The organism is Streptomyces sp. NPDC014861, assembly GCF_043081625.1.
GTDB lineage: Bacteria > Actinomycetota > Actinomycetes > Streptomycetales > Streptomycetaceae > Streptomyces.
On sequence record NZ_JBIBWV010000024.1, the window covers coordinates 1 to 57,671 of the forward strand.

Here is a 57,671-nt window from a genome sequence, read left to right on the forward strand (position 1 = left end):
CCTGTTTCCAGGCCCTCCGGGCGCTTCCTGCGCTTTCTTCGTTTCCGACTCTATCAGATCTTTCCGATCCGATTTCCTCGGTGCTTTCCGGTCCCTTTTGCTTTCGCTCCGGGCCCTTCCGGCGTTTCCGACTCTATCAGATCCTTTCGGCGTCTGATTCCCGGTCAGCGGGAGTTGTCTTTCCGGCTGTTGGGCCGTTCCGACGTCTCAAACTCTAGCGGATTCCCTCGGCGACTCATAATCGAGTCGTTCGAATTGAATTTCGGCATGCCGAAATTCATCCCGTGCGGGAGATCGTGCTGGATTGAGTGCCGCTATCGCGGCGGGATGGCTGTCGCAGAACCGTTCCGGCTCCGTGACAACTCGGAGAACACTACGCGTCCCCCAGGGGGGTGTCAACCCCCCTCCGGTGACGTCCGAGAGTGCGTTCAGTCGAGGTCCGTGAGCCTGCCGCCGGCGTCCGGCTGGGTCAGCTCCACCCGACGCAGGAGGCGGATCAGAGCGTCCCCCAAGGCCACGCGCTCCTCGGCCCCGAGGTCCTGGAGGAGCTTCTCCTCGAAGTCCGTGGCCATGCGCATCGCCTCCAGCCACTTCGACCGGCCCTCGTCGGTGAGCTCGACGATCACGCGGACGCGGTTGTTCTCGTCGCGGTCCCGGGTGACCAGCCCCTCGCCGGCCATGCGGTCGATGCGGTGCGTCATGGCGGCCGGGGTGAGGCCGAGGCGCTTGGCCAGCTCTCCCGGACCCAGGCGGTAGGGGGCGCCGGAGAGCACGAGCGTCTTGAGGACCTCCCACTCCGCGTTGCTGATGCCGAGGTCGGCGAGCTGGCGACCGTACGCCACGTTCATCCGGCGGTTCAGCCTGCCGAGGGCGGAGACCACCTTCTCCACCTGGGGGTCCAGGTCGCGGTACTCGCGCTGATAGGCGGCGATCTGCTCGTCGAGCGTCGGCTCCTGCGGCTCTTGCGAGGCGGGGCGCTCGGGGGTGTCGGACATGAGGACGAGTATTCCATGGACCTCGTTGGCGTTGAAGTCCTTCTATGTGTAGTGTTAAGGATCGAACTTTAGGATTGAAGTCTTGAGGGTTCAGGCGTACACGACTGAACCCGCGACCGAAGTGGGTGAGTGTGACCAAGGCGAGGGGCGCCGCGATGCGCCGGATTCAGGCAGGCAGCGCGCTGAGCGCGTTCGGGCTCGGCTTCACCGTCCCGTACCTCTATGTGTACGTGGCGCAGGTGCGGGGCCTGGGGGCGACGACCGCGGGTGTGGTGCTGGCCGTCTTCGCCATGGCCGCGCTCGTGGTGCTGCCGTTCAGCGGGCGGGCGATCGACCGGCGCGGGCCCGTGCCGGTGCTGCTCGTCGCCTCCGGCCTGGCCGCGGTCGGTGCCGTGGCAATGGGCCTCGCATCGAGCGTCCCGGCGGCGGTGGGTGCCGCCGCGCTGCTCGGTGCGGGCACCGCGGTGCTCCAGCCGGCGCTCGCCACGATGATCGTGTGGTGCTCGGAGCCCGTCGGCCGCACGCGTGCCTTCGCGCTCCAGTTCTTCCTGCAGAACCTGGGTCTGGGTCTCGGCGGTCTGATCGGCGGCCTGCTCGTCGACGTGAGCCGCCCCGACAGCTTCCTGCTGCTGTTCTCGATCGAGGCCGTGATGTTCCTGGTGCTGGCCGCGGTGGTCGGCACCGTGCGGATGGCCGGCTCTCCGGCGCTCCAGGGCGCGCGGCCCGCCGGGGGCGGCAAGGGCGGCGGGGTCCGGGCGCTGCTCGGCCACAAGGCGATGGTGCAGCTGTGCGTCCTCGGCTTCGTCCTCTTCTTCGCCTGCTACGGACAGTTCGAGTCGGGTCTGGCCGCGTACGGCACCGAGGCCGCCGGTATCGCTCCCTCGACGCTCGGCATCGCGCTGGCCGCCAACACGGCGGTGATCGTGCTGGCGCAGTTCCTGGTGCTGAGGTTCGTGGAGCGCCGCAGGCGCACCCGGGTGATCGCGGCCGTGGGCCTGATCTGGGCGGTGGCGTGGATCATCGCCGGGTACGCGGGGCTCGGGCACGGCAGCCAGGCGATGGCGACGGCCGCGTTCGTCTCCACGTACGCGCTCTTCGGCCTGGGCGAGGCGATGCTGTCGCCGACCGTGGCCCCGCTGGTGGCCGACCTGGCGCCGGAGTCGATGGTGGGCTCGTACAACTCCGCCTTCGCCCTGGTGAAGCAGTTGGCGCTGGCGGTCGGGCCCGCGGTGGGCGGTCCGATGGGCGCGTCGCTGCACGGTCCCTACATCGTGACCTTCGTGCTGTTCTCGCTCCTCGTCACGGTGCTCGCGATCCGGCTGGGCAAGCAGCTCACGCCGGTGCAGAACCAGCCGTCGCTCGCCCTGCGGGCCTCGCGTGTGGTGGCCCGGCACCGGCCCGAGAAGGAGACCGCCGCCGCTGCCTAGTCGGGCAGGGCGAACTCGCACCACACCGCTTTGCCGCCGCCCGGAGTGCGGCGGCTCCCCCAGGACGAGGCGATCGTCGCGATGATGGAGATCCCGCGACCCGCCTCGTCCTCCGTTTCCGCCCTGCGGCGGCGCGGCAGGTGGTCGTCCCCGTCGGTGACCTCGATGATCAGGCGGCGGTCGGTGCGGCGCAGCCGCAGGCGCATGGGCGGGGTGCCGTGCTGGAGGCTGTTGGCGACGAGCTCGCTGGTGGCGAGGACGCCGAGGTCGCGGAGCTCGACGGGGAAGCGCCAGGAGGAGAGGACCCCGGAGGCGAAGGCACGCGCGCGCGGGGCGGCCTCGACGCCGCCGAGGAGTTCGAGGGCGGCGTTGTGGAACAGCTCGGCGTCGGCGCCGTCCCGGGCGGGGTGCTGGACGACGAGGACGGCGACGTCGTCGTCGTGCTCCGCGGTGACGCCGAGGGCCCGGAGCAGCCGGTCGCAGACCACCTGGGGGGTGCCGCCGGCGCCGGCGAGCGCGCGGGCGAGGGCGTCGACGCCCTCGTCGATGTCCTCGCGGCGGCGCTCGACGAGTCCGTCGGTGTAGAGGACGGCGGTGGAGCCCGGGGGCAGGGCGATGGAGCCGGAGGCGTGCAGCCAGCCGCCGGTGCCGAGCGGGGGTCCGGTGGGGTCGCCGGCCTTGCGGACGGTGCCGTCCTCGTCGCGGACGAGGATCGGGAGGTGGCCGGCGGAGGCGTAGACGAGCTTGCCCTCGTTGGGGTCGTGGACGGCGTAGACGCACGTGGCGATCTGGCTGGCGTCGATCTCGGCGGCGAGGCCGTCGAGGAGCTGGAGGACCTCGTGCGGGGGCAGGTCGAGGCGGGCGTAGGCCCGGACGGCGGTGCGGAGCTGGCCCATGACGGCGGCGGCGCGGACGCCGCGGCCCATGACGTCGCCGATGACGAGGGCGGTGCGGCCCGCGCCGAGGGTGATGACGTCGTACCAGTCGCCGCCGACGGCGGCGTCGGCGACGCCGGGCTGGTAGGTGGCGGCGATCCGCAGGTCGTCGGGCTGCTCCAGCTCCTGCGGGAGGAGGGAGCGCTGGAGGGTGACAGCGGTCTCGCGCTGGCGGCGCTCGCTGGCGCGGAGCCGCTCGGCGGCCTCGGCGTGGTCGGTGACGTCGGCGGCGTGGACGAGGACGCCGGCGCCGTCGAGGTGCGGGCTGTCGACGGGCAGGCAGGTGACCGTGTACGAGCCGCCTTCGGCGGTGCGGCGGGACTTCACGGTGCGGGGCTTGCCGCTGCGCAGGACCTGGTCGAGGAGGGGGAGCAGGCCGAGCTCCTCGGCCTCGGGGCAGGTGGCGGCGACGGTGGCGCCCGGGGTGCGGGGGCCGAAGGCGGAGGCGTACGCGTCGTTGACGTAGGCGATGCGGTGCTCGGGGCCGTACACGAGGGCGACGAGGCCGGGGAGGCGGCCGAGGAGGTCCCGTACCGAGAAGTCCTCGAGGGCGGGGGCCCCGGTGTCCACGTCCGGGGTCTTCCCGGCCTCTTCGGGGCCCTGTGCGTCCGCGGTGGGGTGCTCCGGCCGCGGACCGTACTCACCGCGGGCGGCGGGCACGGAGCCTTCGTTCCCCCGCGCCGCGCGGCGCTGCGTGCCGGGGAGCCGGGCGCTCCAACGGGTGAAGTTCACGGATCTGTATGCCTCGTGGTGTCGGTGCCGTGCGGAGTCACGCTGTGCAGGTGTGAGCCCACCTATGGTCACACGTCCAGTGTGGACGAGTGCACTGACAGTGATGTCAGGAGGACGCCTCGCCGTTCCCGTCGGGGCCGGGGTCGGTGGGCGGGGGCGGGGGTGGTGCGGCCGCGAGTTCGAATTCGGCCCGGGGGTGCTCCAGTGAGCCGAGGGAGACGATCTCCCGTTTGAAGAGGCCGGAGAGGGTCCATTCGGCGAGGACCCGGGCCTTTCGGTTGGCGGTCGGCATCCGGCTGAGGTGGTAGGCGCGGTGCATCAGCCAGGCCGGGTAGCCCTTGAGCTTGCGTCCGTACACGTGGGCGACGCCCTTGTGGAGGCCGAGGGAGGCGACGGAGCCGGCGTACGCGTGCGCGTACTCCTTGAGGGGGCGGCCGTGGAGGGAGGCGGCGAGGTTCTCGGCGAGGACCTTGGCCTGGCGGACGGCGTGCTGGGCGTTGGGGGCGCAGGGGGTGCCGGGTGCCTCGGCGGTGACGTCGGGGACGGTGGCGGCATCACCGGCGGCCCACGCGTGGGCGGCGCCGTCCACGGCGAGGTGGGCGGTGCAGCGGATCCGGCCGCGCTCGTCGAGGGGGAGGTCGGTGGCGGCGAGGACGGGGGCCGGCCTGACGCCCGCGGTCCACACGACGGTGCGGGTGGGCAGGCGGGTGCCGTCGCTGAGCACGGCGACCCGGTCCTCGCAGCTGTCGAGGCGGGTGTCCAGGCGGACGTCGATGTTGCGGCCGCGGAGCTCCCGGATCGCGTACCGGCCCATCTCGTCGCCGACCTCGGGGAGGATCCGTCCCGCGGCCTCGACGAGGATCCATCTCAGGTCCTCGGGCTTGACGTTGTGGTAGTAGCGGGTGGCGTACCGGGCCATGTCCTCCAGTTCGGCGAGCGCCTCCACGCCCGCGTACCCGCCGCCGACGAAGACGAAGGTGAGGGCGGCGTCGCGGAGGGCGGGGTCGCGGGTGGAGGAGGCGATGTCGAGCTGCTCCAGGACGTGGTTGCGCAGGCCGATGGCTTCCTCGACGGTCTTGAAGCCGATGCCGTGCTCGGCGAGCCCGGGGACCGGGAGGGTGCGGGAGACCGAGCCGGGGGCGAGGACCAGTTCGTCGTAGGTGAGGGCGACCGGGCCCGCGCCCTCCTCGTCGGTGGCGAGGGTGGTGAGGATCGCGGTGCGCTTGGCGTGGTCGATGGACTCGACCTCGCCGATGAGGAGGCGGCAGCGGTCCAGGACGCGGCGGAGCGGGACGACGACGTGGCGCGGGGAGAGCGAGCCGGCGGCGGCCTCGGGCAGGAACGGCTGGTAGGTCATGTACGGGTCGGGGGTGACCACCACGATCTCGACGGCGCCGCCGCCGAGCTCCGTCCTGAGCTGCCGCTGGAGGCGCAGCGCGGTGTACATGCCGACGTATCCGCCGCCGACCACGAGAATGCGCGCAGGTTCGGTCACCGTCCCATGAGGCATCGCCGTCCGGTGTTTGTCCACAGGCCCGGCGAATTGTGTGACCGGAGTGGTGTGGAGGCGCGGGGTGGCGCGCGAGGGGTGTGTGGGCGCAACGGCGCAGGTCACGGCGGGCGGAGGCGGCGGGTCGCGGGGTGGGAAACCGGTGGCTTCGGTGCCTTGCTCCGATCGGGGGGCGCACCGTACGGAACTCCCCCTTCTGAATTGACCCGGACTCAACTATGTTCGTAGTTCGTCGGGGTGTCGGTTCCGGCGTGCGCGCGGACCGATAGCGCACACCGGCCGGGAGCCCCGTATCAGGGCGGGGAGTCTCCGGGGGGAGACATCATGAGCGGGGGAACGCTTATGCAGATTCAGGATTCTCGTTGGCAGTCCGTCATCGGGACGGCGCAGGACGACCGGGGTGCGGGGGCCGTGGCCGCCGTGCCGTCGGCCGGGAGCGTGCTCTCCGGTGGCACCGTCGCGGGCACCGGCACCGTCGTGGGCGGTCCGATGGCGGGCGGGCGTTCGGCGCCGCTGCGGGTGGACGCGCAGCGCAATCTGGAGCACGTGCTGCGTGCCGCGCGCGAGGTCTTCGGCGAACTCGGCTACGGGGCGCCGATGGAGGACGTGGCCCGGCGCGCGCGCGTGGGTGTGGGCACGGTCTACCGGCGCTTCCCCAGCAAGGACGTGCTGGTGCGGCGGATAGCCGAGGAGGAGACCGCGCGGCTGACCGAGCAGGCGCGGGCCGCGCTCGGGCAGGAGGAGGAGCCGTGGTCGGCGCTCTCCCGGTTCCTGCGCACCTCGGTCGCCTCGGGTGCCGGGCGGCTGCTGCCGCCGCAGGTGCTGCGCGTCGGCGTGGACGAGTCGCCGGTGGACGGGAGCGGCGAGGGTACGGCCCGGGTGCCGTACCAGCGGGGTCTCGGCGAGCAGCCGGACGCGCGCGTGGTGGCGCCCCGGCCGGTGCCGGCGGACGAGCGGGACGACGCCGGAGCGGCGGAACTCCTGGAGGTCGTCGGCCGGCTGGTCGACCGGGCCCGGGAGGCGGGCGAGCTGCGGACGGACGTGACCGTGGCGGACGTCCTGCTGGTCATCGCCACCTCGGCGCCGGCGCTGCCGGACGCGGCCCAGCAGGCGGCGGCCTCGGCCCGGCTCCTCGACATCCTGCTGGAGGGTCTGCGCTCGCGGTAGTGCCTTCGGACTCCTTCCGGCCCGCCCGGTCATTGGGCCGGGCGGACCAAGGAGCACGACACGAACGTGCGAGCGGTTACGCCGGGGTACGGGAAGTCGCCCCGGACGAGTGGTAAGTGGACGCGGCACTTCGGCGTGCCCGCGCCGTGTGGCAGGCTGAGCCGGTGTTCGGGTCTGCGCATGCGTACGGGGGCTTCCGCGATGAGCGGTGACGGTCGGGACGATCCGCTGGGCGGTGGCGGTGCCACGGAGGCCGAGGGCCCGCCCGCCCGTCAGGTCCCGCACCAGGGCAGCCCCTCGGGCGCCGCCGGCACACCGCACGGCTCCGGCGAACCGAGCGTGCCCCAGCAGCGCGAGGCCAAGTCGGCCGGAAGCCCGTGGCCCCCGGCCGCGCCGCCCGCGTCCGTCCCGGCCCCCGACACCGGCGGCGTACCCGCGCGAGAGGCGGCCGACGGTGGCGAGGGAGTGCTGCCGCCGCCGCGCGAGCTGCCCGCCTCCGACGCCGACCTGATCGCCCGCATGCGGGACGGCGACGACTCCGCGTACGAGGAGCTCTTCCGCCGCCACTCCGAGGCCGTCCGCCGCTACGCCCGCACCTGCTGCCGGGACGCGCACACCGCCGACGACCTCACCGCCGAGGTCTTCGCCCGCACCCTCCAGGCCGTCCGCGGCGGCGCCGGACCCGAACACGCCGTCCGCGCCTACCTCATGACCACCGTGCGGCGGGTCGGGGCCGGCTGGGCCAGGACCCAGAAGCGCGAACACCTCGTCGAGGACTTCGCGGTCTTCGCCGCCGACGCCGCCCGCTCCTCCGAGGTCTCCGACCAGGACACCCTGGACCTCGGCGCCGAGGTCAGGGCCATGCAGGAGGCCGAACAGTCGCTGGCCATGCAGGCCTTCCGCTCGCTGCCCGAGCGCTGGCAGGCCGTCCTCTGGCACACCACCGTCGAGGAGGAGTCGCCCAGCGAGGTCGCCCCCCTCTTCGGCCTGACCGCCAACGCCACGGCCGTCCTCGCCAGCCGCGCGCGCGAAGGGCTCAAGCAGGCCTACCTCCAGGCGCACGTCAGCCAGGCGCTCACGGCGGGCGGCGACTGCGCCCGGTACGCCGACCGGCTCGGCGCCTACGCGCGCGGCGGGCTGCGGATGCGGGCCGAGCGCGGCCTGCGCAAGCACCTGGACGAGTGCGCCAAGTGCCGGGTCGCCGCCGGCGAACTCGCGCACGTCAACGCCGGGATCCCGGCGCTGCTCCCGATCGCCGTCATCGGCTGGTTCGCCGCCGGCTACTCCCTCAAGGCCGCGGGCATCGTCGCGGGCGGCGCGGTGGGCGCGGCCGGCGCGGGTGCCGCCGCGGCCGCCACCGGCGGGGGGACGACGTCCGGCACCGCCGCGGGCGGAGCCGCCGCCGAAGGGCTCGGCGCACCCGTGAAGGCCGGCATCGCCGCCGCCGTGGCCGTCGCCGCGGCGGCCGGGCTCGTGTGGGCGATGGCCGGTGACCCGCAGCCCGTCGCCTCGCCCCAGCCGGCGCCGACCACCGCCGCCCCCGTCGCGCCGCCCGAACCCGCACCGCCCGTGAAGCCCTCGCCGAAGCCCGAGCCGACCACTCCACCGCCTCCCCCGGCGCCCGCGCCGGAGCCCACCACCCCGCCGCCACCGGCGAAGCCCGAGCCGAAGCCGACACCCGCGCCGACGTCCGAGCCCGCCCCGAAGCCGACACCCCCGCCCGCGGCGAAGCCCTCGCCCCGGCCGAAGCCGACACCCACGCCGAGGCCGACCACTCCGCCGCCGAGCCCCGCGCCCACCCCGAGCCCCACCCCTCCTCCGACGACACCTCCCCCGCCGCCCGCCCCCGTCGTCTACCCGGTCGACCAGTTGGACTACTCCGCCTTCGGCGACGGCACCGAGCCCGAGGTCGTCCTGGAGGACGGCACCTGGATGTGGCCGCGCCAGGGGATGACGATCAGCGATTCCACGTACGCGTACGGCGTCAGCGTGCACGCCCCGTCCTCGCTGCTCATCAGGCTCAACCGGCAGTGCACCGCCTACGACGCGGTCGTCGGCGTCGACGACCTGAGCGCCCCGCTCGGCCCCGGCGGGGTGCGCTTCTCCGTCTACGGGGACGGGGAGCGGCTGTGGCGCTCGCCCGTGGTCCGGCCGGGCGACCCGGCGATCCCGGTGCATGTGGACCTCGGAGGCCGGTCCACGGTGCGGCTGGTGGTGGAGGAGCACACGCCGTTCGGCCGGGCCGCCGTCGCCGACTGGGCGGAGTCCCGGATCAGCTGCTCCTGACGGGGTCGCCGCCGGCACCCCGCCGGGCGGTGTACGGCTCCACCAGGGCCAGCACCTCTTCCGGTCCGAGGCCGGCGCCGGCGGCCCGGGCCTCGGCGAGGCCGTCCTCCCCGAGGACGGCCAGACAGGCGGCGGTCAGTGTCTCGGCCTCGCGCCGTTCCGGTACGGAGCGGGGGATGTCCTGCCGCCAGGTCCCGACGGCGGCCGCCACGCGCGCGCAGCGGGCGGCGTCGCCGGTCCGGTGCAGGGCGTAGGCGAGCCCTTCGGCGAGGCTGATGACGATGATGTCGGCGCAGTGGCCGCCGAGCGCGGTCCGCAGCACGTTCGCGGCGGCGGCGACGGCCGCGGGTCCGGCGCCCTCGTGGGCCTCGATCCGGGCCACGAACCCGTCCAGGGCGATGGCGAAGTGCGGCGGCGGGGTGCCGACGTGCGCATGGGCGCCGGCCGAGGCGATCCAGGCGCGCGCGCCCGCGGGGTCGTCGCGGTCGAGGGCGAGGACGGCCCGCATGACGTCCACGAAGGCGTGGGAGTCCCGGAGGCGGAGCCGCTCGGACTCCCGCGAGGCCTCGTCGAGACCGCGCTCGGCGCCGTCCGTGTCGCCGTCCCGGTAGGTCAGTTCGGCGAGCCGGGCGAGGAGGAACGGGGCCTCGGTGTGGGCGCCGACCTCCCGCGCGAGCCTCAGGGCCTCCTCGTACGCCTCTCTGGCCTCGGCGCGGCGGCCCCGCATCATGTTGGCCTCGGCGGCGGCCGAGGCCACCTGGGCGCCCATCCAGCGGTCCCCGACCCGGCGGACGAGGACGCGGAGTTCGGCCAGGTCCTCGTCGACGCCGCGCATGCCGTCGGGCATGTCCACGATCATGTGGGTCCGGAACATCAGGCTCACGCCGGTCTCCCAGTCGCCGCCGTACCGGCGGCAGGTCTCGACACCGGCGTCGAGGAGGGCGCGGACCGTCGACGGTTCCTCGGTGAGGTAGGCGGTGAACGGCCACAGCAGGCCGGGGAAGCGGGCGGCCTCGGGGCCGGGGTCCCGGCCGAAGGCGTCGCACACCCTGCGGACCAGCGCGAGCGCCTCGGGGTCCTCGCGGATGTTGCCCGTGTACATGGTCTCGTCCTCCAGCGCGAGGAAGAACGAGAGCATCCGCAGCCGCATGCGCGGCCAGTACCGGGGGTCGGCCGGGTCGTCCGGGTCCTCCCCGAGGACGAGGGCGCGCCGGGTCCAGGCGAGGCCCTCCGAGCGGTAGTTGCGCAGCCACCAGAACCAGCCCATGGCGAAGACCAGCCGGAGTCCGGCCGACTCGTCCGGGGCCGTGACGAGGGTGCGGTGGAAGGCGGCCCGGATGTTGTCGAGGTCCCGTTCGAGCCGGTCGATCCAGGGCAGCTGCTCGCCGGAGCGGAGCTTGGGCTCGGCCTCCTCGGCGAGGGCCGTGTAGTACGCGGTGTGGGCGGCGCTCGCGGCGGCCAGCAGCTCCGGCGTCTCAGCGGCGCGCTCGGCGGCGTACTCGTGGATGGTCTCCAGGAGGCGGTAGCGCATCGCGCCGTCGTCGGCGGGGGTGGCGATGACGAGCGACTTGTCGACGAGGGCGCCGAGGGTGCTGAGGGTGGTGACGGTGGTGAGGGCGGACCGGGTCGGCTCGGTCTCCGTGCCGTGGGGGGCGGGGGCGGAGATGGGGGCGTCGACGGCCTCCGCGGCCGGGAGGTCCCAGCCTCCGGTGAAGACGGAGACCCTGCGGAGCAGGGACCGTTCGGCCGGGTCGAGGAGGTCCCAGGACCAGTCGACGACCGCGCGGAGGGTCTGCTGGCGGGGCAGCAGGGTGCGGGCCCCGGAGGTGAGGAGCCGGAAGCGGTCGTCGAGCCGGTCGGCGATCTGGCGCGGGGTGAGCAGGCGCAGCCGGGCGGCGGCCAGTTCGATCGCGAGGGGCAGTCCGTCGAGCCGGCGGCAGATCTCGGCAACGGCGTGGGCGGTGCCGGCGTGGGCGGTGCGCGCGGGGGCGGGGTACGCGGGGGCGGGGTACGCGTCGGCGGGGTACGCGTCGCGCGCGTGGTTCCCGGCGGGGTCGGGATCGGCATCGAAGGGGAGGTCGGGGGGGAGGTCGAAGTCGGGCAGGACGGCTCGGGCCCGCTCGGTGAAGAGGCGGTGCGCGGGGGCGGGCGGTAGCGGTTCGACGGGGCGGACGGTCTCGCCGGGGACGTTGAGGGGTTCGCGGCTGGTGGCGAGGATCCGGAGGCCCGGGCAGTGCGCGAGCAGCGTCTCGGCGAGGGCCGCGGCGGCGTCGACGACGTGCTCGCAGTTGTCGAGGACGAGGAGCAGGCCGGGATGGCGGGCGAGGTGTTCGACGAGGTGGGCGGTCGGGTCGTCCTGGAGGGCGACGCCGTCGCGGGTGATCAGGTTCATCTCGCGCAGGCGGAGCGCGGAGAGGACGGCGCCGGGGAGCGCGCCAGGGTCGTCCAGGGGCGCCAGTTCCGCGATCCACGCGTGGGGCCCGGCGACCTGCCGGGCGGCCTCCTCCGCGAGCCGCGTCTTCCCCGACCCGCCGGGACCGGTGAGCGTGACGAGCCGGGACCGGCCGAGATCGGCCCGGAGCGCGGCGAGTTCGGGCTCCCGGCCGACGAAGGAGGTGAGGCGGGGGCGGATGTTGCCGACGCCCGTGCCCGGGTCCGGGGCGGTGCCCGAGCCCGAGGCCGGGCTGGTGCCCGAGGCCGAGCCGGTGCCCGAGCCGGGACCCGCGCCCACGCCCGCTCCGGTGCCGGTGCGGGTGCCGGTGCCGGTGCGGCTCTCGGGGGTGGGGGCGGGAGCGGCGGGCTCGGGGGTGAGGAGGTCGCGGTGGAGGGCGGTCAGTTCGGGGCCCGGGTCGGCGCCGAGGGCGTCCGCGAGGGTGCGGCGGGCCGTCTCGTACGCGGCGAGCGCGTCCGCGTGCCGGCCCTCGGCGCGCAGGGCGCGGATGAGCTGGGCGTGGAAGCCCTCGTCGTACGGGTACGTGGCGGTCAGCCCGGTCAGCTCCGGGACGAGTCCGTCGAGGGCGCCGCGCCGCAGGTCTGCCTCGACGCGCCGACGCAGGGCGGCCAGGCGCTGCGCCTCGGGGCGGACGCCCGCGGGTCCGGGCAGGTCGGCGAGGGCGGGGCCGCGGAAGAGCGCCAGGGCGTCCCGCAGCAGGGCGGCGGCCTTCTCGGGATCTCCGGCGTCGAGGAGGTCTCCGGCCTCGGCGACACGGCACTCGAACACGTACAGGTCGATGTCCTCCGGTCCGGCGGCGAGCCGGTAGCCGGGTCCCGGCACGGCCTCGACGGCCTCCCGGCCGAGGACCCGGCGCAGGCGGGAGACGAGGGCCTGGACGGCGGCGGGCGCGTCGAGCGGCGGCTCGTCCTCGTCCCCGTACACGTCGTCGACCAGTTCCCGGACGGGGACGGCCCGTCCGCCGCGCAGCGCGAGCGCGGCGAGCAGCGCGCGCAGCCGCGCGCCGCCGAGGGGCAGGGGGGTGCCGTCGGGGCCGAGGGCCTCGGTGGTGCCGAGGAGGAGATACCGCACCGGCCCATTCTTCCCCTCGGGCGGGAGAGACACCTCGGGGTTTCCCCGGGCGGTTCCCGGAGACCGGACGGTTCCCGGAGACCGGACGGGGGTCAGAGACCCGACAGATCCCGGAGACCGGACGGGAACGCGTTCACTCGAACCGGCGTGCTGTGGCGTTTCGCCGCCTCGCGGACGCTCACCGCGCCGGCAGCGACCTCGACGCCGGGATCAGCGGCCCCTGGACGGCGCGGGGGGCGCGGGGTGTGGCCGTGTCGGTCCAGCAGGAGCCGCGGCGGGCGAGGAGGCGGCGGAGCCAGAGCTCGGTGGAGACGAGGTCGGCGAGGCCGTCGAGGGGGAGGCGGGCGCCGTCCGCCGCCGCGCGCAGGGCCTCGCGGACGCTGCCGGCGTCGATGAGGCCCGCGTCGGCGAGGAGGGGGGCGTCGAAGAGGGCCAGGAGGTTCGGGAGGGCGGCGCGCACGCCCGCGCGTGCCGTGCCGGCGGGGACGGCCGGATAGGGCGCGCCCCAGCCGGCCGGCAGGTCGCGGATGCCGGTGTCGGCGAGGACCGTGCGCAGCACGCCGGCCCGCGCGTCGGGCTGGACGCGGAGGGATTCGGGGAGGGCGCGGCAGGCGCGGACGACCTGGTTGTCGAGGAAGGGGGCGTGCAGCCGCTGGCCGCGGATCTCGGCGGCCTGTTCCAGGACGCGGTGGTCGGCGGCCGCGCGGGCGAGGGCCGCACGCGCGCGTGCCTCCCCCGGGCGCTGGACCGCCGGCGGCAGGGTGGCCGCGCGGTTCAGCCGGGCCGCCACCTCGGCCAGCGCCTCGCCGGTCAGCCAGCGGGCGGCGGGTCCGGGCCGGGACCAGGCGAGGGCGGAGAGCGAGGCCGCCAGCGGGCCGTGGGCGTCGGCGGGGTCCCGGTTGGCGTCGAGGACGTGCTGGGCGGCGGTCTCCAGGCCCGCCCGGTAGGGGGTACGGGCGAGCCTGCGCGCCGCCCGGTAGACGGTGACCGGCACCAGGAAGGAGCCCGCCGACGGACCGGTCGCCTTGGCGAGGGCGGTCACCGGGCGGACCAGGGAGCGGCGCCTGCGGTCCATCAGCAGGTCGGCGAGGCGGGCCGGGTGGGCGTCCAGGACCTGTCTGGCGCCGAGGCCGGTGAAGTGGTCGGCGCTGCCGCCCGCGAGGCGCCTGCGGTGCCGCTCGGCGGTGACCAGGGCGGGCCCGGGCTCGTCGGTGAGCGGCCCGTCGAGGGCGGCGTACGGCAGGGCTTCCTCGCCCGCGGTGACGACCACGTGGCGCAGCCGGGGGTCGGCGGCCAGTTCCCTGGCCCGTTCGAGTTCGGCGGTGCGGCCGGGTCCGGGCTTGGCCGCCAGGTCGGTGAAGGTGACGGCGAGGAGCCGCTCCCCCGCGCCCGCGTGCCCGAGGACGGTGCCGGGCACGCCGGGCAGTCCCGCGGCGAGGAGGGCGAGGGTGGCGGAGGCGCTGCCGCCGGACAGGTCGGCGCCGATGCCGGGCGCGGGTCCGGAGCCGCGGGCCGCCCGCCGGTCGGCGGGCCCCATGCCGGGGACCGGTCCCGGGTCGGGCAGCGGGGCCTCGGGGGCGTGCCGGGGGGCGGTGAGCCGGGCCCGTACGGACTCCACGAGCGCGTCCCTGACCGCTTCGACGGCCTGTCGGGGGTCGGCCTCCGGGGCGGCGACGGCGAGCGAGGCCACCGTCTCGTACCCGGCGATCTCGCGGGAGCCCTCCCGCAGGATCAGGGCGTGGCCGGGCGGGACCCGCCGGACGCCCTCGTACGGGGTGGAGTCGCGCAGCGCCTCGGGGGACTCGGGGCAGGCGAGCAGGGCGGCGAGGTGGCCGATGTCGAGCTGGGCCTCGACGAGGTCGGCGAGCGGGAGGGCGGCGGTGGCGTAGGCGGTGCCGCCCTCCCAGGGGGTGTGGAAGACGGGGCGGGCGCCGGCGAGGTCGCCGGTGACGGTGATCCGGCGGCCGGCCTTCACGACGGCGGTGTAGCTGCCGGGCCAGGCGGTGAGGTGGCGCAGGGCGCCGCCGCGGGCGGTGACGAGGCCGCGGCGGAGTTCGTCGTCGCCGGCGGCGCAGCAGCCGAGGACGGCGAGCCGGGTGCCGTCGTCGAGGGCGACCACCCGGACCTCGTCGGGGCGCCAGTCGCCGACCGCCCACAGGGGGTCGGGGTCGCCCCACAGGAGCTGTGCGCCCACCGGCTGCACCGTGCGCCCCCCGACGTGCCCGCCGCTCTCGGCGAAGGGGGGTGCGTGGGGCGGGATTCCGGAGCCGTACGCGCTGTTCGCGCCGTTGGTCGCTCCGGTGCGCGCCCCGGTGGCCGTGGCGTACCTCGCGGCGACACTGCTCCAGCCCACCAGCCATCGCATCGGCGCCTCCACGTCTGTTTCGGTGGGGCCATGCTGCCATGACAACGGCGCACGGGGCGGTGTCCGGGTGCACGCGCGCGAAAGCCGAATGCGCCCCTGGCATGCACCAGTTGGCCGGGCGGGGAGCGGGCGGTGGCGGGGAGGTGGCGGGCGGGAGGACTCCCGCTCCGGCCGGGCATGGTCCGGGGGGGACTGCGGATTAGGCCGATTCTCGTCCCTGACAAGAGGTTTGACGTGCCGTCAGGCACTGAAGGATCACGGAGACGACGGACGCCCCGAAGGCTCCGCCTCCCGCCGGCGGTCCGGCTGTTCGGCAGTCCGGGAGGCGACCCGCCCCCCCGGCGCCGTCCGCCGCTCGCGGGGAATGGAGCGGCGGTGTCCCCCAGCCCACCGGTACCGGACCGGAACCCTGAAGGGCCCCGCGCCCGGCCGGACGGGCCGACCCACGCAGGACCCATGGAAGCCGTCCGGGGGCGGAGCGACGAGAGCGCACGGCCGGGCGCACGGCCACACGGCCGGAGCACGGGCCGGGCGACGGGCCGCTCCGGAAAGCTGTTCACACAACAATCTCGCCATACGGAACTCCGCCCCTTAACGGTAGGGATGCGGCGAACTACGCTGTGTTTACGAATGCCGCCCGCCTATGCCCGGCGTCGCGGCGGCCGTCTGGATGTCGAGGGGTGGCGTCATGTCCAGGGAGCAACGCGGGCCGAACGAGAAGCTCGGCGCCGTTCTCGCCCTCGCGGGAATCAGCAACGCCGGCCTCGCCCGGCGGGTCAACGACCTCGGCGCACAGCGCGGTCTGACGCTGCGCTACGACAAGACCTCGGTGGCCCGCTGGGTCTCCAAGGGGATGGTGCCGCAGGGCGCCGCGCCGCACCTGATCGCCGCCGCGATCGGGCAGAAGCTGGGCCGGCCCGTGCCGCTGCACGAGATCGGGCTCGCCGACGCCGACCCGGCGCCCGAGGTGGGGCTCGCCTTCCCCCGGGACGTCGGCGAGGCGGTCCGCGCCGCCACCGACCTCTACCGGCTGGATCTCGCCGGCCGTCGGGCCGGCGGAGGCGGCATCTGGCAGTCGCTGGCCGGTTCCTTCTCGGTCAGCGCCTACGCGACCCCCGCGTCCCGGTGGCTGATCACCCCCGCCGACCCGTCGGTGGAGCGGACGGCCGGGCGGGGCGGAGCGCCGGGCGGGCCCGGTCCCGCCGGGATCGCGGAGCACGCGCGCGTGGGACACAGCGACGTCGCCAAGCTCCGCGAGGCCGCCGAGGACGCGCGCAAGTGGGACTCCAAGTACGGCGGCGGGGACTGGCGCTCCTCGATGGTGCCCGAGTGCTTAAGGGTGGACGCGGCGCCGCTGCTGCTCGGCTCGTACTCCGACGAGGTCGGCCGGGCGCTCTTCGGCGCGACCTCCGAGCTGACCCGGCTCGCCGGGTGGATGGCCTTCGACACCGGGCAGCAGGAGGCGGCGCAGCGCTACTACATCCAGGCGCTGCGGCTCGCGCGGGCCGCCGCCGACGTGCCTCTCGGCGGGTACGTCCTCGCCTCCATGTCCCTCCAGGCCACCTACCGGGGCTTCGCCGACGAGGGCGTGGACCTGGCGCAGGCGGCGCTCGAACGGAACCGAGGCCTCGCCACCGCCCGCACCATGTCCTTCTTCCGGCTCGTCGAGGCCCGCGCGCACGCCAAGGCCGGCGACGGGCCCGCGGCGGCGGGCTCGCTGAAGTCCGCCGAGGGGTGGCTGGAGCGCTCCCGGGACGGCGACGCCGACCCGACCTGGCTCGGCTTCTACTCGTACGACCGGTTCTGCGCCGACGCCGCCGAGTGCTACCGGGACCTGCGGATGCCGCGCGAGGTGCGGCGCTTCACCGAGCAGGCGCTGTCCCGGCCGACGGAGGAGTTCGTCCGCTCGCACGGGCTGCGGCTCGTGGTCTCGGCCGTCGCCGAGCTGGAGTCCGGCAACCTCGACGCGGCCTGCGCCGCGGGCACGCGCGCGGTGGAGGTGGCCGGGCGGATCTCCTCCGCGCGGACCACGGAGTACGTACGGGACCTGCTCCACCGCCTCGAACCGTACGGACACGAGCCGCGGGTCATGGAGCTGCGGGAGCGGGCCCGGCCCCTGCTCGTCGCCCCGGCGTGACGGCCGGCACAGGGTCGCGCGCGGGGCGTGTGACGGCCCGCGACGGGGGCACGGGCAAAAGCGTGACGCGCATCCCACGACGTGGGCGTTTAGCGGGAATGTCAGTGGGCCAGTGCACTATCAGGGGTGGGAGGTGGCGCTGGTGTTTGACTGTGACGTGCTGGTGATCGGCGGCGGGATCGTCGGTCTGTCGACGGCGTACGCGCTCCAGCGCGCCGCGCCCGGCACCCGCGTCGCCGTCCTGGAGAAGGAGGAGGGCCCCGCGCGCCACCAGACCGGGCGCAACAGCGGCGTCATCCACAGCGGCATCTACTACCGGCCCGGCTCCCTGAAGGCGCGGTTCGCCGTCGAGGGCGCGGCCGAGATGGTCAAGTTCTGCGCGGAGTGGGGCATCCCGCACCAGGTGACGGGCAAGCTCGTCGTCGCCACCGCGCGCGAGGAGCTGCCCCGGCTCCACGCGCTGGTCCAGCGCGGCAGGGAGAACGGCATCCCGGTGCGCGAGCTCGGGCCGTCGCAGATCACCGAGTACGAGCCGCGGGTGCGGGGCCTCGCCGCGATCCACGTCGGCACCACCGGCATCGTCGACTACACGTCCGTCGCCCGGCAGCTCGCCGAGTCCTCCGGCGCGGAGATCCTCTACGGCGCGGAGGTCACGGCGATCGACCGGCGCCCCTGGGGCGTCGCCGTCCGCACCGCCGACCAGCGGATCGTGCGGGGCAAGGTCCTGGTGAACTGCGCCGGGCTGCACTGCGACCGGGTCGCCCGGCTCACCGGCGACGACCCGGGCATGCGGATCGTCCCCTTCCGGGGCGAGTACTACGAGCTGGCCGACCCCTCGCTGGTGCGGGGCCTGGTCTACCCGGTGCCGGACCCCGCCTTCCCGTTCCTCGGCGTGCACCTCACCCGCGGCATCGACGGCGGCGTCCACATCGGGCCGAACGCGGTGCCGGCTCTGGCGCGCGAGGGGTACGACTGGGGCGTCGTCCGCCCCGGCGAGCTCACCGGCACGCTCGCGTGGCCCGGCTCCTGGACCATCGCCCGCCGGCACTGGCGGTACGGCGCGGGCGAGCTGCGCCGCTCCCTGTCGAAGCGGGCCTTCACCGAGGCGGTGCGGCGGCTGCTGCCCGGGGTCGACGAGTCGGACCTGCGGCCGGCGGCGGCCGGCGTGCGGGCGCAGGCGGTGCTGCGGGACGGGACGCTGGTGGACGACTTCCTCATCCGGGAGTCGGCGCGGGCAGTCCACGTCCTGAACGCGCCCTCGCCCGCCGCGACGGCCTCGCTCCCCATCGGCCGGGAGATCGCCCGCCGGGCCCTCGTCCTCCTCTGACCCCCCTGCGCCGGGCCGGCCCGTACCATGGGCCGTTGTGTCTGAGCAGCATGAGAATCGCACCGAGTCCGTCGCCCGCCGCGGCAGCCGCATGTTCGCGCCCGGGGAAGGGCCCTCGCCCGACCCCGCCGGGGCCCACTTCGAGCGGCGGATCCGGAGTTTCCAGCCGCGGCGGAGCCGGGTCACCGCCGGGCAGGCGGAGGCGATGCTGAAGCGGTGGCCGGACTGGGGCCTGGACATCGACGGCAAGCGGGTGCTGGACCTCCGGGAGATGTTCGGCGACCTGCCCGTCGTCCTGGAGATCGGCTTCGGGATGGGCGAGGCGACCGCGCAGATGGCCGCCGCCGACCCCGGCACCGGCATCCTCGCCGTCGACGTGCACACCCCCGGCCAGGGCAACCTCCTCGGGCTCGCCGACCGCAACGGCCTGAGCAACGTCCGGGTCGCCAACGGCGACGCGATCATCCTGCTGCGCGAGATGCTCGACCCGGCCGCGCTCGACGGCTGCCGCGTCTACTTCCCCGACCCCTGGCCGAAGAAGCGCCACCACAAGCGGCGGCTCATCCAGCCCGAGTTCCTGACCCTGCTCGCGACCCGGCTGAAGCCGGGCGGGGTGCTGCACTGCGCCACGGACTGGGAGCCGTACGCGGAGCAGATGCTGGAGGTGCTGTCCGCGCACCCCGACTTCGAGAACACCGCCGCCGACGGCGGGTACGCGCCCCGCCCCGACTTCCGGCCGCTCACCCGGTTCGAGGGCCAGGGCCTGGACAAGGGCCACCTCGTCCACGACCTCCTCTTCCGGAGGAAGTAGCTCCTTCCGAAGGAAGGAGCCCCTCGCGGAGAGCCCCTTCCGGAGAGCCCCTCGCAGAGAGCCCCTTCCGGAGAGCCCCTTCCGGAGAGCCCCTCGCAGAAACCCCCCTCCGGAGAGCCCTCCGGAGAGCTCCTGCGGGGAGCCTCGTCCAGGGGCCTTTCCGGAGGATGGCGTCCCGGGTGCGCAAGTCCGTCGCCCCTGTCGGTGGCGGTCGCTAGGGTCGAGGCGTGTCGCAATCCCTGCCGTCGGCCTCGTCGTCGCCCGAGCCGTCCACGCCGCCCGACCTGCCCCCGGCGCACCTGCCGTCGCAGGCCGGACCGCCCGCGGTCGAGACCCGGGTGTCCCCTCCGCACGCCGACGTGCCCGAGCGGGACGGGGACGAGCCCTCGTTCGCCGTGGCCGCCGACCGGAGCCAGTGGCGGTACCGGCCGCGGCGGGCGTTCTGGCGGAGCCGCATCGTCCGGGCCGTCACCCTGATCGTGCTCCTCGCGCTCTGCGCCCTGGTGATCCTGGCGCTGGTGCGGGAGCAGACCGGCACGGAGGGGTTCCTCGTCGGGCTGGGCCTCGCGGTCCTGCCCGTACCGCTGCTGATGGCGGCGTTCCGCTGGCTCGACCGGGTCGAGCCGGGCCCGTGGAAGAACCTGCTGTTCGCCTTCGCGTGGGGCGCGTTCGCCGCCGCCCTGGTCGCGATCCTCGCGAACTCCTTCGCCGTCCGCTGGATCGCCACCGCGACCGCCGACCCGCGCTCCGCCGACGACCTCGGCGCCACCGTGATCGCGCCGGTGGTCGAGGAGTCCGCGAAGGCCGCCGCGATCCTGCTGCTCTTCCTGTTCCGGCGGCGGGACTTCCGGAGCCTGGTCGACGGGGTGGTGATCGCCGGCTTCACCGCGACCGGCTTCGCGTTCACCGAGAACATCCTCTACCTGGGCACCGCCTTCGGGGAGGACCAGGACCTCGGCGACGGCGGGATCGGCGCCGTCACCGCCGGCACCTTCTTCGTCCGGGTCGTGATGTCGCCGTTCGCGCACCCGCTCTTCACGGTCCTCACCGGCATCGGCTTCGGCCTGGCCGCGCTCGCCCCGCGCGGCAAGCGGCTGCGCCGGGTGCTGCTGCCGCTCGCCGGGCTGCTGCTCGCGATGGGGGTGCACGCGCTGTGGAACGGCTCGGCGACCTTCGGCGGCCCGCTCGCCTTCTACGCCGTGTACGCGGTCTTCATGGTCCCGGCCTTCGGGCTGCTGACCTGGCTCGCGGTGTGGAGCCGGCAGAAGGAGCTGCGCACGATCGCCGGGGTGCTTCCGGCGTACGCGGCGGCCGGCTGGCTCTCCCCGGAGGAGCCGCTGGCGCTCTCCTCGATGCGGGCCCGCCGCACCGCGCGCGCGGTGGCGTCCCGTACGTACGGGAAGGCGGGGGCGCGGACGGTCGGCGAGTACGAGTCCTTCGCCACGACCCTCGCCTTCCTGCGCGAGCGGGCCCGCCGGGGCACGGTTCCGGTGCCGGACTTCGCCGCACGGGAGCAGGAGCTGCTGCACCACCTGTGGGAGCGCCGGGCGACGGCCTCGCCCGCGCTCTCGTACGCGGCGCGGGCCACCGGCCGGGTGTGGGTGCCGCCGCAGTACCTCGACTACGGCGGCTACAACCCCTACAAGGGCTAGCCCCGCCGACCGGTCCGACGCTGCGGCTGCGTCCCCTGCGGGGACCGGCCCCCGCCGACCGGTACGCGCCGGGGTGCGAGGCGGACCGGTTGCGGCGGCTGCGACCCCTGCGGGGACCGGCCCCGCCGACCGGTCCGGTCAGTCCTCGGGCGTCTCGGAGGCGGCCGTCAGCCGGGCCAGTTCGGCGTCGGTGAGGGTCAGGTCGGCGACCGCGACCAGCGCGGGGACCTGCTCGACCGTGCGGGCCGAGGCAATGGGCGCGGCGACGGTGGGGCGGGAGGCGAGCCAGGCGAGGGCGACGGTCGCGGGCTCGGCGCCGTGCGCCTCGGCCACCTCGTCGAGCGCCGCCAGGACGGCCTGCCCGCGCGCGGTCCCGGCGAGCGCGGAGGCGCGGGGCGCGCGGACGCTCTCGACGGTCCTGCCCTGCCGGTACTTCCCGGTGAGGAAGCCGGACGCGAGGCCGTAGTACGGGACGGCGGCGAGGCCGGTGCCGGCGGCGGTGTCGAGGAGCGGGCCCTCGTACTTCTCCCGCGCGACGAGGTTGTACTCGGGCTGGAGCGCCACGTACCGGGTGAGTCCTTCGGCCTCGGCGAAGTCGAGGGAGGCGCGCAGTCGCTCCGGAGAGATGTTGGAGGCGGCGACGGCCCGCACCTTGCCGTCCTTCACGAGCTGGTCGAGGGCGGTGACGATCTCCTCCACCGGCACCGACTCGTCGTCGAAGTGGGTGTAGTAGAGGTCGATGTGGTCGGTGCCGAGGCGGCGCAGGGACTCCTCCGCGCCGGCCTTGATGGTGGGGGCGGAGAGGCCCTTGAGGCGGGAGTGGGCGCCGACCTTGGTGGCGACGACGATGTCGGAGCGGTTGCCCCGGGCGGCGAGCCAGCGGCCGATGATCGTCTCGGACTCACCGCCCTCGTTGCCCTCGACCCACTCCGAATAGACATCGGCGGTATCCACGAAGTTGCCGCCGGCGGCCGCGTAGGCGTCGAGGACGGCGAAGGACCGCTCCTCGTCGGCGCTCCAGCCGAAGACGTTGCCCCCGAGGGCGAGCGGGAAGACATGCAGGTCGGAGGTGCCCAGCGGGCGCAGAGGTGACGTCATGCAGCGATCAACTCCGTGCACCGCCGGGCGTATTCCGATCGGGGAGCCTGAACCCCGACCGGAAGACGGACTCAGACCGACAGGCCCTTGGACCGCAGCCACTCGGCCGGGTCGATGCCCGAGCCGTCCGGGGTGTGGACCTCCAGGTGGAGGTGGGGTCCGGTGACGTTGCCGGTGGCGCCGACGCGGCCGATGGTCTCGCCGGTGGTGACGGTCTGGCCGGCGGCGACGGTCATGGAGGAGAGGTGGCAGTACCAGATCTCGGTGCCGTCCTCCAGCTGGAGGACGATCCGGTAGCCGTACGAGCCGGACCAGCCGGCCGAGGTGATGGTGCCGCCGTGCACCGCCTTGAGCGGGGTGCCGGTGGGAGCGGCGAAGTCGAGGCCCGTGTGGTAGCCGGAGGACCACATCGAACCGGACTGCATGTAGGTGGAGGTCAGCGTGTACGAGGAGAGCGGCATCGAGTAGCTGGCGGCCAGCTTGGCGAGCCGCTCGGCCTCCGCCTTCTCCGCGGCGATCCGCTCGGCCTCGGCCTTCTCCTTCGCGATCCGCTCCGCCTCCGCCTCGGCCTCCGCCTTGGCCTTCGCGGCGGCCTCGGCCTTCGCGGCGGCGTCCGCCTTGGCCTTGGCGTCCGCCGCGGCCTTCTCCGCGGCGGCCTTCTCGGCGGCCAGCTTCTCGGCGTCGGCGGCGGCCTGCTGCTGCTGTTCGGCCTGCTGGAGGATGCGGGCGCGCAGGGCCTCGCCCGCGTCGGCGGCGGAGGCGGTGCGCTCCGCGGCCTCGGTGCCGGCGGCGGTGTCGGCCGGGGCGGTGTACGTGATCGAGGTGAGCGGCTTCGCGGCCGCGCCGCCCGCGGCGACCGCCACGGTGTCCTCGATCGGGGCGGGGGCGGGCTCGTCCTCGCCGCCGGACAGCAGGGCGCCGACGCCGGGCAGGTCGTGGGCGTCCGGCAGGCCGAGGTCGGGGAGGTCCGGCAGGGAGATCGCGACCGGGGGCTTCTCCTGCGCGGTGGCGAGGCCGCCCGCGCCGACGGCGGCGATGACGCCGACGCCGAGGACGGTGGAGGAGCGGGCGAAGTTGGAGCGCTGCTTCACGACCCGGTGCCGGCCGCCGCTGCGGCTCTCGGCGCGCAGGGAGCCCTCGGTCGGGTTCCACTCCCCGGGTGCGGGGGTGAAGGAGGCTGGGTCGTACGCGCCCGGCGCGGAGCCGGCCGGGTCGTCCGCTCCGACGGCACCCGGGCCGCCGAAGGGCTCGAAGGGGGCTCCGGGTACGGGGGTGTTGGACGCCACGGAGGCGCGCTCCTTTCCTTCCTTCTCGCCTACCGGGTTAGCTGACGGGTTCGGAGCAGGAAGGTCTCCTACGGGCGTTTTCGCACAGGGGGCGTGCGAGGGGCCCGATTCACCCCAAGGGATGGTTCCCCGGTTCCCTTTCGGGATTCGGCGTGTGCGCACGGAGCCGTCTCTTGCGACGGCTGGGACGACCGCGCTGCGTTATCGAACGTTAATAGACACGGTGGTCCGATTCCAAGCCGCTGCTCTTGATCATTCATTGAATTGGCAGGGATTCGCCCGAGTTGACCCCCGTTCAGTGAGGCCCGGCCAAACCTGCGAGATCTGACGTTATGTCAATTGTTATCTCTGTGGCACCTCGCGAGCACGGACGGTGACAGCGCCCCTCCGTCAGCGCGCGGGACCGGGCGGGACCACCGGCATCGTCCGCCGCCGCTCGGGCGCCCCCGCCGCCGGACGGCTCACCGCCAGCAGCGCCATGTCGTCCGTCGACCCGCCGCCGGTGTGCCGCCGCACGTCGTCCACGAGCGCGTCCAGCAGTTCCTCGGGCCCGGGGAAGACCGCACCCCGGAGCCGGGCCGCCGGATCGTAGAAGACGCCGTACGCGTCCCGCGCCTCCGACAGCCCGTCCGTGTGGAAGAGCAGCGTCGCGCCCGGCGGATACGGCCGCTCGTCGGCCCGGTCGGCCCAGACCGCCAACTCCCCCATTCCCAGGGGCAGCGCCGCCTCGGCCGGCTCGACCGCCTCCAGGCGCCCGTCCCCGTACAGCAGCAGCGGCGGCGGATGGCCGCGGTTCACGAGGCGCACGCTCCCTCCCTCGCGCGGGATCTCCGCGAGCACCGCCGTCGTGAACCCCTCGAAGGCGTCGAGGCCTTCACGCCGGCTCCCCTCCCGCGTCAGCGCCCGTTCGAGCCGCTGCGCCACCCCTTCGAGCGTCGCCTCCTGCTCGGCCGCCTCCCGGAAGGCGCCGATGACGACGGCCACCGCCTCCACCGCGTCCATCCCCTTGCCCCGCACGTCCCCGACCACGAGCCGCACCCCGTGCGGGGTGTCCTGCACGGCGAACAGGTCGCCGCCGATGAACGCGTCCGCCTGCGCCGCCTCGTAGCGTGCCGCGCACTGGAGCCCCGCCATCCGTTCCGCCGGCATGGGCAGCACCGCCCGCTGCGCCGCCTCCGCGATCACCCGCGCCGACGCCAGCCGCTCCCCGCTGCGCCGCACGACCAGATTGATCAGCAGCGCCAGCGCGGAGACCGTCACCACGGTGAGGGTCTCGGTGAGCGAGGGCACGTCGGAGAGCGTGTCGTTGTACGCGTGCAGCCCGACCGAGGCCAGGACGGCCGCGATCCCGGTCAGCAGGGTCGTGAGCCGGGAGAAGAACGGGGCGGCGACCAGCGGGGCGGCGGAGAAGAGCGGCGCCGCCGTGTACGCCGCCGGGGTGGCCACGTCGAAGAACACCCCGCCGACGATGATCAGCGGCGGCAGCGCCCGCAGGAACCTCCGGGTGGCCCCGAAGGGCGCGGCCGGGGGCTGCGGCCCGCCGCCGTACGGCGTCCGGGGAGCGGCGGGCCGGACGGGGCGGCGGGGCTCCCCGCCCCGCCGCCCGCGGCCCGCCGCTCCCCGAGGGTGTGTCACCGCGTACTCCTGCCCGGTCGCCGGCCCGCCGCCGGGCCCGGCGCCGCGCACCCTCCCAGGGTCCCCGCGCCGCGCCCGGGCGGCGACCGGCGGAGGGCCGACCGGGCGTACGGCTCCGGGCGCCGCCCGTCCGCGTACCCGGCCGTCCTCCCGCACCGGTGCACGGCCCCCCGCCCCGGCCCCGTACCCGGCCGCCCTCCTCTCCCCGACCCGCGGCGGCCCCCGCCGGTCGCCACCGGCCCCCACCGGTCGCCGCCCGGGTCCGCGCGGCGGAGTGCGAGCCACGGCGGTGCCGTGGCTCGCGGGCGTCTCCGGGTTCCGGCGGTCAGAGGTTCCGCTCGGCCCAGAGGATCAGGGCATCGCGCACCAGGACCGCGGTGCCCTCGCCGTGCCGGTCGTAGTTCTTGGTGAACCTGGGGTCGTCCACGTACATCCGGCCGAGCCCGATCAGGTACTCCTTCGTCGGCCGCGTGGTGCCGGAGAGCCAGTCGTACTGCCTCCGGGCCAGCGCCTGCACCTCGTCGCTGCCGGGCGCGAGCCCGGCGGCGGCCGCCGCGCCGAAGTCGCGGGCGATGGCCGCCTGCGTCTCCATGAACTCCTTCTTCTCCGCCTCGCCGAGCGACCGCCACCAGCGGTCCCCCCGCTCGTACGCGTCGCGGCCCCACCGTTCGGTGACCTCCGCCTCGTACCGCGTGTGGTCGAAGCCGTCGAAGACTTCCTCGGCCATGAGCTGTTCTCCTCTCTCGGTCTTGTGGAGAGTGGTCCGCACGGCCTCGATCTGCCGCCCGATGCGCTCGCGCTCCTGCTGGAGGAGGGCCAGATGCGTGCGCAGGGCGGCCGAGGTGTCCCGCTGGCCTTCGAGGACCTCGGCGATCGCGGGCAGCGAGAGCCCGAGCTCGCGCAGCAGCAGGATCCGCTGCAGGCGCACGAGCGCCGCCTGGTCGTAGTACCGGTAACCGTTCGCGCCGATCCGGCTCGGCTCCAGCAGCCCCAGCTCGCCGTAGTGGCGGAGCGTGCGGCTGGTGGTGCCGGCCTTCCTGGCGATCTCCTGGATCGACCACTCCATGCCGAGAACGGTAGAACTTGACGTTGCGTAAAGGTCAAGCCGCTGCGGCGGGCGCTCCCGGGAACGCCGAAGGCCCGGATCGTCGGAGACGATCCGGGCCTTCGGGCTACTGAGTAGCGGGGACAGGATTTGAACCTGCGACCTCTGGGTTATGAGCCCAGCGAGCTACCGAGCTGCTCCACCCCGCGTCGGTGAATATGACTCTACGGCATGGGTCGCTGGATCCAAAATCCGATTCCTCAGCAGCCGCAGTCCTCGGCGTCGACGGGCGCCGTCAGCGGGTCGGCGGCCCGCTCCGCGGGACCCTCCCACGTCTCGTACGGGAAGCCCTCCCGCGCCCAGTACTCGAAGCCGCCGAGCATCTCCTTCACCTGGAAGCCCCGCTCGGCGAGGGCCAGCGCCGCGCGCGTGGCGCCGTTGCAGCCGGGGCCCCAGCAGTAGGTGACGACCGGGACGGCCTTGTCGAGGAGCTGCTCCGCCTGCTCGGGGATGAGCGCGGTGGGGAGGTGGACGGCGCCGGGGATGTGGCCCTGGTCCCAGGAGGCGGTCGAGCGGGAGTCGATCACCACGAAGCCGGGGTCGGTGCCGTCGGCGCGGACGGCGGCCAGGGCGGCGGCCACGTCGGAGACGTCCGCGTGGAAGGCCAGGGCGGCCGAGAAGTAGGCGGCCGCGGCGGCGGGCGAGGCCGGCGGGGTGCGCAGGACGGGGTTGACCGTGGCGTCTGTCGTCGTCATGGTGATCAATCTACGGACGAAGATCAACGCGCTGAAGTGGCGTTCCACGGCGGCCAGCCGACTCGACCGGGGAAACCCGGGCGATCACATCCGGCCGACGTGGATCTCACGGCGCGAGACCGGATCGAGCGGATACGGGGTGCGCGCCGCTCCCGTACCGACACGGGCACGCGCGCGCGTGGCCACCGCTCCGGCGTCACATCCATGGGGTTCGATCCGTCATGGAGACATGACGGGACGCGAAGGGGGAGATCGAGGGATGGACGAGAGCACGGTGGAGGCGACCGGCGGCGGACCGGCCGCGGAGGCGGACGCGCTGGCGCGCCGCTTCGACGCCGACCGCGGCCACCTCAGGGCCGTCGCCTACCGCATGCTCGGCTCGCTCAGCGAGGCCGAGGACGCGGTCCAGGAGACCTGGTTCAAGCTGAACCGCACCGACGTCGGCGGGGTCGCCAACCTCACCGGCTGGCTCACCACGGTCATCGGCCGGGTCTGCCTGGACATGCTGCGCTCGCGCGGCTCCCGCCGCGAGGACCCGCTCGACCACTACGTGCCCGACCCGATCGTCCACGTCCCCGCCGCCGGCGACCCGGAGCACTCCGCCGAGCTCTCCGAGTCGGTCGGCCTCGCGCTCCTCGTCGTCCTGGAGACGCTGGCCCCGGCCGAGCGGCTGGCCTTCGTGCTGCACGACATGTTCGCCGTCTCCTTCGACGAGATCGCGCGGATCGTGGACCGCACCCCCGCCGCGACCCGGCAGCTGGCCAGCCGGGCCCGCCGCCGCGTCCAGGACGCCGCCCCGGGGCCCGGCCCCGACGCGCGCCGCCAGCGGGAGATCGCCGACGCCTTCCTCGCCGCCTCGCAGGGCGGCGACTTCCAGGGGCTGCTGGCCGTCCTCGACCCGGACGCGGTGCTGCGCGCCGACGGCGGCCCGCTCCTCGCCGGCGCCTCCAAGGTCGTCCACGGCGCCGAGGCGATCATCCGCCAGGCCCTCATGTACGCGAGCTTCCGCAAGGCGTCGCTGCCGCTCGTCGTCAACGGCCTGCCGGCCGTCCTGTCGGTGGTCGACGGCAGGCCGACCGCGCTCATGGCCTTCACCGTCGTCGGCGACCGCATCGTCCAGCTCCACGTCCTCGCCGACCCGGAGCGCATCGCCGCCCTGGACATCCCGGAGGAGGCCCTGGCCCGCGCCGTCCACCCGGACTGACCGGACGCCCGCCGGGGGCGCCCCGCGGTGCGCCGTCAGGCGCTCGGGCGGCGCGCCCGCATGAGGGAGGCGCCGACGGCCAGGGCCGCGGTGCCGCTGGCGAGGCCGAGGACCGCGCCCGCGGCGACGTCGCCGGGGTAGTGGACCCCGGTGTGGACGCGGGAGTAGCCGACCGCCGAGGCCAGCAGCCCCAGCGGCACGGCCGCGGGCGGCAGGACGACGCCGGCGGCGGTGGCGAAGGCGACCGCCGAGGCGGTGTGCCCGGACGGGAACGAGGCCGACTCCGGCATCGGGACGTGCCGGCCGACCACCACCCGGGCCGCCTCCCGGTCCGGCCGCCGCCGGCGGACCAGCCGCTTGCCGAGGAGGTTGGCCGTGGCCGAGGCGATCGCGATCGCGCCGACGCCCGCCGCCGCGGCGCGGCGCGGCCTGCCCGGGAAGAGGGCGAGTCCGGCGGCGACGGCGAAGGAGATCTTGGAGTGGTCGGCGGCGTTCGACAGCCGGCGCAGGCCCACGTCCAGGGCGGGCGTCGGCGTGGCGGCCACCGCCGCGTACAGGGCGCCGTCCACGGCCCGCAGATCGTGCAGCACGGCCCGGGCGGTGAAGACCGCTTCCCTCGGCCGGTCCCGCAGCCGCCGCCGCGCCGCCTCCTCGGACTCCGTCCCGGGTCCGGCACCGGGCCCCGGCCCGGTCTCGTACATGCTCTCGTCACTCATGCGCCGCTCCTGTAGGGGTCCTCGGACGGCTCCGGCCGGTACGCGGGACCGGAGCCGTAGTGTTCGGGGAAGGCGAGCCGTACGATCCGCCGCCAGTCCAACGGCGGGGGCGGCGGAACGACTCCCGGCCGGGAGCGCGGCACCAGCACCCGCAGCGCACGCGGCCGCAGCTCGCAGACGACCGGCGTCGGCAGGACGAGGGCCTCCCCGTCCACCGCCACCGGCACGGTCGCCTCCGCCTTCGGCACACCGGTGTTGGTGACGCCTCCATGGACTTCGACGCGGAGCGCGGTCAGGACGTTGAGCGCCGCGGACTGGGTTCCCCGTACGACCAGCTCGGCGGCGTGCGCGGGGCCGTCCACCCGCACGCCGATCACCCCGAGCCGGCCGCTGTCCAGACGGGTCCTGTGCCCGGCGGCCGCGCTCAGCGGATCGGGCGCGGCGTACGGGTTGTTGCTCACCAGGATCGCCTGCTGGCCGGGCAGCCGGACGGCGTCGGCGCTCGCGTCGAGCCGGTCGCCCTGCCCGCCCTGGAGCAGGTCGGGCAGCGCGTCGAGCGCGGTCTCGGCCTTGGCGTCGCGGTACTCCGGCCGTTGCACCACATCCGCGTACACCCCGAACGACACCGTGTTGACGAACGGGCGTCCGGCGACCGTGCCGAGGTCGACGCGGAGCTCCTCGCCGTCGGTGAGCGCGTCCAGGCAGGCCGCCGGGTCGTTCCGGTCCAGGCCGAGGTCCATGGCGAAGTGGTTCCTGGTCCCGGCCGAGATCACCAGGAACGGCAGGTCGTGCTCGGCGGCCACCGCGGCCACCAGCGCCTGGGTGCCGTCGCCGCCCGCGACGCCGAGCAGGTCGGCGCCCTCCGCGACCGCCTTCCGGGCGAGCGCGTCGACGTCGGCGGGCGCCGAGGGATCGAGCAGCACGACCCGCGCGCCCAGCCGTTCCGCCTTCGCCACGAGCCCGAACCGCTCCACCTTCCCGCCGCCGGACCGCGGGTTCATGATCAGCACCGCCTGCCGGGGCCGCTCGGCGGGACGCGCCGGCGCCGGCGCGTCCACGGCCTCGCCGGGCCTGCGCAGCGCCTCCCGCGCGCACCCCAGCGCGACGGCCCACAGCGCGAGCGCAGCGAGCGCGAACAGCCACAGCCCCCCGACCACGTACAGCACGAGGACGGCGACCGGCGCCCCCACGACCAGCACGGACCCCAGCACCCGCAGGGGTCCCCGGTGGGCGACGACCCACCACAGCCCCACGGCCCCCGCCGCGAGCCCCACGAGCCCGCTGAGCAGTTCCAGCACCCCGCCGACACCCACCGCCAGGAGCAGGACGACCACGGCCCCCGCCGCCGCGCCCAGCGCCCAGCGCGCCAGGTCCCGCGCGGTACCGCCCGCGCCGCCCTCGTCCCACCGCCGCACAGCCCCGTTCACGACCCCACCTCCGTCTTCCACACTCCCCCACGCTCCCGCGGACCACCCCACTGAAGCAGCCGCCCGACGGAACGACGAAACGCCCCGCCCCCAGGGTTCCGCGCGCGGACGCCCCGGTGCCGGCGGTGGTGACGGGTCGACGGCTCCCCGGTCGATGGACAGACCGCTCCCGGCGCCCCTATCCTCGCCGCCCCCCGCTCAAACGATCAAACGGACACCGTTCCGGCCTCCTGACGGTTCGACCGCCCCGGAACGACGAAGCGCCCCGGCCGGTCGAGACCGGTCGGGGCGCTTCCCGCGGGTCGGAGGGTCTGCCCTCCCCCACTCGGTAGGCCGTGTGGGACTCGAACCCACAACCAATGGATTAAAAGTCCACTGCTCTGCCAATTGAGCTAACGGCCCGTGTGCGAGCACTCCGTGCAGCATAGCCCGCCGGGCTCGCGGAACCGATCGGGTATCGGATCCCGCCGCGCCGCGCCCCCGGGGCGGGGGGCGCGGCGACAGGGCGTCAGAAGAGGGCGCGGAAGGTGTTCCAGCCGGAGCCGAGGAGTTCGCGGAATCCGAAGCGGTCGCCGGTGCGACCGCTGCCGTGGCTGTAGTAGGCGTACAGGCGGCCGGAGGCGTCGCGGGCGACGAGGTCGCTCGTCCCGTCGCCGTTGAGGTCGCCGGTGCCCTGGAGGGCGGTGTAGATCTGCCAGCCGCCGCCGACGCTCGTGCGCGGGGTGACGCCGCCGGACGGGGTGCCGAAGTAGGACCACAGCACACCGGAGCCGTCGACGGCGAGCAGATCGCCGCGACCGTCGCCGTCGAGATCGCCGGCGGCGGTGATCCGCTTGTACAGCTTCCAGTTGGTGCCGATGCGGACCCGGCTCTTCAGGCGGTGGTCGGCGGTGCCGGCGTAGAAGTACATGTCGCCGGTGGAGGTCTGACGCGCGACGAGGTCGGCGTACCCGTCCCCGTTCACGTCACCGGGCGAGGTCAGCACGTCGTACTGGCTCCAGCCGGATCCGATCACGGTGTACGGCGAGGAGCCGGTGACGACCTTGCCGCAGCCCGGCCGGTAGGCCCGCAGCTCGCCGCCGACGCGCCCGAGGACGTCGGCGCAGGCGTCGGCGTTCACGTCCCCGAAGGGCACGAGGAGGGTGCCGGCCGGGAAGGTCCCGCCGGAGCCCGGGGTGCGGGGGCCGAACCTGCCCCAGCCGTCGCCCCGGTAGAGGGAGACCGCGCCGGCCGTGTCCACGGCGAGCAGTTCGCCCTGGGCGTCGCCGCCGGCGAGGTCGCGGAAGGCGGGCCGGCTGCCGGAGAGCCGCAGCGCGCCGGAGGTCCACAGGTCGCGGCCCTTGCCGTCGGCGGTGGTGGCGCGCAGCTCCCACACGTACGGCCCGCTCGGCGCGGGCACGCCGGCGGTGTCGCGGCCGTCCCAGGTGAAGTCGATCCGGCCGCGTGTCTCCTTCCCCCGCAGGGTCCGCACGGGCTTCCTGTTCAAGGCGTTCTGGATGCTCACCTCGTACGACGAGGCGGGCTTGGAGAGCGTCCAGGAGCCCTTCCAGGTGCCGGGGAAGCCGAGGCTCGCCGGGGCGGACGCGTGCGCGACGGTCAGGTCGGAGGTGGGCAGCTCGGTCCACACCACGTGCACCCGCTCGTCGTCGCCCCGGTAGGCGACCGCGCCACCGAAGCGGTCGACGGTCCAGCCGGTGCGGCGCGGGGCGGAGACGGTGTGGGCGCGGGTCAGGACGTACCGCGCGCCGGCCTTGCCGGTGGCGAAGGGGGTGACGCGCAGGTACCCGCCGGACTCGTCGACGAAGTAGCCGTCGCCCAGGAGACCGCCCCCGGTGGAGCCCGCGGGCAGGACGACGGGCGCCGCGGTCGTGGTCCTCAGGTCGAGGACGCCGTGCTTCGTGAAGCCGGCGCACGCCCAGTAGAGCCAGCGGCCGGCCGTCTGGAGTTCGGTGAGCGCGCAGCCGGAGTTCGTCGCCAGCGTGCCGAGGGCCTTGCCGGTGGCGAGGTCCTTGCGGGCGACCTGGCCCACGGTGCCCGTGCCGGTGTAGAGGGTGTCGCCCGACAGGGCGGCGGCGACCTGCTTCTGGCGGGAGACGGTCTTCTGCCCGTCCAGGTCGAGGACGAGGGTCTCGCCGTTGCCGACGAGTGCACCGGGCGGGGCCGGCGTGCCCGTCTGGTAGACGGCCCAGCGGCCGGACGCGTCGGCGAGCCGGCCGGCCTCGTCGACACCCACCCGGGTGGTGGAGCCGTCGGCCCTGCGGGCGATGACCGCGCGGGGCATGTACGCGATCCGCGGGGAGGAGACCGTCCGTCCGTCGCCGGCGTCGAAGAGCGGCGTGTCGTACCACTCGGCCCCCGCCTCGGTGCCGGCCGGGACGGGCGCGGACTCGCCGGTGTGGAGCGGGCCGACCGGGAGCGAGCGGGTCCGGAAGCCGGGCACCGATCCGCCGTCCCGCTCCAGGGTGGTGAGCCGGCCCTTGCCCAGTGCCAGGGCCACCACCTCGGTCGCCATGGGCGCCACCTTGCGCAGCTTCTCCAGGACCGGGGCGCCGCCGCCCTTGCCGGGGACGGCCTTGAGGACGGCCCAGTCGGTGGAGGAGGTGCCGCCGGTGACGGCGGCCGTGCCGGAGCCGTCGCCGAACTGGGTGATCCTCTCCTCGGCGCCCGCGAGCAGCGTCTGCTGCTGCCCGGCGGGGCTGACGGCGACCAGGCGGCGGGTGAGGTCCTCGCCCGCCTTCGCGGGCTCGGCCGTGGTCAGGAGCCAGTCCCCGACGAGGCCGATACGGGTGGTGCTCAGCCCGTCCGCCAGCCGGTAGGCGGTCTCCGGGCCGGTGAGGTCGGCGAGCGTCCGGATGTGGACGGTCCTGTCGGGGTCCACCCAGGCGATCCGCTCGGCGGTGACGGCCACGCCCGCGACGAGCACGCCGTCCGCGGAGGTCGGTTCGTCCAGCACCCGCATCGCCCCGGTCGTCAGGTCGACGACGCCGAGGAGGGAGTCGCTGTTCATGCCCGAGGTGCCGCGGGAGAACCGGAGGACGGCCACGCCGGGCGCCCCGGCCACCAGCCGCGCCATGTGGAGGTCCACGCCGGCCGGCCAGCCGGTGACGGGCACCGAGGGGCCGTTCGGGGCGCCCGCGCTCCGGAGGAAGTACCCGCTGGTGGCGGCCGACGAGGTGCCCGGCACGTACTGCTGGAAGAGCAGCCGGTCGCCGATCAGGCCCCGGTACGAGGTGTCCTCCGGGAGGGTCAGCGGCGTCGTCGTACCGGTCTCCAGGTCGATCAGGGAGCGCCCGCCGACGCTGTCGTCCGCGTAGGCGTACCTTCCGCCGGTGCCGGACTCGGCGAAGGCGTCGTTGCCGCCGTGCCCGAGGGACCGGCTGGTGCCGGTCGCGAAGTCCGTCCACTCCAGCGGTTCGCTCGCGTGCCGGTCGTCGGCCTCGGCCCGGTGGGCGTACCCGGCCGCGCCGACGGCGACGACGGTCTCCGTGCGGGGCGCGGTCCGCCAGGTGGGTGTGACGTCGAGCTGGTCGATGCCGACCACCGGCGCCCCGGGCGCGGCGACCGCGCCCGGCGCGAGGCCTGCGCCGGTGGCGACCATGACGGCGGTGAGCAGGACGGCGCGCGTGCGGGTCCTGCGCGCGGCTGCGGTACGAGACAAGAAGGCCCCTCCCCGGGGGGTGATCCATCACCGGCGGGTGCGCGCCGGACGCACGAGCGTCCCACGCGCCCCTGTACGAGACCTTCCGGGGGCCCGGACGGTTGTACGCCGGACGCGACGAACCCCCGTGACAGCGGATGTCACGGGGGTTCGCGGTGTGTCAGGTCACACGGGTTCAGCCGTTGCGCTTCCAGCGGGGCTTGTCGTCGCGGCGGCCGCCTCCGAAGGAGGAGCCGGACGGACGGTGGTCGTCACGGCGGAAGCCACCGCCGGAGGACGGACGGTCGTCGCGGCGGAAGCCACCGCCGGAGGGGCGGTCGTCGCGGCGGTCGCGGTTGAACGGACGGTCGTTGTCGCGGCGGAAGCCACCGGACGGACGGTCGTCGCGGCGGAAGCCGCCGGAGGACGGACGGTCGTTGTCACGGCGGAAGCCACCGGAGGACGGACGGTCGTTGTCACGGCGGAAGCCGCCCGACGGACGGTCGTCGCGGTCGCGGAAGGACGGACGGTCGTTGTCACGGCGGAAGCCACCGGACGGACGGTCGTTGTCCCGACGGAAGCCGCCACGGTCGTCGCGGTCGCGGAAGGACGGACGGTCGTTGTCACGGCGGAAGCCGCCCGACGGACGGTCGTTGTCCCGACGGAAGCCGCCACGGTCGCCACCACGGTCGTCACGGTCGCGGAAGGACGGACGGTCGTTGTCACGGCGGAAGCCGCCCGACGGACGGTCGTTGTCCCGACGGAAGCCACCGCGGTCGCCACCACGGTCGTTGTCGCGGCGGAAGCCGCCACGGTCGCCACCGCGGTCGTCACGGTCGCGGTTGAAGCCACCGCGGTCGCGGCGCTCGTAGTTGCCCCGCTCGTCACGGGCCGGGCGCTCCTCGCGGCGCTGCTCCTCGCGGGCGGCGCGCTCGGCCTCGGCTGCGGCGGCGGCGACCTCGGCCTCGGCGGCCTCGGTGACCTCGGCGACGGCCGACTCCGGGTCCTCGCCGCGCTCGCGGGCGGCCTGGGCGACGAGGCGGTCGGCCTCCTCGCGGAGCTCGACGGCGCGGCGCTGGAGGCGCTCCAGCTGACGGGTCAGGTCGACGACCTCGCGCTCGGCCTGCTTGGCCGAGTTGTTGGCCGAGTCGGCCTGGACCTCGGTCAGCGAACGGGCGCCGGTGATCTCGGCGACCTCGGGGTCGAAGGCGCCGGCACCGCCGACGATGTGGCGCGAGGCGTCGACGCCCGCGTCCTCCATGAGGCGGAAGATCTGGCGGCGCTGGTGCGGCAGGGCCAGGGAGACCACGACGCCGGAGCGGCCGGCGCGGGCGGTGCGGCCCGAGCGGTGCAGGTAGTCCTTGTGGTCGCCGGCCGGGTCCACGTTGAGGACCAGGTCGATGCCGTCGACGTGGATGCCGCGGGCGGCGACGTCGGTGGCGACGAGGACGTTGACGTACCCGTCCTTGAAGTCGGCGAGGGTGCGGGTACGGGCGCCCTGGGTCATGCCGCCGTGCAGCGCGTCGGCCTTCACGCCGGACTCGCGCAGCTGCTCGGCGACGCGGTCGGCACCGAGCTGGGTGCGGACGAAGATGATCGTGCGGCCCTTGCGGGCGGCGATCGCGGCGGTGACCGGGGCCTTGTCCTTCGGCTTCACGACGAGGACGTGGTGGGTCATCGTGGTGACGGCGCCGGCGGACGGGTCGACCTCGTGGGTGATCGGGTTCACCAGGTAGCGCTTGACCAGGCTGTCGATCTCGTTCTCCAGCGTGGCGGAGAAGAGGAGGCGCTGGCCGCCGGCCGGGACCTGGTCGAGCAGCTCGGTGACCTCGGGCAGGAAGCCCAGGTCGGCCATCTGGTCGGCCTCGTCGAGGACGGCGATCTGGACCTGCTCCAGGGAGCAGGCGCCGCGGTTGATGATGTCGCGCAGGCGGCCCGGGGTGGCGACGAGGATGTCGACGCCGCGCTCCAGGGCGTAGATCTGGTTGCCCATCGACGTACCGCCGCAGACGACCTTCATCCGGAGGCCGAGCACGTCGCCGTAGGGCTGGAGGGCGTCCGCGACCTGCATCGCGAGCTCACGGGTCGGGGTGAGGATGACGCCGCGGGGCTTCTTCTTCTCGGTGTCGCCGCCGGCCAGGGTGGCGAGCAGCGGGAGGCCGAAGGAGAGGGTCTTGCCGGAGCCGGTGCGGCCGCGGCCCAGGATGTCCTTGCCGGCCAGGGCGTCCGGGATGGTCGCGGCCTGGATCGGGAAGGGGGTGGTCACGCCGTTCTGCGCGAGCTTGCGGACGACGCCCTCGGGCAGACCCAGGTCACCGAAGGTGATCTCGGGGGTCGTGTCGGCGTCGTCGGCGTCGATGTCGACGTCGTCGGTCAGATCGGTGGCCTCGACGGCCTCGACGGTGATGTCGGCGTCGTCAGCCAGCTCGACGATCTCGGTGATCTCGTCGTTCTCGGGCATGACGGCGTGGTCAGAACTGGAAATGGACATGCGAAATGCGAAACCTTCCGGAGTCTCGGCACGCGCCCGTCAACTCCGTGTTTCGCACAAGACCGCCTCTATGCGGTCAGCCACGGCAAGGGAGAGTACGCGCCAGTCGCGGCGCTCTTCGGTCGTGGCGCCGGGCAAATGGGATCAAACGATCTACCACCATACGCACTCTCCCCCACTCAAGGCAAACCGATCCAGGTCACACCTCGCTCACACCGGGCTCACCTGCGGCGATGCGGTCGGCTCCGTAGCCGCAGCGGCGACCCGCACCCCGCCCAACTGCGTAGCGGGTCCCTCACTCGGCGGATCCGTCGGGTTGGAGGTCGGCTCGGGCGTGGGCTCCGGCGTCGGCTCGGGGGTCGGCTCCGGCGTCGGGGTCGGCTCGGGCGTGGGCTCCGGCGTGGGGGTGCCCCCGCCGCCGCCCGGCGCGCCGCCGGCCGTGCCGCCGGGGTCGCCGCTCCCGCCCGCCCCACCGGTCCCGCCCGTCCCGCCCGTCGCGCCGCCGTCCCCGCCGCCTCCACCGCTCCCGCCGGTCCCGCCCGCGTCCCCGCCGCCGCCCGCGCCCCCCGACGCGCCGCCGGTGCCGGTGGCGCCGCCCGTGCCGCCGCCCGGGGTCTGCGCCTTGGGCGGCACCGGCCGGCCGGGCTCCGCGGAGGCGGAGGCCTCCGCGCCGGCACCGGGCGTGGCGGAGCCGGAGGGCGAACCGCTCGGCACCGGCGCCTTCCCGTCACCGCCCGCCGGAGCCGGGCCGCCGGGCCGGTCGCCCTGCCCTCCGTCGTACGCGCCCCCACCGCCGTCCGGCGCTCCGGAGCCGCCGTCCGGCCGGGCCGACGCGCCCGGCTTCCCCCCGCTCGCGTTCGGTGCCGGCTCGGCGCTGTCGTCGCTCACACTCATACAGCCGCTCAAGGAGGCGCACGCGGCGACCGCGAGAGCGGCGGCGGCCCATCGAACGCGGGTGGGGAAAGGGCGCACGGAGGCACCTCCAGGACACAGAAGGCGGGGAAGGAACGCGTCCCCCTGCCCAACTCCCCAGGCGCCGCAAGGGACACGGCGCGGCGGCCTCTTGTTCGACCGCGATCTTTCGGCCACCGACCAGACCCTCCCGGCCGCCGACCACGCCCTCCCGGCCACCGACCGGACCCACCCGGCGTCCGGTCCCTCCCGGCGCCCGGTCGCACCCGGCCACCGACCGGTCCCTCCCGTCGTCCGGCCGCGCCGGCCCGGCGTCCGGCCCGGCCCTCGACCGGACCCGCCCGTCCGTCAGCCCCCGCCCGCGCGGCTCAGCCGTAGCCGAGCGCGTGCAGCCGCTCGTCGTCGATGCCGAAGTGGTGGGCGATCTCATGGACCACGGTGATCTCGGTCTCGGCCACGACGTCCTCGCGGAACTCGCACATCCGCAGCGTCGGCCCCCGGTAGATCGTGATCCGGTCGGGCAGCACCCCCGCGTACCACTCGCCCCGTTCGGTCAGCGGCGTCCCCTCGTAGAGCCCGAGCAGCTCCGGGTCGTCCGGGGAGGGCTCGTCCTCCACGAACACCGCCACGTTGTCCATCAGCCGCGTCAGCTCCGGCGGAATCCGGTCCAGGGCCTCGGCGACAAGCTCCTCGAACTCCTCGCGCGTCATCTCCAGCACGAGCCCATTCTCCCCTCCCAGGAAACCGTTTTGGCGATACCGCCCGCCATCCCATATGCTTCTCACGTCCCCGACGCGCTGATGAAGCGCCCAGGTGGGGCCGTTAGCCCTCATCGTCTAGTGGCCCAGGACGCCGCCCTTTCAAGGCGGTAGCACGGGTTCGAATCCCGTTGGGGGCACGCACAACCGTGTGCGAGACTTGTTCTCGCACACAAGCAAGGCTCTGTGGAGCAGTTGGTTAGCTCGCCACCCTGTCAAGGTGGAGGTCGCGGGTTCAAGTCCCGTCAGAGTCGCTGAAGCTGGAAACAGCTTCGTCCCCAAGCTCTTCGAGCAGGGGGATACCCCCGGCTGGGTAGCTCAGTTGGTACGAGCGATCGCCTGAAAAGCGATAGGTCGCCGGTTCGACCCCGGCCCCAGCCACAAAAAGAAGGGCCCCGTTCTCACGAACGGGGCCCTTCTCCTATTCCGGCTGCTCCGCCCCGCGCGTACGCCCCCGGCCCCGCAGCGCCGCCACCAGGCCGGCCACCGCCACGACCCCGGCCAGCAGCGCCCAGTCCGGCACCGCCCGGCCCCACTCGGCCACCCGCTGCTCCACGGCGAAGGAATCGTCCACCGAGAGCAGCCCCGGCAGCGCCGTCGTCCCGTCGAAGACGAGGAACAGCGTGCCCAGGGCCACGAAGAACAGGCCCGACACCAGCGAGGTCGAATGGACCTCGAAGCGCCCGGCGCGCAGCGGCCTGCCGCGCAGCAGGCGCCGCCGCCCCAGGTCGTACCGCTCCCACAGCAGCGCCAGCACGAAGAGCGGCACCGCCATCCCGAGCGCGTACACCGCGAGGAGCAGACCGCCGTAGGCCGCGCTGCCGCTCAGCGCGGCCACCGTCAGGACGCTGCCGAGGATCGGGCCCGCGCAGAAGCCGGCCAGGCCGTAGACCAGACCGAGGGCGTAGACCGAGAACGCCGAGGTCGGGCGGATCCGGCCGCTCGCCTCCGCGATCCGGCGGGAGGCGAAGCCCAGGCCCAGGACCTGGAGGACGCCGAGCCCGATGATCAGCCAGCCGCCCACGGCCACCAGCAGGTCCCGGTGGCCGTAGAAGAACCGTCCCGCCAGCGAGCCGGCGGCGCCCAGCGGTACGAGGGTGGTGGCGAGTCCCGCGTAGAGGATCGCGGTCCGCGCCACCAGCTTCGCCCGGGTCTCGATCGAGTACGCGAAGAAGGCCGGCAGCAGCAGGGCGCTGCACGGGCTGAGCAGGGCGAGGAGGCCGCCGAGGAAGGCCGCGAAATAGCCGATCCCGGCCGTCACCGCGGAGCCCCCGCCTGCCCGGCCTTCGCCTTCTCCGCCGCCGCCTCGATCGCCTCCGTGAAGGTCTCCAGCGGCTGGGCACCGGCGATCGGCCGCCCGTTGACCAGGAAGGACGGGGTGGAGGTGGCGCCGAGCGCGTACCCCTGCTCCTGGTCCTTCCGGACCGCCTCGCGGGCCGCCTTCCCCTCGCTGTCCTTCGCGAACCGGGCGAGGTCCGGCACTCCGGCCTCCCGCGCGAGGGCGCGCAGCCGCTCCTCGCCGAAGCCCTTCTCCTTCGCCCCGTCCGCGTACGCCGCCGCGTGGAACTGCCAGAAGCGGTCCTGCTCACCGGCGGCCCAGGCGGCGCGCGCGACGGCCTCCGACTCCTCGCCGAAGATCGGGAAGTTCCGCCACTCGATGCGCAGGGTGCCGTTCTCGACGTACTTCTTCACCAGGACGGGCTCGGTGTCCCGGGCGAACTTCCCGCAGTAGCCGCACTTGAAGTCGGCGTACTCGATCAGGACGACCGGCGCGTCGGCGCGGCCCAGGGCGAGCCCGTCGGACGCGTCCCTGCGGGCGTACTTCTCCAGCTCCGGGTAGACCCCGGAGGCCGGGTCGGCCGTGACCTCGGCCACGGTCGAGGAGCCGGAGGCGGACGGTCCCGCGGGCTTGGTGGCGGTGTACGAGGCGAGCGCGGCCAGCGCGGCGGCGACGGCCACACCGGCGACGATCAGCGCGGGACGGGTCTTGGAGGAGGACTGGGGGCTGGACATGAGGTGCACTCTAGACACGGACCCGGAACACTCCGTGAGCAAGGGGCCCAAGCCCTCACAATCCGGCCACCGGAAGGCGCCCCGGCCGGCGCGGCGGACGCGGAAGCCGACGCCGCGGACGCGGAGGCCGCCGCGGGCGGCGCGGAAGCCGCTCGTAAATCGGTTCGCCGCTTCTCGGCCGCAGGTGCGATCCTGGATTCCGTATGTCTACTTCCTTCGCCGCCCTCCAGTCCGTCCTGGCCGGGGTCTCGCTGCGGGACTCCCACCGGCTCGGCCGCCGTCTCGAAGGCGCTCGCCGCATCCGCAAGCCCGAGGCCCGCGAGGCCGTCCTGGACGAGATCGCCGCAGAGGCGGCCAAGGCCAAGGAGCGCGTCGACGGGCGCGCCGCCCGCGTGCCCGCCGTCACCTACCCCGAACAGCTCCCGGTCTCCCAGAAGAAGGACGAGATCCTGGAGGCGATACGCGACCATCAGGTCGTGATCGTCGCCGGTGAGACCGGCTCCGGGAAGACCACCCAGATCCCGAAGATCTGCCTGGAGCTCGGCCGGGGCGTCCGGGGCATGATCGGGCACACCCAGCCCCGCCGGATCGCCGCCCGCACGGTCGCCGAACGCGTCGCCGAGGAGCTGAGGACCCCGCTGGGCGAGGCCGTCGGCTGGAAGGTCCGCTTCACCGACCAGGTGAACCCCGACGCGACCTTCGTGAAGCTGATGACGGACGGCATCCTGCTCGCCGAGATCCAGACCGACCGCGAGCTGCGCGCCTACGACACGATCATCATCGACGAGGCCCACGAGCGGTCCCTCAACATCGACTTCCTGCTCGGCTACCTCGCCCAGCTGCTCCCCCGGCGCCCCGACCTCAAGGTCGTGATCACCTCCGCGACCATCGACCCGGAGCGCTTCTCCCGCCACTTCGGCGACGCCCCGATCGTCGAGGTCAGCGGCCGTACGTATCCGGTCGAGGTCCGCTACCGCCCGCTCCTCGAAGAGGACTCGGAGGAGGCCGACCGGGACCAGATCACCGCGATCTGCGACGCCGTCGACGAACTCCAGTCCGAGGGGCCGGGGGACGTCCTGGTCTTCCTCTCCGGCGAGCGCGAGATCCGGGACACCGCCGACGCGCTCCTGAAGAGGAACCTCCGGAACACCGAGGTCCTGCCGCTCTACGCCCGGCTCTCCCACGCCGAGCAGCACCGGGTCTTCCAGGCCCACTCCGGCCGCCGGATCGTCCTGGCGACCAACGTCGCCGAGACCTCGCTGACCGTCCCCGGCATCAAGTACGTGATCGACCCGGGCACCGCCCGCATCTCGCGCTACTCCCACCGCACCAAGGTCCAGCGCCTGCCCATCGAGGCGGTCTCGCAGGCCAGCGCCAACCAGCGCAAGGGCCGCTGCGGCCGTACCTCGGACGGCATCTGCATCCGGCTGTACTCCGAGGACGACTTCCTGACCCGTCCGGAGTTCACGGACGCCGAGATCCTCCGTACCAACCTGGCCTCCGTCATCCTCCAGATGACCGCGGCCGGCCTCGGCGACATCGAGAAGTTCCCCTTCATCGACCCGCCGGACCACCGCAACATCCGGGACGGCGTCCAGCTCCTCCAGGAGCTCGGCGCGCTGAACCCGGCCGAGAAGGATCCCAAGAGGCGCCTCACCGAGCAGGGCCGCAAGCTCTCCCAGCTGCCTGTCGACCCCCGGCTCGCCCGGATGGTCCTGGAGGCCGAGAAGAACGGCTGCGTCCGCGAGGTCATGGTGATCGCGGCCGCGCTCTCCATCCAGGACCCGCGCGAGCGGCCCTCCGAGAAGCAGGCGCAGGCCGACCAGCAGCACGCCCGCTTCAAGGACGAGACCAGCGACTTCCTCGCCTTCCTCAACCTGTGGCGGTACGTGCGCGAGCAGCAGAAGGAGCGCGGCTCGTCGTCCTTCCGCCGGATGTGCAAGCAGGAGTACCTGAACTTCCTGCGCATCCGCGAGTGGCAGGACATCTACAGCCAGCTGCGGACCGTCGCCAAGCAGATGGGGATACAGCTCAACGAGGAGGACGCGCCGGAGCACTCCGTCCACGTCTCCCTCCTCGCCGGACTCCTCAGCCACATCGGCCTGAAGGACGTGAAGGAGTCCAAGGAGGGCGCCGCGAAGGAGGGCTCCCGCCGCGAGGGCGGCCGGGGTGGCGAGTACCTGGGCGCGCGGAACGCCAAGTTCGCGATCTTCCCCGGCTCCGCGCTCTTCAAGAAGCCCCCGCGGATGGTCATGTCCGCCGAGCTGGTGGAGACCTCCCGGCTCTGGGCCCGGGTGAACGCCCGGATCGAGCCCGAGTGGGTCGAGCCGCTCGCCCAGCACCTGGTGAAGAAGACGTACAGCGAGCCGCACTGGGAGAAGGACCAGGCGGCCGTGATGGCGTTCGAGAAGGTCACGCTGTACGGCGTCCCGATCGTCGCCGACCGCAAGGTGAACTACGGGCGGATCGACCCCGAGGCCTCCCGCGAGTTGTTCATCCGGAACGCCCTCGTGGAGGGCGACTGGCGCACCCACCACAAGTTCTTCGCCGACAACCGCAAGCTGCTCACCGAGGTCGAGGAGCTGGAGCACCGCGCCCGGCGCCGGGACATCCTGGTCGACGACGAGACGCTGTTCGACTTCTACGACAAGCGGGTCCCCGAACACGTCGTGTCCGGCGCCCACTTCGACTCGTGGTGGAAGCACAAGCGCCACGAGGCGCCGGAGTTCCTCGACTTCGAGCGCGAGATGCTCATCAACGAGAAGGCCGGGGCCGTCACCAAGGACGACTACCCGGACTCGTGGCGGCAGGGCGCGCTCAAGTTCCGCGTGACGTACCAGTTCGAGCCGGGCGCGGACGCGGACGGCGTCACCGTCCACGTGCCGCTCCAGGTGCTGAACCAGGTGACCGACGAGGGCTTCGACTGGCAGATCCCGGGCCTGCGGGAAGAGGTCGTCACCGAGCTGATCCGCTCGCTGCCGAAGCCGATCCGCCGCCACTACGTGCCCGCGCCGAACTACGCCGGCCGGTTCCTGGACGCGGTCGTGCCGGTGCAGGAGCCGCTGACGACGGCGCTGGCGCGCGAGCTCCAGCGGATGGTCGGCGTCCCGCTCGCCCCCGAGGACTTCGACTGGGCGAAGGTCCCCGAGCACCTCAAGATCACCTTCCGGATCGTCGACGAGCGGCGCCGCAAGCTGGCCGAGGACAAGGACCTGGAGACGCTCCGCCTGAAGCTGCGCCCCAAGGCCCGCCAGGCGCTCTCCAAGGCCGCCCAGGCGGCGACGGCGGGCCCGGACGGCTCCGGGCCCTCCCTGGAGCGCTCGGGGCTCAAGGACTGGTCGATCGGGACGCTCACGCGGGTCTTCGAGACCAAGCGGGGCGGCCAGCCGGTGAAGGCGTACCCGGCGCTGGTCGACGAGGGCGAGAGCGTGGCCGTACGGCTCTTCGACTCGGAGGCCGAGCAGGCACAGGCCATGTGGCGGGGCACCCGGAAGCTGATCATGCTGAACATCCCGGTGAACCCGGCGAAGTTCGCCTCGGAGAAGCTGACCAACCAGCAGAAGCTGGCCCTGTCGGCCAACCCGCACGGCTCGATCCAGGCGCTCTTCGACGACTGCGCCACCGCCGCCGCCGACCGGCTGATCGCCGACCACGGCGGCCCGGTGTGGGACGAGGAGTCCTTCCGGAAGCTGTACGACAAGGTCCGCGCGGATCTGGTGGAGCTGACCATCCGCACGGTGGGCCAGGTGCAGCAGGTCCTGGCGGCCTGGCAGGCGTGCGAGCGTCGCCTGAAGGCCACCACGAGCCCCGCGCTGCTGCCGAACCTCCAGGACGTGCGGACGCAGCTCTCGTGGCTCGTGCCGGCCGGTTTCGTGACCCGTACGGGGCTGAAGCGGCTGCCGGACCTGATGCGCTATCTGGTGGCGGTGGACCGGCGGCTCCAGCAGATGCCGACCGGCGTCCAGCGGGACACCACCCGGATGGAGAAGGTCCACGAGATGCTCGACGAGTACGCGTGGCTCCTGGAGCAGCTGCCGAAGGGGCGGCCGGTGCCGGCCGAGGTCACCGACATCCGCTGGATGATCGAGGAGCTGCGGGTGAGCTACTTCGCGCACGCGCTGGGCACCGCCCATCCGGTCTCGGACAAGCGGATCGTGAAGGCGATCGACGCGGCCGTGCCGGGCCCCGCGCGGTAGCGGCAGCCCTCGCCGTCGGTGAGTTCGACCAGACCGCTGACCTGCTGTACAGTTCTTCTCGCAGCCAAGGAACACCGGCTGCGAGGGCTCTGTGGAGCAGTTGGTTAGCTCGCCACCCTGTCAAGGTGGAGGTCGCGGGTTCAAGTCCCGTCAGAGTCGCCTGAGAAGAAGGCCCGCATCATCTCGATGCGGGCCTTCTTCGTGTGCCCCGACCCATGTTCCAGCTCCACTCGAACGGGGGACCTTAGTCCCACGGGCCGGTGACCAACGGCGGCTCGGGGGAGGATCCCGGAGTGGCAGGCTGTTCAGTGGCAAGCCTTCGGCAGTGTGACGGGAGTCACTGAAAGTCCTTCAGAAACCCCCTCGTTTACGCCACCCCTACAACAGCTCAATTTAATACGTGCAATTGCACCCATGTGCGACGGGTGGGAGCGGGCACAAAAAGACGATCGCGCTGGACCCGGCGGAGTCCAGCGCGATCGATGACGGTGGCCTGTTGGGGCAGGAACCGCCGGCAGAGCTGTGGGACGGGCGACCGGATTGGGGGATCCGGACGGGCCCGGTGTTACGGGGTGTTGCGGGTGTAGCCGAAGCCTCAGGCCTCGCTGCGCTGCTGCGGAATACCCGCCAGCAGGGCGCGAACCTCGGCCTCGCGGTACCGACGGTGTCCACCCAGGGTGCGGATGGACGTGAGCTTGCCGGCCTTGGCCCAGCGAGTCACCGTCTTCGGGTCCACGCGGAACATCGTGGCGACCTCGGCAGGGGTCAGCAGCGGCTCGGCATCAGGGGTGCGAGCGGTCATGAGCGGCCTCCTCGGGAGAACCGAACCATCTCGGTTCTTTCCTCTAAATTCTGCACCTTGACCCGCCTTGCCCGAAATGGCAGAAGCGGGCCGAGTCGGTTATAGGACGAACGGCTTGTCCTCGGCACTACAACTACACCATCCGTCCAGCCGCGTCGGCCAAACCGATGGAATTGCCCTCGCAGGTGTTCATCAGCGGCGGAAGTCGACTGACCATGCCATAACGGACAGTCACGCCACTGTGACGATCAGTCACAGAGCGATCAGGAGTCCTCAGACCCCCCATAGAGTGCAATGCTGAGCGTTCCGCCCAAAGTTGGGCGGAAGGAACCCTCCCCGGACTCCTTGTCCTATTTTGGCACGAGGGTGGGCGATCGACGCAAGGGTGCGTTTAGTGCTGTCCGTCACGCTTGAGCCAAAGGCCCGGTTCAGGACCAACGTCCCACCGGATCCGGCCAGGCTGATCCGGCCAGACGTGCTGAAGATCATTTACCCCGGAGGCACATGTCTTGTCCATGCACACCTGACGAAGATGCCCGACCTATGTCAATTCGCGTGCCGCAGGTCCCTGACGGCCCGCCAGCGCTCCGACAGGCGCGCGTACACCTCCGCCGCCGTGTCGTCGTCCCCCGCCCGCAGCGCCGCGAGGCCCGCGGCCACGTCCGCCGCCGACCGGTCCCCGGCCAGCCGCTCCTCCGCCACCGCGTGCACCAGACCGCCGTAGTCCAGCTCCACCAGCGCCCGCGGGTGGAACTCCTCCAGCCAGCGGCCCACCTCGATCAGGCCCTGGACCAGCGCGCCCTCGTCCATCGAGTCCCGCAGCGCCCGCAGGGCCCGGGCGAGCCGCCGCCGCGCCTGCGCCATCGTCGTCCGGTAGAGCAGCACCGGCGCCCGGCCCGACACCCGGTCCCCCGCCTCGTACCGCCGCTCCTCGTCCCCGAAGAGCGCGAACCAGCGCAGCGGCACCTGCCACACCGCCGTCCTGATCCACGGCCGCGCGTCCGGGTTCCGCTCCAGCCACCGCTCGTGGTCCGCCTCCACCTGGGCCCGCACCACCGGCGGCACCATCGCGTCGAGCACCGGCGCCGGCAGCCCGCTCTCCGCGACCAGCTCCCGCAGCGCCAGCCACCCCCGCAGCCGGGTCCGCCACGGGCAGACCACCACCACGCCGTCCAGGTGCGCCACGAACGCCTCGCCGCTCTCGTGCACCGGCACCGGGACCGGCGGCACCGGCACCAGATCCGCCAGCGAGCGCCGCAGCTCCTCCTGGGGCCCCGGGGTGAGCGCCCTGCGGGCGTACCGCGACCAGTGGGTCCGCTCCGGCTCGGGGAACGCGGCCAGCGGCTCGTACACCCGGAGATATGAGGCGTACGGGACGAGCAACGTGGAGTCGACCGACATGCCGCGAATCCTTCCACGCGGGTACTCCGCGAGGGGGTGATCCGGCCCACTCCGGCCCCCTTACGCCCAGGTAGGACTTAATCTCGTGGCGCAATGAGTCCTCCCCCACCCGCACGGGGGGCTCTCCGCCGCATCTTCCTTGGGAGTCACCACAGTGACCACAACAGGCGCTGCTTCCGATGTCCTGCACACTCTGTTCCACTCGGAGCAGGGAGGCCACGAGCAGGTCGTGCTCTGCCAGGACCGCGCGACCGGTCTCAAGGCCGTCATCGCCCTGCACAACACCGCCCTCGGCCCCGCCCTCGGCGGCACCCGCTTCTACCCGTACGCGACCGAGGGCGAGGCCGTCGCCGACGCCCTCAACCTGGCGCGCGGGATGTCCTACAAGAACGCCATGGCCGGGCTCGACCACGGCGGCGGCAAGGCCGTGATCATCGGCGACCCCGAGCAGATCAAGACCGAGGAGCTCCTCCTCGCCTACGGCCGCTTCGTCGCCTCCCTCGGCGGCCGCTACGTCACCGCCTGCGACGTCGGCACCTACGTCGCCGACATGGACGTCGTGGCCCGCGCGAACCGGTGGACCACCGGCCGCTCCCCCGAGAACGGCGGCGCCGGCGACTCCTCCGTCCTGACCGCCTTCGGCGTCTTCCAGGGCATGCGCGCCTCCGCGCAGCACCTGTGGGGCGACCCCACCCTGCGCGGCCGGAAGGTCGGCGTCGCCGGCGTCGGCAAGGTCGGCCACTACCTCGTCGAGCACCTCCTGGAGGACGGCGCCGAGGTCGTCATCACCGACGTCCGCGAGGAGTCGGTCCGCCGGATCACCGAGAAGTTCCCCCAGGTGACCGTGGTCGCCGACACCGAGGCGCTGATCCGCGTCGAGGGCCTGGACATCTACGCGCCGTGCGCGCTGGGCGGCGCGCTCAGCGAGGAGACGGTCCCGTTCCTCACGGCGGCCATCGTGTGCGGTGCGGCCAACAACCAGCTCGCGCACCCGGGCATCGAGAAGGACCTCGTGGAGCGCGGCATCCTCTACGCGCCGGACTACGTGGTGAACGCCGGCGGCGTGATTCAGGTGGCCGACGAGCTCCACGGCTTCGACTTCGACCGGTGCAAGGCGAAGGCCACGAAGATCTTCGACACCACCCTGGAGATCTTCGCACGTGCGAAGACGGACGGCATTCCGCCGGCCGCGGCCGCCGACCGCATCGCCGAGCAGCGGATGGCCGAGGCGCGGCGGGCCCGGGCCTGACGGTTCACGGGGAGTGACGGGCCCGCCGACCGCGAGACATCGCTCACGCCGGTCGGCGGGTCGGGCCTCAAGAAGAGGTTAAAATCGCGATTGACCAGCGAGGAAAGGGCGCCTCGATGGTTCTGTACCGGGGTATGTGATGCGCGCGGCGTACCGTAGACCCGAGGAAACAGGTACCGTTGAAGCCCTACGGACCGGTCTCTCCATCGAGAGCCCGTTTCGCATCATGAACGCGTGTCAAGACTCTGGGGCCAACGAGCCCCGTCACCGAGGGGGTCGAGCCATGGGGCGCGGCCGGGCAAAGGCCAAGCAGACCAAGGTCGCCCGCCAGCTGAAGTACAGCAGCGGCGGGACTGACCTGTCGCGTCTGGCCAACGAGCTGGGCGCTTCGACTTCGAGCCAGCCGCCGAATGGCGAGCCGTTCGAGGACGACGACGAGGAAGACGACCCGTACGCGCAGTACGCGGATCTCTACAACACGGATGACGAGGACGAGGACGACGAGTCCGGTCCGCAGTCTCCGCGTCGCGCTTGACCTTCTGAACGCCGAAACTCGGTCCGGGCCACCCGGGCCGGGTTTTCGCATGTCCGGATCGGTGATCCGGGCGGAGGCGGCGGGACACCGTGGGCAACGAGAAGGGGCACCCCGCCGTGGCGGGGTGCCCCTTCCTCGTGCTCCGCTGCCTACCGGGCGTAGTCGCCGACGAGCTCCGCGCCGGAGTCCTTGTCGCCCCGCTCGGTGATCTCACCGGCGACCCAGGCGTCCAGCCCGCGGTCGGCCAGCGTGGAGAGGGCGGCGTCGACCGACTCGGCGGGGACGACGGCCATCATGCCGACGCCCATGTTGAGGGTCTTCTCGAGCTCCAGGCGCTCGACCCGGCCCGCGGTGCCGACGAGGTCGAAGATCGCGCCAGGGGCCCAGGTGGAGCGGTCCACGGTGGCGTGCAGCCCGTCCGGGACGACCCGGGCGAGGTTGGCCGCGAGACCGCCGCCGGTGATGTGGCTGAAGGCGTGCACCTCGGTGGTCCGGGTGAGCGCCAGGCAGTCCAGCGAGTAGATCCGGGTGGGCTCCAGGAGCTCCTCGCCGAGGGTCCGGCCCAGCTCCTCGACCTGCTGGTCGAGGCGCATGCCGGCGCGGTCGAAGACCACGTGGCGGACGAGCGAGTACCCGTTGGAGTGAAGACCGGAGGAGGCCATGGCGATGACCGCGTCCCCCGTACGGATGCGCTCGGCGCCCAGCAGGCGGTCGTGCTCCACGACGCCGGTGCCGGCGCCGGCCACGTCGAAGTCGTCCGGGCCGAGGAGGCCCGGGTGCTCCGCCGTCTCGCCGCCGACCAGGGCGCAGCCGGCGAGGACGCAGCCCTCGGCGATGCCCTTGACGATGGCGGCGACCCGCTCCGGGTGGACCTTGCCCACGCAGATGTAGTCGGTCATGAAGAGCGGCTCGGCGCCGCAGACGACGATGTCGTCCATGACCATGGCGACCAGGTCGTGGCCGATGGTGTCGTACACGCCCATCTGGCGGGCGATGTCGACCTTCGTGCCGACGCCGTCGGTGGCCGAGGCGAGCAGCGGACGCTCGTAGCGCTTGAGGGCGGAGGCGTCGAAGAGGCCGGCGAAGCCGCCGAGGCCGCCGAGGACCTCGGGGCGCTGCGTCTTCTTCACCCACTCCTTCATCAGCTCAACGGCGCGGTCGCCCGCCTCGATGTCGACGCCCGCAGAGGCGTAGCTGGCACCGGTGGTCTGAGACATGGGGTTCAGAACTTTCGTGTCGGTACTGCGGGTGTGCAGCGGGTTCTCACGGACGACGCAGGGCGTCGGCGGCCGCGGTGGCGGCCGGCCCGGCGGCCAGCTCCGTCTCCAGGAGCTGCTTGCCGAGCAGCTCGGGGTCCGGCAGCTCCATCGGGTACTCGCCGTCGAAGCAGGCCCGGCAGAGGTTCGGCTTGTCGATGGTGGTCGCCTCGATCATCCCGTCGATGGAGATGTACGAGAGCGAGTCCGCGCCCAGCGACTTGCCGATCTCCTCGATCGACATGCCGTTGGCGATCAGCTCCGCGCGGGTGGCGAAGTCGATGCCGAAGAAGCACGGCCACTTCACCGGCGGGGAGGAGATCCGGATGTGGATCTCGGCCGCGCCGGCCTCGCGGAGCATCCGGACCAGGGCGCGCTGGGTGTTGCCGCGGACGATCGAGTCGTCGACGACGACCAGGCGCTTCCCCTTGATGACTTCCTTGAGGGGGTTCAGCTTCAGCCGGATGCCCAGCTGGCGGATGGTCTGCGAGGGCTGGATGAAGGTGCGGCCGACGTAGGCGTTCTTCACCAGGCCGGCGCCGAACGGGATGCCGGACGCCTCCGCGTAGCCGATGGCGGCGGGGGTGCCGGACTCCGGCGTCGCTATGACCAGGTCGGCCTCGACCGGCGCCTCCTTGGCGAGGCGGCGGCCCATCTCCACCCGGGAGAGGTAGACGTTCCGGCCGGCGATGTCGGTGTCGGGACGCGCCAGGTACACGTACTCGAAGACACAGCCCTTGGGCTTCGCTTCCGCGAATCGGGAGGTGCGGATGCCGTTCTCGTCGATCGCGATCAGCTCGCCCGGCTCGACCTCGCGGACGAAGCTGGCGCCGCAGATGTCGAGGGCGGCGGACTCGGAGGCGACCACCCAGCCGCGCTCCAGCCGGCCGAGGACCAGCGGGCGGATGCCCTGCGGGTCGCGGGCGGCGTAGAGCGTGTGCTCGTCCATGAAGACGAGGGAGAAGGCGCCCCGGACCTCGGGGAGGACCTTCGCGGCGGCCTGCTCGATGGTGAGCGGCTTGCCGTCCTCGTCCACCTGGCCGGCGAGGAGCGCCGTGACCAGGTCGGTGTCGTTGGTGGCGGCGACCTGGGTGGCGCGGCCGTCCTTCTTGGGAAGGTCGGCGACCATCTCGGCCAGCTGCGCCGTGTTCACCAGGTTGCCGTTGTGGCCGAGCGCCAGGGACCCGTGGGCGGTGGCCCGGAAGGTCGGCTGGGCGTTCTCCCACACGGAGGCCCCGGTGGTCGAGTAGCGGGCGTGACCGACCGCGATATGACCTTGGAGGGAGCCGAGAGAGGTCTCGTCGAAGACCTGGGACACGAGGCCCATGTCCTTGAAGACGAGGATCTGGGAGCCATTGCTGACCGCGATTCCCGCGGATTCCTGACCCCGATGCTGGAGGGCGTAGAGCCCGAAGTACGTGAGCTTTGCGACCTCTTCACCCGGAGCCCAGACACCGAAGACGCCACAAGCGTCCTGGGGGCCTTTCTCGCCGGGAAGCAGGTCGTGATTGAGTCGACCGTCACCACGTGGCACGTCTTCGAGTCTAGGGGACCCCGACCGCTGGTCCGAATGGGAGAGCGGAGCCCGGGGCGACGCCCGTAGGATCGCACCAAAAGATCGCCACGGGCTTGGAGAGGCCTACAAGGCAGGCGGGGGAAGGGCTCCCGCCGACCGGCCGCCCTCCGATCACCCGCTCGTACCACCCCGGGACACCCTCCGCGATGTGACGCAGAACGCACACACCGCGGGTTTCTCCGGCATTGCGATCACGCGAACTACGCGCGTGGACCCAGGGGTCGGCCGTTGACGTGTCCGGTTCCGTTCGGCGAGGCTCCTGGATCATGCAGCCCCGCAGTGACCGAGCGGTCACCCTCGTCCGGCGCCGGCACGTGGACCTCGTCCGTGTCGCGAGCGCCGGCTGTCGCCGCGCCGCCTGAACCGGCCGGCCCCTCCCGCCGCGCCCGACCGGCCGCACCCTTCCGCCGCGCCCGACCGGCCGCACCCTTCCCCCGCCGCGCCCGACCGGCCGGCCCCCGCCGCTCGCCCCGCCCGCTGCCTCGTCCCCCTCCGCACCCCGCCCCGCGGCGCCGTCCCCCGCCACCGGGACGCGGAGGCGTGCCCGTACGTCCTCCTGGAGAGTCACCATGTCCACGCCCCTGTCCCGCCGGGCCTTCGGCGGTGCCGCCGCCGGTGCCGCCGCGGTGGCCGCCGTCGGCGCCGCCCCCGCCCACGCGGCCCCCGCCCCGGCCGCCGCGCCCGCGGAGCGCCCGGAGCGCGCCTTCCGGGCCGCCCACCCCCGCCGCCACTCGCGGCGCCCGAACATCCTCTTCATCCTGGGCGACGACCTCGGCTGGGCCGACCTCTCCTCGTACGGCTCCCCGCACATCCGCACCCCCCACCTCGACCGCCTCGCCCGCGAAGGCGTCCGCTTCACCGACGCGTACTCCGGCTCCGCGACCTGCTCCCCCACCCGCTTCAGCCTCTACACCGGCCGCTACCCGGGCCGTACGAAGGGCGGGCTCGCCGAGCCGATCGCCGACAGGTCCGTCGGCCTGGAGCCCACCCACCCCACGCTCGCCTCGCTGCTCCGCGACTCCGGCTACGCCACCGCCCTCATCGGCAAGTGGCACTGCGGCTACCTCCCCGACCACTCCCCCACCAGGTCCGGCTGGGACGAGTTCTTCGGCAACTTCGGCGGCGCCCTGGAGTACTACTCCAAGCTCGGCCTCGGCGGCGAGTACGACCTCTACGAGGGCGACGCCGAGTACAAGGACCTCCGCTACTACACCCGGATCCTCACCGAGCGCGCGAGCGAGTACGTGAGCCGCGACCACGAGAAGCCGTGGCTGCTCAACCTCAACTTCACCACCCCGCACTGGCCGTGGATCGCCGACGGCGACGAGGAGGCGAGCGCCGAGATCGTCCGCCGCGTCAAGGCCGGCGACCGCTCCGCGCTCTGGCACCAGGACGGCGGCTCGATCGAGAAGTACAAGGAGATGGTCGAGGACCTCGACCGCTCGGTCGGGCAGGTCCTCAAGGCCCTCAGGCGCTCCGGCCAGGAGCAGGACACCCTGGTCTTCTTCGGCAGTGACAACGGCGGCGAGCGGTTCTCCTACAACTGGCCGCTCGCCGGCAACAAGGGCTCCCTCCAGGAGGGCGGGATCCGCACCCCGTCGATCCTGCGCTGGCCCGCCCGGATCGACGGGGGCCAGGTCAGCGACCTCCCGGTCTTCACCCCCGACTGGACGGCGACCCTGCTGGAGGTGGCCGGCGCCCGCCCCCACCCTGCCCACCCGCTCGACGGCACCAGCCTCGCCGGGCACCTGCTGCGCGGCGCGGAGGTGCCCGAGCGGGACCTCTTCTGGCGGGTCAGGGGCGAGCGGGCGCTGCGCCGCGGCGACTGGAAGTACTACCGGGGCAAGTCCGGCCGCGACCAGCTCTTCGACCTCTCCTCGGACGTCCGGGAGCAGGCGGACCGGGCGCCCTTCGAGCAGGCCAGGCTGGCCGGGCTGCGGAGCGCCTGGGAGCGGATCGACGCGGGGCTGCTGCGCTACTGAGCCGGTTCGGCCCGTGCGGTCAGGCCCTCGCCGGCGCCGTCGGTGAGGGTCAGCGTGCGGTGGTCGACCCGGTAGGAGAGCGGCCCGTCGAGGAGTTCGTACAGCCGGGTCTCCAGGGTCATCCGGGCGCTCTCGCACATCATCCGGGTGGTGGCGGCCGGGCCCTCGACGGTGAGCTTCCGGGCCTTCTCGTCGGTCTTCGCGGTCGCGGAGAAGTTGTTGCAGCCGAGGTTCCCGGTGACCTTGCCGTCGGCGCCGATCACCAGGCGCGCCGTACCCTCCGCGCCCGCCGGGAGGGAGGCCGCGGTGTCGGCGGAGACGAGGCCGTCGATCTTCCAGGTGGTGCCGCGGAGCGGGGCGGAGGGTTCGGCGGTCAGCTCGACCTTCTTCGTGCCGTCCGCGGAGACGAGCGTGAGGGCGCCGTCCTTCAGGGCGCCCTCCAGGGGTCCGGTGAAGGCGGCGAGGAAAGCGGCCTCGAAGCGCTGCCGGTCGTCGGGGCAGCCCATCTCGGTCATCTCGATCGCGGAGACGGTGACCGTGGCGCCGGCCACGGCGACGCCCGCGCCGAAGTGGTTGCAGCCGGTGCTGCCCTGGGCGCGCCCGTCCCGGTCGAAGCCGACGCGGGCCTCGGCGGGCGCCGGCGAACGGCTGCCGTCGACGGTGACCGCGCCGACCGTCCAGTGGGTGCCGGTGAGCGGGAGGTCCGGATCTCCGGCGCCCGCGCTCCCCCCGCCCTCTCCTTGTCCGCAGGAGGTGAGCGCGGCGAGCAGGACGGCGGCGGCGAGGAGGGTGCTGCGCGGCTTCGGCATGCCGATGGGACGCGGGAGGGCCGCGTCGGGTTCCCCCGGCTCGTCCGGCCGGGGGAACGGGCGGTCGGGGACCTGCCGCCGGCTCAGCCCGTCACGGGCAGCAGCCCTGCCAGGTCGGCGCGCTCGCCGCTCGCGGCGATGCGGGCCGCGTCGAGCTCGACCGCCCAGGTGGTCCGTCCGGACGCCAGGCGGATCCAGGTCAGCGGGTCCGTCTCGACGACGTTCGGCGGGGTGCCGCGGGTGTGCCGGGGGCCCTCCACGCACTGCACCACCGCGTACGGCGGGATCCGGACCTCCACCGCGCCGCCGGGGGCCTTCGCCGCGAGGGCGTCCGCGAGCAGCCGGGTGCAGGCGGCGAGCGCCTGCCGGTCGTGGCGGATCTCCGTACCGGTCGCGGCGGCGAGGTCGTCGGCGTGGACGACGAGTTCGACGGTCCGGGTGACGAGGTAGTCGGCGAGCGTCATGGCGCCGAAGCGCGTCGGCAGCAGCCGCTCCCCGTCCGCGCCGGCGAGCGCCTTCGCGAAATCGTCCGCCACGCGCGCGTACAGGCCGGGCAGGTCGGCGGTGTCGAGGGCCCGCACGTCCTCGTCGATCCCGGCGGCGCCGGTCGCGGTGGCCAGGGGCCAGTCGAGCAGGGAGAGTTCGCGGCGGGCGGGCTCGGGACCTTCGAGACCGCGGACGACCGAGCCGAGCGCCATCGTGACGTGGGCCGCCAGCTCCCGCACCGTCCATGTGCCGAGCCGGGTGGGCCGGTCCAGCACCTCCGGCGGAAGGGCGAGCACCGCGTCCCGCACGTGCCCGAACTGGGCGGAGACGGCGGCCCTGATCTTGTCGGGGTCGTAGCTGCGGGTGCGCTTCTTGGCGGGTGGCATGGGCAGAGGCTAACGCCGAGACTTGAAGGAGGGGGCCGACCTCTCACGCAAGGCGGTGGCGGGACCATGACCCATCACGAGCACCCCGACGCGGCCGTGGTGCGCGAGGCGTACGAGGCGTTCAGCGCCGGCGACATGGAGACGCTCGCCTCGCTCATGACCAGCGACTGCACGCACCACGCGCCCGGCGAGAGCCGGATCTCCGGGCACCACAAGGGCCGGGACGAGGTCCTGGGTCTCTACGCCAGGGTCTTCGAGCTGACCGGCGGCACCTTCCGGGTGGAGCTGAAGGGCGTCTACCCCGACGGCAGGGGCCACGTCATGTCCGTGCACACGTGGCACGCCGACAAGGGCGACCGTGGCATCGAGATGGACGGCGGCCTGTTCTTCACGGCCGTCGGCGGCAAGATCTCCGACATCGACGAGTGCGTGGCGGACATCACCGAGACCGACGCCTTCTGGGGTCAGGCCGAGTAGGCGGCGTCCTCGGACACCGAGAAGGTCTCCCCGTTCCGCGGCACGCCGACGCCGCGCCAGGTGAACGGCACGCCGCGGTTCTCGCGGATCCGCCGCCGACGGCGGGGTCCTCTTCACCGGAGCCGTACGCCTCTGCCCACCGGGGAGCGGTACGAGCGGCGGACCGGCGCCCTCGCCGAGGACGTCCTGGAGGAGGGTCCGGTGGAGGCGCTCGCCGACACGGAAAAACCCCCGCCCGAGCGGAGCGGGGGTTCCTCCTACGGCGTGGTCTCAGGCCAGCAGACCCGGGATCGTCGCCTCGTGCGCGGTGCGCAGCTCCTCCAGGGAGAGCGCGAACTCGCCCTGGACGTCGACCGTGTCGCCGTCGACGACGCCGATGCGGGTCGCCGGCAGGCCGCGGGCGCCGCACATGTCGGTGAAGCGGAGCTCCTCGCTGCGGGGGACGGCGACGACCGCGCGGCCCGCCGACTCCGAGAAGAGGAACGTGAAGGCGTCCAGGCCCTCCGGGACGACCAGGCGCGCGCCGTTCCCGCCGCGCAGGCAGGACTCGACGACCGCCTGCACGAGACCGCCGTCGGACAGGTCGTGCGCCGCGTCGATCATGCCGTCGCGGGAGCCCGAGATCAGGATCTCGCCGAGCAGCTTCTCCCGGTCGAGGTCCACGGCCGGCGGCATGCCGCCGAGGTGCTGGTGGATCACCTCGGACCAGGCGGAACCGCCGAACTCCTCCTTGGTGTCGCCCAGCAGGTAGAGGAGCTGGCCCTCTTCCGCGAAGGCGATCGGGGTGCGACGGTTCACGTCGTCGATCACACCGAGGACGGCCACGACGGGCGTCGGGTGGATGGCGACCTCACCGGTCTGGTTGTACAGCGAGACGTTGCCGCCGGTGACCGGGGTGCCCAGCTGGAAGCAGCCGTCCGCGAGACCGCGGGTGGCCTCGGCGAACTGCCACATCACGGCCGGGTCCTCGGGCGAACCGAAGTTCAGGCAGTCCGAGATGGCGAGCGGCTTGGCGCCGGAGGCGGCGACGTTGCGGTACGCCTCCGCCAGCGCGAGCTGCGCACCCGTGTACGGGTCGAGCTTGGCGTACCGGCCGTTGCCGTCGGTCGCCATGGCCACGCCGAGGTTGGTCTCCTCGTCGATGCGGACCATGCCCGCGTCCTCGGGCTGCGCCAGGACCGTGTTGCCCTGCACGAACCGGTCGTACTGGTCCGTGATCCAGGACTTCGACGCCTGGTTCGGGGAGGAGACCAGCTTCAGGACCTGGTCCTTCAGCTCGGCGCCGTCCTGCGGCCGGGGCAGCTTGCCGGCGTCGTCGGCCTGGAGCGCGTCCTGCCACTCCGGGCGGGCGTACGGCCGGTGGTAGGTCGGGCCCTCGTGGGCGACGGAGCGCGGCGGCACGTCGACGATCTGCTCGCCGTGCCAGAAGATCTCCAGACGCTCGCCCTCGGTGACCTCACCGATGACGACCGCGATGACGTCCCACTTCTCGCAGATCTCCAGGAAGCGGTCGACGTGCTGCGGCTCGACGATCGCGCACATGCGCTCCTGCGACTCGCTCATGAGGATCTCCTCGGGCGAGAGCGTCGCGTCGCGCAGGTGCACCTTGTCGAGGTCCACGCGCATGCCGCCGGAACCGGCCGAGGCCAGCTCGGAGGTGGCGCAGGAGAGCCCGGCGCCGCCCAGGTCCTGGATGCCCGCGACGAGCTTCTCCTGGAAGATCTCCAGGGTGCACTCGATGAGGAGCTTCTCCTGGAACGGGTCGCCGACCTGGACGGCCGGGCGCTTGGTCGGCTTGGTGTCGTCGAAGGTCTCGGACGCGAGGACCGAGACGCCGCCGATGCCGTCGCCGCCCGTGCGGGCGCCGTACAGGATGACCTTGTTGCCGGGGCCGGAGGCCTTGGCGAGGTGGATGTCCTCGTGCTTCATCACGCCGATGCAGCCGGCGTTGACCAGCGGGTTGCCCTGGTAGCAGGAGTCGAAGACGACCTCGCCGCCGATGTTCGGCAGGCCCAGGCAGTTGCCGTAGCCGCCGATGCCGGCGACGACACCGGGCAGCACGCGCTTGGTGTCGGGGTGGTCGGCCGCGCCGAAGCGGAGCGGGTCGACGACCGCGACCGGGCGGGCGCCCATGGCGAGGATGTCGCGGACGATGCCGCCGACGCCGGTGGCCGCGCCCTGGTAGGGCTCGATGTACGAGGGGTGGTTGTGCGACTCGACCTTGAAGGTGACCGCGTACCCCTGGCCGACGTCGACGACGCCCGCGTTCTCGCCGATGCCGACGAGCATGGCGTCGTTGGCGGGGGTCTTCTCGCCGAACTGCTTCAGGTGGACCTTGCTGCTCTTGTAGGAGCAGTGCTCGGACCACATGACCGAGTACATGGCGAGCTCGGCGCCGGTGGGACGGCGGCCGAGGATCTCGCGGATGCGCGCGTACTCGTCCTCCTTGAGGCCGAGCTCCTTCCAGGGCTGCTCGCTGTCCGGCGTCTCGCTCGCGTGCTTGACGGTGTCGAGGCTCATCAGGCGTTGACCAGCTTCTTGAGGATCGAGGTGAAGAAACCGAGACCGTCCGTCTTGCCGGTGCCGATCAGCGGTTCGACGGCGTGCTCGGGGTGCGGCATGAGGCCGACCACATTGCCCGCGGCGTTGGTGATGCCCGCGATGTCGCGGAG

Annotated in this window: 40 protein-coding genes, 6 tRNA genes and 1 riboswitch (1 of these 47 running past the window's edge); of the genes, 18 read left to right on the plus strand and 28 right to left on the minus strand. The window is 73.6% G+C overall.

Annotated elements, in window-relative coordinates; translation table 11 throughout:
* Positions 1-428 precede the first annotated feature (428 nt).
* Positions 429-995, minus strand: coding sequence for a MarR family winged helix-turn-helix transcriptional regulator (locus tag ACF1BN_RS31230; protein ID WP_392334950.1), 567 nt, complete (start codon positions 993-995; stop codon positions 429-431).
* A 155-nt stretch (positions 996-1,150) separates the two neighbouring features.
* On the opposite strand from ACF1BN_RS31230, the gene ACF1BN_RS31235 reads away from it, so the two are divergent.
* The gene (locus ACF1BN_RS31235) at positions 1,151-2,422 is read left to right on the plus strand and encodes an MFS transporter (RefSeq protein WP_392334951.1); all 1,272 of its coding nucleotides are present in this window, start codon (positions 1,151-1,153) and stop codon (positions 2,420-2,422) included.
* On the opposite strand, the gene ACF1BN_RS31240 is transcribed toward ACF1BN_RS31235, so the two are convergent.
* Positions 2,419-4,089 (minus strand): SpoIIE family protein phosphatase, encoded by a 1,671-nt coding sequence (locus tag ACF1BN_RS31240; RefSeq protein WP_392334952.1) that lies wholly within the window; start codon positions 4,087-4,089, stop codon positions 2,419-2,421. The genes ACF1BN_RS31235 and ACF1BN_RS31240 overlap by 4 nt on opposite strands.
* Before the next feature lie 106 nt (positions 4,090-4,195).
* The gene (locus ACF1BN_RS31245) at positions 4,196-5,599 is read right to left on the minus strand and encodes an NAD(P)/FAD-dependent oxidoreductase (RefSeq protein WP_392334953.1); all 1,404 of its coding nucleotides are present in this window, start codon (positions 5,597-5,599) and stop codon (positions 4,196-4,198) included.
* A gap of 342 nt (positions 5,600-5,941) precedes the next feature.
* On the opposite strand from ACF1BN_RS31245, the gene ACF1BN_RS31250 reads away from it, so the two are divergent.
* Together ACF1BN_RS31250 and ACF1BN_RS31255 are read left to right on the plus strand one after the other, a co-directional pair.
* Positions 5,942-6,766, plus strand: coding sequence for a TetR/AcrR family transcriptional regulator (locus ACF1BN_RS31250; RefSeq protein WP_392334954.1), 825 nt, complete (start codon positions 5,942-5,944; stop codon positions 6,764-6,766).
* Positions 6,767-6,967: 201 nt separating this feature from the next.
* Positions 6,968-9,052: a sigma-70 family RNA polymerase sigma factor gene (locus ACF1BN_RS31255; RefSeq protein ID WP_392334955.1), complete on the plus strand. Its 2,085-nt coding sequence runs from the start codon at positions 6,968-6,970 to the stop codon at positions 9,050-9,052.
* Here the strand turns inward: ACF1BN_RS31255 and ACF1BN_RS31260 are convergent.
* Together ACF1BN_RS31260 and ACF1BN_RS31265 are read right to left on the minus strand one after the other, a co-directional pair.
* The gene (locus ACF1BN_RS31260) at positions 9,039-12,575 is read right to left on the minus strand and encodes a BTAD domain-containing putative transcriptional regulator (protein ID WP_392334956.1); all 3,537 of its coding nucleotides are present in this window, start codon (positions 12,573-12,575) and stop codon (positions 9,039-9,041) included. The genes ACF1BN_RS31255 and ACF1BN_RS31260 overlap by 14 nt on opposite strands.
* Before the next feature lie 178 nt (positions 12,576-12,753).
* Entirely contained in the window at positions 12,754-14,940 is a 2,187-nt protein-coding gene (locus tag ACF1BN_RS31265; RefSeq protein ID WP_392334957.1) for an asparagine synthase-related protein, read from the minus strand.
* A gap of 688 nt (positions 14,941-15,628) precedes the next feature.
* Between ACF1BN_RS31265 and ACF1BN_RS31270 the strand changes: the two genes are divergently transcribed.
* The 4 genes from ACF1BN_RS31270 (at position 15,629) to ACF1BN_RS31285 (ending at position 20,867) form a co-directional block, all read left to right on the plus strand.
* Positions 15,629-17,077 (plus strand): MFS transporter, encoded by a 1,449-nt coding sequence (locus ACF1BN_RS31270; protein WP_392334958.1) that lies wholly within the window; start codon positions 15,629-15,631, stop codon positions 17,075-17,077.
* A gap of 142 nt (positions 17,078-17,219) precedes the next feature.
* Positions 17,220-18,404 carry an L-2-hydroxyglutarate oxidase gene (lhgO, locus tag ACF1BN_RS31275; protein WP_392334959.1) on the plus strand — a complete coding sequence of 395 codons (1,185 nt, stop codon included), beginning with the start codon at positions 17,220-17,222 and terminating at the stop codon, positions 18,402-18,404.
* Positions 18,405-18,495: 91 nt separating this feature from the next.
* Positions 18,496-19,215: a tRNA (guanosine(46)-N7)-methyltransferase TrmB gene (gene trmB, locus ACF1BN_RS31280; protein ID WP_392335037.1), complete on the plus strand. Its 720-nt coding sequence runs from the start codon at positions 18,496-18,498 to the stop codon at positions 19,213-19,215.
* A 359-nt stretch (positions 19,216-19,574) separates the two neighbouring features.
* Positions 19,575-20,867, plus strand: a complete 1,293-nt coding sequence (locus ACF1BN_RS31285) for a PrsW family intramembrane metalloprotease (protein WP_392335038.1) — start codon at positions 19,575-19,577, stop codon at positions 20,865-20,867.
* A 138-nt stretch (positions 20,868-21,005) separates the two neighbouring features.
* On the opposite strand, the gene ACF1BN_RS31290 is transcribed toward ACF1BN_RS31285, so the two are convergent.
* The 6 genes from ACF1BN_RS31290 to ACF1BN_RS31315 form a co-directional block, all read right to left on the minus strand.
* Complete coding sequence (locus tag ACF1BN_RS31290; RefSeq protein ID WP_392334960.1) at positions 21,006-21,965, minus strand: aldo/keto reductase; 960 nt, start codon at positions 21,963-21,965, stop codon at positions 21,006-21,008.
* Between the two features lie 71 nt (positions 21,966-22,036).
* Positions 22,037-23,251: a M23 family metallopeptidase gene (locus tag ACF1BN_RS31295; protein ID WP_392334961.1), complete on the minus strand. Its 1,215-nt coding sequence runs from the start codon at positions 23,249-23,251 to the stop codon at positions 22,037-22,039.
* Positions 23,252-23,262: 11 nt separating this feature from the next.
* Positions 23,263-23,414, minus strand: a riboswitch (cyclic di-AMP (ydaO/yuaA leader).
* Positions 23,415-23,641: 227 nt separating this feature from the next.
* Positions 23,642-24,886 (minus strand): PP2C family protein-serine/threonine phosphatase, encoded by a 1,245-nt coding sequence (locus ACF1BN_RS31300; RefSeq protein ID WP_392334962.1) that lies wholly within the window; start codon positions 24,884-24,886, stop codon positions 23,642-23,644.
* Between the two features lie 325 nt (positions 24,887-25,211).
* Positions 25,212-25,952, minus strand: coding sequence for a MerR family transcriptional regulator (locus ACF1BN_RS31305; RefSeq protein WP_392334963.1), 741 nt, complete (start codon positions 25,950-25,952; stop codon positions 25,212-25,214).
* A gap of 114 nt (positions 25,953-26,066) precedes the next feature.
* Positions 26,067-26,140, minus strand: a tRNA-Met gene (locus tag ACF1BN_RS31310).
* Positions 26,141-26,191: 51 nt separating this feature from the next.
* A complete protein-coding gene (locus ACF1BN_RS31315; protein WP_392334964.1) occupies positions 26,192-26,686 on the minus strand; it encodes a rhodanese-like domain-containing protein in 495 nt (164 codons plus the stop codon).
* A gap of 259 nt (positions 26,687-26,945) precedes the next feature.
* On the opposite strand from ACF1BN_RS31315, the gene ACF1BN_RS31320 reads away from it, so the two are divergent.
* Positions 26,946-27,890, plus strand: a complete 945-nt coding sequence (locus ACF1BN_RS31320; RefSeq protein WP_392334965.1) for a sigma-70 family RNA polymerase sigma factor — start codon at positions 26,946-26,948, stop codon at positions 27,888-27,890.
* 35 nt (positions 27,891-27,925) lie between these two features.
* Here the strand turns inward: ACF1BN_RS31320 and ACF1BN_RS31325 are convergent, their stop codons facing one another.
* The 7 genes from ACF1BN_RS31325 to ACF1BN_RS31355 form a co-directional block, all read right to left on the minus strand.
* Entirely contained in the window at positions 27,926-28,606 is a 681-nt protein-coding gene (locus ACF1BN_RS31325) for a phosphatase PAP2 family protein (protein WP_392334966.1), read from the minus strand.
* The gene (locus ACF1BN_RS31330; RefSeq protein WP_392334967.1) at positions 28,603-30,033 is read right to left on the minus strand and encodes a diacylglycerol/lipid kinase family protein; all 1,431 of its coding nucleotides are present in this window, start codon (positions 30,031-30,033) and stop codon (positions 28,603-28,605) included. The genes ACF1BN_RS31325 and ACF1BN_RS31330 overlap by 4 nt, the downstream gene beginning before the upstream one ends.
* Positions 30,034-30,362: 329 nt before the next feature.
* Positions 30,363-30,435, minus strand: a tRNA-Lys gene (locus ACF1BN_RS31335).
* Between the two features lie 106 nt (positions 30,436-30,541).
* On the minus strand, positions 30,542-33,691 hold the full coding sequence (locus tag ACF1BN_RS31340) for an FG-GAP-like repeat-containing protein (RefSeq protein WP_392334968.1): 3,150 nt from the start codon (positions 33,689-33,691) through the stop codon (positions 30,542-30,544).
* A gap of 175 nt (positions 33,692-33,866) precedes the next feature.
* A complete protein-coding gene (locus ACF1BN_RS31345) occupies positions 33,867-36,161 on the minus strand; it encodes a DEAD/DEAH box helicase (protein ID WP_392334969.1) in 2,295 nt (764 codons plus the stop codon).
* Between the two features lie 210 nt (positions 36,162-36,371).
* On the minus strand, positions 36,372-37,055 hold the full coding sequence (locus ACF1BN_RS31350) for a hypothetical protein (RefSeq protein ID WP_392334970.1): 684 nt from the start codon (positions 37,053-37,055) through the stop codon (positions 36,372-36,374).
* 386 nt (positions 37,056-37,441) lie between these two features.
* Positions 37,442-37,792 (minus strand): metallopeptidase family protein, encoded by a 351-nt coding sequence (locus tag ACF1BN_RS31355; protein WP_392334971.1) that lies wholly within the window; start codon positions 37,790-37,792, stop codon positions 37,442-37,444.
* 106 nt (positions 37,793-37,898) lie between these two features.
* Between ACF1BN_RS31355 and ACF1BN_RS31360 the strand changes: the two genes are divergently transcribed.
* The 3 genes from ACF1BN_RS31360 to ACF1BN_RS31370 all read left to right on the plus strand — a co-directional run bounded on the left by ACF1BN_RS31360 (position 37,899) and on the right by ACF1BN_RS31370 (position 38,212).
* Positions 37,899-37,971 (plus strand) — tRNA-Glu (locus tag ACF1BN_RS31360).
* Positions 37,972-38,011: 40 nt separating this feature from the next.
* Positions 38,012-38,085: transfer RNA gene (locus ACF1BN_RS31365), tRNA-Asp, on the plus strand.
* Between the two features lie 53 nt (positions 38,086-38,138).
* Positions 38,139-38,212, plus strand: a tRNA-Phe gene (locus ACF1BN_RS31370).
* A gap of 40 nt (positions 38,213-38,252) precedes the next feature.
* Here ACF1BN_RS31370 and ACF1BN_RS31375 read toward each other — a convergent pair.
* A complete protein-coding gene (locus ACF1BN_RS31375; RefSeq protein ID WP_392334972.1) occupies positions 38,253-39,092 on the minus strand; it encodes a cytochrome c biogenesis CcdA family protein in 840 nt (279 codons plus the stop codon).
* On the minus strand, positions 39,089-39,844 hold the full coding sequence (locus tag ACF1BN_RS31380) for a DsbA family protein (protein ID WP_392334973.1): 756 nt from the start codon (positions 39,842-39,844) through the stop codon (positions 39,089-39,091). The genes ACF1BN_RS31375 and ACF1BN_RS31380 overlap by 4 nt, the downstream gene beginning before the upstream one ends.
* Positions 39,845-40,047: 203 nt before the next feature.
* On the opposite strand from ACF1BN_RS31380, the gene hrpA reads away from it, so the two are divergent.
* On the plus strand, positions 40,048-44,040 hold the full coding sequence (hrpA, locus tag ACF1BN_RS31385; protein ID WP_392334974.1) for an ATP-dependent RNA helicase HrpA: 3,993 nt from the start codon (positions 40,048-40,050) through the stop codon (positions 44,038-44,040).
* A gap of 85 nt (positions 44,041-44,125) precedes the next feature.
* Positions 44,126-44,199 (plus strand) — tRNA-Asp (locus ACF1BN_RS31390).
* Positions 44,200-44,635: 436 nt separating this feature from the next.
* Here the strand turns inward: ACF1BN_RS31390 and bldC are convergent.
* Together bldC and ACF1BN_RS31400 are read right to left on the minus strand one after the other, a co-directional pair.
* The gene (gene bldC / locus ACF1BN_RS31395) at positions 44,636-44,842 is read right to left on the minus strand and encodes a developmental transcriptional regulator BldC (RefSeq protein ID WP_003949541.1); all 207 of its coding nucleotides are present in this window, start codon (positions 44,840-44,842) and stop codon (positions 44,636-44,638) included.
* A gap of 546 nt (positions 44,843-45,388) precedes the next feature.
* Positions 45,389-46,243 (minus strand): hypothetical protein, encoded by an 855-nt coding sequence (locus ACF1BN_RS31400; protein ID WP_392334975.1) that lies wholly within the window; start codon positions 46,241-46,243, stop codon positions 45,389-45,391.
* 139 nt (positions 46,244-46,382) lie between these two features.
* Between ACF1BN_RS31400 and ACF1BN_RS31405 the strand changes: the two genes are divergently transcribed.
* Positions 46,383-47,492: a Leu/Phe/Val dehydrogenase gene (locus ACF1BN_RS31405; RefSeq protein ID WP_392334976.1), complete on the plus strand. Its 1,110-nt coding sequence runs from the start codon at positions 46,383-46,385 to the stop codon at positions 47,490-47,492.
* A 283-nt stretch (positions 47,493-47,775) separates the two neighbouring features.
* On the plus strand, positions 47,776-48,027 hold the full coding sequence (locus ACF1BN_RS31410) for a DUF3073 domain-containing protein (RefSeq protein ID WP_360319082.1): 252 nt from the start codon (positions 47,776-47,778) through the stop codon (positions 48,025-48,027).
* Between the two features lie 149 nt (positions 48,028-48,176).
* Here ACF1BN_RS31410 and purM read toward each other — a convergent pair whose 3' ends face one another.
* Both purM and purF read right to left on the minus strand, forming a co-directional pair.
* The gene (gene purM, locus ACF1BN_RS31415; RefSeq protein WP_392334977.1) at positions 48,177-49,244 is read right to left on the minus strand and encodes a phosphoribosylformylglycinamidine cyclo-ligase; all 1,068 of its coding nucleotides are present in this window, start codon (positions 49,242-49,244) and stop codon (positions 48,177-48,179) included.
* Positions 49,245-49,290: 46 nt separating this feature from the next.
* The gene (gene purF / locus ACF1BN_RS31420) at positions 49,291-50,817 is read right to left on the minus strand and encodes an amidophosphoribosyltransferase (RefSeq protein WP_351106068.1); all 1,527 of its coding nucleotides are present in this window, start codon (positions 50,815-50,817) and stop codon (positions 49,291-49,293) included.
* Positions 50,818-51,125: 308 nt separating this feature from the next.
* Between purF and ACF1BN_RS31425 the strand changes: the two genes are divergently transcribed.
* Both ACF1BN_RS31425 and ACF1BN_RS31430 read left to right on the plus strand, forming a co-directional pair.
* Positions 51,126-51,221 (plus strand): putative leader peptide, encoded by a 96-nt coding sequence (locus ACF1BN_RS31425; RefSeq protein ID WP_392334978.1) that lies wholly within the window; start codon positions 51,126-51,128, stop codon positions 51,219-51,221.
* 207 nt (positions 51,222-51,428) lie between these two features.
* Positions 51,429-52,841 (plus strand): sulfatase, encoded by a 1,413-nt coding sequence (locus ACF1BN_RS31430; RefSeq protein ID WP_392334979.1) that lies wholly within the window; start codon positions 51,429-51,431, stop codon positions 52,839-52,841.
* Here the strand turns inward: ACF1BN_RS31430 and ACF1BN_RS31435 are convergent.
* Both ACF1BN_RS31435 and ACF1BN_RS31440 read right to left on the minus strand, forming a co-directional pair.
* On the minus strand, positions 52,835-53,650 hold the full coding sequence (locus tag ACF1BN_RS31435; RefSeq protein WP_392334980.1) for an META domain-containing protein: 816 nt from the start codon (positions 53,648-53,650) through the stop codon (positions 52,835-52,837). The two genes, ACF1BN_RS31430 and ACF1BN_RS31435, sit on opposite strands and share 7 nt — an antisense overlap.
* Positions 53,651-53,733: 83 nt before the next feature.
* Complete coding sequence (locus tag ACF1BN_RS31440) at positions 53,734-54,522, minus strand: sterol carrier family protein (protein WP_392334981.1); 789 nt, start codon at positions 54,520-54,522, stop codon at positions 53,734-53,736.
* A 66-nt stretch (positions 54,523-54,588) separates the two neighbouring features.
* Between ACF1BN_RS31440 and ACF1BN_RS31445 the strand changes: the two genes are divergently transcribed.
* The gene (locus ACF1BN_RS31445; protein ID WP_392334982.1) at positions 54,589-54,999 is read left to right on the plus strand and encodes a nuclear transport factor 2 family protein; all 411 of its coding nucleotides are present in this window, start codon (positions 54,589-54,591) and stop codon (positions 54,997-54,999) included.
* A gap of 270 nt (positions 55,000-55,269) precedes the next feature.
* Here ACF1BN_RS31445 and purL read toward each other — a convergent pair whose 3' ends face one another.
* Together purL and purQ are read right to left on the minus strand one after the other, a co-directional pair.
* Complete coding sequence (gene purL, locus ACF1BN_RS31450) at positions 55,270-57,519, minus strand: phosphoribosylformylglycinamidine synthase subunit PurL (protein WP_392334983.1); 2,250 nt, start codon at positions 57,517-57,519, stop codon at positions 55,270-55,272.
* On the minus strand, positions 57,519-57,671 hold the final stretch of the coding sequence (purQ, locus tag ACF1BN_RS31455; protein WP_392334984.1) for a phosphoribosylformylglycinamidine synthase subunit PurQ. It continues 528 nt past the right edge of the window; 153 of the gene's 681 nt are visible here — the last part of the coding sequence; its start codon lies off the right edge, out of view; its stop codon occupies positions 57,519-57,521. Before purQ ends, purL begins: the two co-directional genes overlap by 1 nt.

Bases quoted from the DNA above. Each gene is read 5' to 3' on its own strand.
- ACF1BN_RS31230 (WP_392334950.1), bottom strand. From the start codon at position 995: ATGTCCGACACCCCCGAGCGCCCCGCCTCGCAAGAGCCGCAGGAGCCG.
- ACF1BN_RS31235 (WP_392334951.1), top strand. From the start codon at position 1,151: ATGCGCCGGATTCAGGCAGGCAGCGCGCTGAGCGCGTTCGGGCTCGGC.
- ACF1BN_RS31245 (WP_392334953.1), bottom strand. From the start codon at position 5,599: ATGCCTCATGGGACGGTGACCGAACCTGCGCGCATTCTCGTGGTCGGC.
- ACF1BN_RS31250 (WP_392334954.1), top strand. From the start codon at position 5,942: ATGCAGATTCAGGATTCTCGTTGGCAGTCCGTCATCGGGACGGCGCAG.
- ACF1BN_RS31255 (WP_392334955.1), top strand. From the start codon at position 6,968: ATGAGCGGTGACGGTCGGGACGATCCGCTGGGCGGTGGCGGTGCCACG.
- ACF1BN_RS31265 (WP_392334957.1), bottom strand. From the start codon at position 14,940: ATGCGATGGCTGGTGGGCTGGAGCAGTGTCGCCGCGAGGTACGCCACG.
- ACF1BN_RS31270 (WP_392334958.1), top strand. From the start codon at position 15,629: ATGTCCAGGGAGCAACGCGGGCCGAACGAGAAGCTCGGCGCCGTTCTC.
- trmB (WP_392335037.1), top strand. From the start codon at position 18,496: ATGTTCGCGCCCGGGGAAGGGCCCTCGCCCGACCCCGCCGGGGCCCAC.
- ACF1BN_RS31290 (WP_392334960.1), bottom strand. From the start codon at position 21,965: ATGACGTCACCTCTGCGCCCGCTGGGCACCTCCGACCTGCATGTCTTC.
- ACF1BN_RS31305 (WP_392334963.1), bottom strand. From the start codon at position 25,952: ATGGAGTGGTCGATCCAGGAGATCGCCAGGAAGGCCGGCACCACCAGC.
- ACF1BN_RS31315 (WP_392334964.1), bottom strand. From the start codon at position 26,686: ATGACGACGACAGACGCCACGGTCAACCCCGTCCTGCGCACCCCGCCG.
- ACF1BN_RS31320 (WP_392334965.1), top strand. From the start codon at position 26,946: ATGGACGAGAGCACGGTGGAGGCGACCGGCGGCGGACCGGCCGCGGAG.
- ACF1BN_RS31325 (WP_392334966.1), bottom strand. From the start codon at position 28,606: ATGAGTGACGAGAGCATGTACGAGACCGGGCCGGGGCCCGGTGCCGGA.
- ACF1BN_RS31345 (WP_392334969.1), bottom strand. From the start codon at position 36,161: ATGTCCATTTCCAGTTCTGACCACGCCGTCATGCCCGAGAACGACGAG.
- ACF1BN_RS31350 (WP_392334970.1), bottom strand. From the start codon at position 37,055: ATGAGTGTGAGCGACGACAGCGCCGAGCCGGCACCGAACGCGAGCGGG.
- ACF1BN_RS31380 (WP_392334973.1), bottom strand. From the start codon at position 39,844: ATGTCCAGCCCCCAGTCCTCCTCCAAGACCCGTCCCGCGCTGATCGTC.
- hrpA (WP_392334974.1), top strand. From the start codon at position 40,048: ATGTCTACTTCCTTCGCCGCCCTCCAGTCCGTCCTGGCCGGGGTCTCG.
- bldC (WP_003949541.1), bottom strand. From the start codon at position 44,842: ATGACCGCTCGCACCCCTGATGCCGAGCCGCTGCTGACCCCTGCCGAG.
- ACF1BN_RS31400 (WP_392334975.1), bottom strand. From the start codon at position 46,243: ATGTCGGTCGACTCCACGTTGCTCGTCCCGTACGCCTCATATCTCCGG.
- ACF1BN_RS31410 (WP_360319082.1), top strand. From the start codon at position 47,776: ATGGGGCGCGGCCGGGCAAAGGCCAAGCAGACCAAGGTCGCCCGCCAG.
- purM (WP_392334977.1), bottom strand. From the start codon at position 49,244: ATGTCTCAGACCACCGGTGCCAGCTACGCCTCTGCGGGCGTCGACATC.
- ACF1BN_RS31425 (WP_392334978.1), top strand. From the start codon at position 51,126: ATGCAGCCCCGCAGTGACCGAGCGGTCACCCTCGTCCGGCGCCGGCAC.
- ACF1BN_RS31430 (WP_392334979.1), top strand. From the start codon at position 51,429: ATGTCCACGCCCCTGTCCCGCCGGGCCTTCGGCGGTGCCGCCGCCGGT.
- ACF1BN_RS31435 (WP_392334980.1), bottom strand. From the start codon at position 53,650: ATGCCGAAGCCGCGCAGCACCCTCCTCGCCGCCGCCGTCCTGCTCGCC.
- ACF1BN_RS31440 (WP_392334981.1), bottom strand. From the start codon at position 54,522: ATGCCACCCGCCAAGAAGCGCACCCGCAGCTACGACCCCGACAAGATC.
- ACF1BN_RS31445 (WP_392334982.1), top strand. From the start codon at position 54,589: ATGACCCATCACGAGCACCCCGACGCGGCCGTGGTGCGCGAGGCGTAC.
- purL (WP_392334983.1), bottom strand. From the start codon at position 57,519: ATGAGCCTCGACACCGTCAAGCACGCGAGCGAGACGCCGGACAGCGAG.